Annotated in this window: 61 protein-coding genes; 38 read left to right on the top strand and 23 right to left on the bottom strand. The window is 68.6% G+C overall.

All coding sequences use genetic code 11. The features are described from left to right. Positions 1–25 precede the first annotated feature (25 nt). The 4 genes from KQ303_RS10355 to KQ303_RS10370 all read right to left on the bottom strand — a co-directional run bounded on the left by KQ303_RS10355 (position 26) and on the right by KQ303_RS10370 (position 3,090). Positions 26–187, bottom strand: coding sequence for a hypothetical protein (locus KQ303_RS10355; protein WP_198948281.1), 162 nt, complete (start codon positions 185–187; stop codon positions 26–28). 71 nt (positions 188–258) lie between these two features. Beyond that, on the bottom strand, positions 259–1,371 hold the full coding sequence (locus KQ303_RS10360) for a DUF4912 domain-containing protein (protein ID WP_259730303.1): 1,113 nt from the start codon (positions 1,369–1,371) through the stop codon (positions 259–261). Positions 1,372–1,593: 222 nt separating this feature from the next. Beyond that, complete coding sequence (locus KQ303_RS10365; RefSeq protein ID WP_094512535.1) at positions 1,594–2,355, bottom strand: phycobilisome rod-core linker polypeptide; 762 nt, start codon at positions 2,353–2,355, stop codon at positions 1,594–1,596. 105 nt (positions 2,356–2,460) lie between these two features. Beyond that, positions 2,461–3,090 (bottom strand): phycobiliprotein lyase, encoded by a 630-nt coding sequence (locus tag KQ303_RS10370; RefSeq protein WP_094512540.1) that lies wholly within the window; start codon positions 3,088–3,090, stop codon positions 2,461–2,463. A gap of 21 nt (positions 3,091–3,111) precedes the next feature. On the opposite strand from KQ303_RS10370, the gene KQ303_RS10375 reads away from it, so the two are divergent. Further along, the gene (locus tag KQ303_RS10375; RefSeq protein ID WP_399233468.1) at positions 3,112–4,044 is read left to right on the top strand and encodes a DMT family transporter; all 933 of its coding nucleotides are present in this window, start codon (positions 3,112–3,114) and stop codon (positions 4,042–4,044) included. On the opposite strand, the gene KQ303_RS10380 is transcribed toward KQ303_RS10375, so the two are convergent. Further along, positions 3,992–4,393, bottom strand: a complete 402-nt coding sequence (locus tag KQ303_RS10380) for a hypothetical protein (RefSeq protein ID WP_259730210.1) — start codon at positions 4,391–4,393, stop codon at positions 3,992–3,994. The two genes, KQ303_RS10375 and KQ303_RS10380, sit on opposite strands and share 53 nt — an antisense overlap. After that, the gene (gene sufR, locus KQ303_RS10385; protein WP_259730211.1) at positions 4,386–5,066 is read right to left on the bottom strand and encodes an iron-sulfur cluster biosynthesis transcriptional regulator SufR; all 681 of its coding nucleotides are present in this window, start codon (positions 5,064–5,066) and stop codon (positions 4,386–4,388) included. The genes KQ303_RS10380 and sufR overlap by 8 nt, the downstream gene beginning before the upstream one ends. A gap of 316 nt (positions 5,067–5,382) precedes the next feature. On the opposite strand from sufR, the gene KQ303_RS10390 reads away from it, so the two are divergent. The 5 genes from KQ303_RS10390 (at position 5,383) to KQ303_RS10410 (ending at position 10,805) form a co-directional block, all read left to right on the top strand. Next, entirely contained in the window at positions 5,383–5,745 is a 363-nt protein-coding gene (locus KQ303_RS10390; protein ID WP_094512789.1) for a ferredoxin-thioredoxin reductase catalytic domain-containing protein, read from the top strand. Positions 5,746–5,758: 13 nt separating this feature from the next. Beyond that, on the top strand, positions 5,759–7,201 hold the full coding sequence (gene sufB, locus KQ303_RS10395) for a Fe-S cluster assembly protein SufB (RefSeq protein WP_259730212.1): 1,443 nt from the start codon (positions 5,759–5,761) through the stop codon (positions 7,199–7,201). Between the two features lie 81 nt (positions 7,202–7,282). After that, positions 7,283–8,089, top strand: coding sequence for a Fe-S cluster assembly ATPase SufC (gene sufC, locus KQ303_RS10400; protein ID WP_259730213.1), 807 nt, complete (start codon positions 7,283–7,285; stop codon positions 8,087–8,089). Then, positions 8,086–9,426, top strand: coding sequence for a SufD family Fe-S cluster assembly protein (locus KQ303_RS10405; protein ID WP_259730214.1), 1,341 nt, complete (start codon positions 8,086–8,088; stop codon positions 9,424–9,426). The genes sufC and KQ303_RS10405 overlap by 4 nt, the downstream gene beginning before the upstream one ends. A 92-nt stretch (positions 9,427–9,518) precedes the next feature. Then, the gene (locus tag KQ303_RS10410; protein WP_259730304.1) at positions 9,519–10,805 is read left to right on the top strand and encodes a SufS family cysteine desulfurase; all 1,287 of its coding nucleotides are present in this window, start codon (positions 9,519–9,521) and stop codon (positions 10,803–10,805) included. A 14-nt stretch (positions 10,806–10,819) separates the two neighbouring features. Here KQ303_RS10410 and KQ303_RS10415 read toward each other — a convergent pair whose 3' ends face one another. Together KQ303_RS10415 and KQ303_RS10420 are read right to left on the bottom strand one after the other, a co-directional pair. Beyond that, positions 10,820–11,548 carry a class I SAM-dependent methyltransferase gene (locus tag KQ303_RS10415; RefSeq protein WP_259730215.1) on the bottom strand — a complete coding sequence of 243 codons (729 nt, stop codon included), beginning with the start codon at positions 11,546–11,548 and terminating at the stop codon, positions 10,820–10,822. A 172-nt stretch (positions 11,549–11,720) separates the two neighbouring features. Further along, entirely contained in the window at positions 11,721–12,119 is a 399-nt protein-coding gene (locus KQ303_RS10420; protein WP_259730216.1) for a helix-turn-helix domain-containing protein, read from the bottom strand. A gap of 85 nt (positions 12,120–12,204) precedes the next feature. On the opposite strand from KQ303_RS10420, the gene KQ303_RS10425 reads away from it, so the two are divergent. The 7 genes from KQ303_RS10425 to KQ303_RS10450 all read left to right on the top strand — a co-directional run bounded on the left by KQ303_RS10425 (position 12,205) and on the right by KQ303_RS10450 (position 17,612). Continuing rightward, positions 12,205–13,059, top strand: a complete 855-nt coding sequence (locus tag KQ303_RS10425) for an SDR family oxidoreductase (RefSeq protein WP_259730217.1) — start codon at positions 12,205–12,207, stop codon at positions 13,057–13,059. 238 nt (positions 13,060–13,297) lie between these two features. Beyond that, positions 13,298–13,798: a hypothetical protein gene (locus KQ303_RS10430; RefSeq protein ID WP_259730218.1), complete on the top strand. Its 501-nt coding sequence runs from the start codon at positions 13,298–13,300 to the stop codon at positions 13,796–13,798. 320 nt (positions 13,799–14,118) lie between these two features. Further along, the gene (locus tag KQ303_RS10435; protein WP_259730219.1) at positions 14,119–14,568 is read left to right on the top strand and encodes a hypothetical protein; all 450 of its coding nucleotides are present in this window, start codon (positions 14,119–14,121) and stop codon (positions 14,566–14,568) included. 172 nt (positions 14,569–14,740) lie between these two features. Next, positions 14,741–14,881: a hypothetical protein gene (locus KQ303_RS14785; RefSeq protein WP_399233475.1), complete on the top strand. Its 141-nt coding sequence runs from the start codon at positions 14,741–14,743 to the stop codon at positions 14,879–14,881. Positions 14,882–15,052: 171 nt separating this feature from the next. After that, positions 15,053–15,682 (top strand): DJ-1/PfpI family protein, encoded by a 630-nt coding sequence (locus KQ303_RS10440; RefSeq protein ID WP_259730220.1) that lies wholly within the window; start codon positions 15,053–15,055, stop codon positions 15,680–15,682. A gap of 501 nt (positions 15,683–16,183) precedes the next feature. Next, complete coding sequence (locus KQ303_RS10445; RefSeq protein ID WP_259730221.1) at positions 16,184–17,059, top strand: bile acid:sodium symporter family protein; 876 nt, start codon at positions 16,184–16,186, stop codon at positions 17,057–17,059. Between the two features lie 295 nt (positions 17,060–17,354). Beyond that, positions 17,355–17,612, top strand: a complete 258-nt coding sequence (locus KQ303_RS10450) for an HD-GYP domain-containing protein (protein ID WP_259730222.1) — start codon at positions 17,355–17,357, stop codon at positions 17,610–17,612. Positions 17,613–17,688: 76 nt separating this feature from the next. Here KQ303_RS10450 and KQ303_RS10455 read toward each other — a convergent pair whose 3' ends face one another. After that, positions 17,689–18,060: a VOC family protein gene (locus tag KQ303_RS10455; RefSeq protein ID WP_259730223.1), complete on the bottom strand. Its 372-nt coding sequence runs from the start codon at positions 18,058–18,060 to the stop codon at positions 17,689–17,691. A gap of 139 nt (positions 18,061–18,199) precedes the next feature. Between KQ303_RS10455 and mtnA the strand changes: the two genes are divergently transcribed. Further along, a complete protein-coding gene (gene mtnA, locus KQ303_RS10460; RefSeq protein ID WP_259730224.1) occupies positions 18,200–19,318 on the top strand; it encodes an S-methyl-5-thioribose-1-phosphate isomerase in 1,119 nt (372 codons plus the stop codon). A 20-nt stretch (positions 19,319–19,338) separates the two neighbouring features. Here mtnA and KQ303_RS10465 read toward each other — a convergent pair whose 3' ends face one another. Together KQ303_RS10465 and KQ303_RS10470 are read right to left on the bottom strand one after the other, a co-directional pair. After that, positions 19,339–19,758, bottom strand: coding sequence for a cytochrome c oxidase assembly factor 1 family protein (locus KQ303_RS10465; protein ID WP_259730225.1), 420 nt, complete (start codon positions 19,756–19,758; stop codon positions 19,339–19,341). Positions 19,759–19,782: 24 nt separating this feature from the next. Further along, complete coding sequence (locus KQ303_RS10470) at positions 19,783–20,211, bottom strand: hypothetical protein (RefSeq protein ID WP_094512601.1); 429 nt, start codon at positions 20,209–20,211, stop codon at positions 19,783–19,785. A 126-nt stretch (positions 20,212–20,337) separates the two neighbouring features. Between KQ303_RS10470 and KQ303_RS10475 the strand changes: the two genes are divergently transcribed. The 4 genes from KQ303_RS10475 to KQ303_RS10490 are packed head-to-tail and all read left to right on the top strand — an operon-like array spanning position 20,338 to position 23,693. Beyond that, positions 20,338–21,393 carry a sulfurtransferase gene (locus KQ303_RS10475; protein ID WP_259730226.1) on the top strand — a complete coding sequence of 352 codons (1,056 nt, stop codon included), beginning with the start codon at positions 20,338–20,340 and terminating at the stop codon, positions 21,391–21,393. A 30-nt stretch (positions 21,394–21,423) separates the two neighbouring features. Next, positions 21,424–21,561: a hypothetical protein gene (locus KQ303_RS10480; protein WP_259730227.1), complete on the top strand. Its 138-nt coding sequence runs from the start codon at positions 21,424–21,426 to the stop codon at positions 21,559–21,561. Positions 21,562–21,587: 26 nt separating this feature from the next. Beyond that, positions 21,588–22,691: a YeeE/YedE family protein gene (locus KQ303_RS10485; RefSeq protein ID WP_259730228.1), complete on the top strand. Its 1,104-nt coding sequence runs from the start codon at positions 21,588–21,590 to the stop codon at positions 22,689–22,691. A gap of 21 nt (positions 22,692–22,712) precedes the next feature. Continuing rightward, complete coding sequence (locus KQ303_RS10490) at positions 22,713–23,693, top strand: class I SAM-dependent methyltransferase (protein ID WP_259730229.1); 981 nt, start codon at positions 22,713–22,715, stop codon at positions 23,691–23,693. On the opposite strand, the gene KQ303_RS10495 is transcribed toward KQ303_RS10490, so the two are convergent. Beyond that, entirely contained in the window at positions 23,690–24,694 is a 1,005-nt protein-coding gene (locus tag KQ303_RS10495) for a zinc-binding alcohol dehydrogenase family protein (protein ID WP_259730230.1), read from the bottom strand. The genes KQ303_RS10490 and KQ303_RS10495 overlap by 4 nt on opposite strands. 10 nt (positions 24,695–24,704) lie before the next feature. After that, positions 24,705–25,169 (bottom strand): hypothetical protein, encoded by a 465-nt coding sequence (locus KQ303_RS10500; RefSeq protein WP_259730231.1) that lies wholly within the window; start codon positions 25,167–25,169, stop codon positions 24,705–24,707. Between the two features lie 55 nt (positions 25,170–25,224). On the opposite strand from KQ303_RS10500, the gene KQ303_RS10505 reads away from it, so the two are divergent. Beyond that, a complete protein-coding gene (locus KQ303_RS10505; RefSeq protein WP_259730232.1) occupies positions 25,225–27,369 on the top strand; it encodes a bifunctional aldolase/short-chain dehydrogenase in 2,145 nt (714 codons plus the stop codon). A 57-nt stretch (positions 27,370–27,426) separates the two neighbouring features. Here the strand turns inward: KQ303_RS10505 and KQ303_RS10510 are convergent, their stop codons facing one another. Continuing rightward, a complete protein-coding gene (locus KQ303_RS10510; RefSeq protein WP_259730233.1) occupies positions 27,427–27,990 on the bottom strand; it encodes a hypothetical protein in 564 nt (187 codons plus the stop codon). Positions 27,991–28,021: 31 nt separating this feature from the next. Here KQ303_RS10510 and era point away from each other — a divergent pair, with 31 nt between their 5' ends. The 6 genes from era to larB all read left to right on the top strand — a co-directional run bounded on the left by era (position 28,022) and on the right by larB (position 32,081). Continuing rightward, positions 28,022–29,035 (top strand): GTPase Era, encoded by a 1,014-nt coding sequence (era, locus tag KQ303_RS10515; protein ID WP_259730234.1) that lies wholly within the window; start codon positions 28,022–28,024, stop codon positions 29,033–29,035. 93 nt (positions 29,036–29,128) lie between these two features. Continuing rightward, positions 29,129–29,602: a phycobiliprotein lyase gene (locus KQ303_RS10520; RefSeq protein ID WP_259730235.1), complete on the top strand. Its 474-nt coding sequence runs from the start codon at positions 29,129–29,131 to the stop codon at positions 29,600–29,602. A gap of 5 nt (positions 29,603–29,607) precedes the next feature. Next, the gene (trmD, locus tag KQ303_RS10525; RefSeq protein ID WP_259730236.1) at positions 29,608–30,345 is read left to right on the top strand and encodes a tRNA (guanosine(37)-N1)-methyltransferase TrmD; all 738 of its coding nucleotides are present in this window, start codon (positions 29,608–29,610) and stop codon (positions 30,343–30,345) included. A gap of 28 nt (positions 30,346–30,373) precedes the next feature. Continuing rightward, positions 30,374–30,853 (top strand): 2-C-methyl-D-erythritol 2,4-cyclodiphosphate synthase, encoded by a 480-nt coding sequence (ispF, locus tag KQ303_RS10530; protein WP_259730237.1) that lies wholly within the window; start codon positions 30,374–30,376, stop codon positions 30,851–30,853. After that, the gene (locus KQ303_RS10535; RefSeq protein WP_259730238.1) at positions 30,850–31,293 is read left to right on the top strand and encodes a TIGR03792 family protein; all 444 of its coding nucleotides are present in this window, start codon (positions 30,850–30,852) and stop codon (positions 31,291–31,293) included. Before ispF ends, KQ303_RS10535 begins: the two co-directional genes overlap by 4 nt. Further along, positions 31,290–32,081, top strand: a complete 792-nt coding sequence (larB, locus tag KQ303_RS10540; RefSeq protein WP_259730239.1) for a nickel pincer cofactor biosynthesis protein LarB — start codon at positions 31,290–31,292, stop codon at positions 32,079–32,081. The genes KQ303_RS10535 and larB overlap by 4 nt, the downstream gene beginning before the upstream one ends. A gap of 142 nt (positions 32,082–32,223) precedes the next feature. Here larB and KQ303_RS10545 read toward each other — a convergent pair whose 3' ends face one another. The 4 genes from KQ303_RS10545 to ribF all read right to left on the bottom strand — a co-directional run bounded on the left by KQ303_RS10545 (position 32,224) and on the right by ribF (position 35,856). Next, positions 32,224–33,207, bottom strand: a complete 984-nt coding sequence (locus KQ303_RS10545) for a DUF1517 domain-containing protein (RefSeq protein ID WP_369803013.1) — start codon at positions 33,205–33,207, stop codon at positions 32,224–32,226. Between the two features lie 28 nt (positions 33,208–33,235). Continuing rightward, positions 33,236–33,445: a sulfur carrier protein ThiS gene (gene thiS, locus KQ303_RS10550; protein ID WP_259730240.1), complete on the bottom strand. Its 210-nt coding sequence runs from the start codon at positions 33,443–33,445 to the stop codon at positions 33,236–33,238. A gap of 39 nt (positions 33,446–33,484) precedes the next feature. Next, positions 33,485–34,591 (bottom strand): thiamine phosphate synthase, encoded by a 1,107-nt coding sequence (locus KQ303_RS10555; RefSeq protein WP_259730241.1) that lies wholly within the window; start codon positions 34,589–34,591, stop codon positions 33,485–33,487. A 248-nt stretch (positions 34,592–34,839) separates the two neighbouring features. Continuing rightward, positions 34,840–35,856 carry a riboflavin biosynthesis protein RibF gene (gene ribF / locus KQ303_RS10560; protein WP_259730242.1) on the bottom strand — a complete coding sequence of 339 codons (1,017 nt, stop codon included), beginning with the start codon at positions 35,854–35,856 and terminating at the stop codon, positions 34,840–34,842. Between the two features lie 139 nt (positions 35,857–35,995). On the opposite strand from ribF, the gene KQ303_RS10565 reads away from it, so the two are divergent. Further along, positions 35,996–36,595, top strand: coding sequence for a DUF3611 family protein (locus KQ303_RS10565; RefSeq protein ID WP_259730243.1), 600 nt, complete (start codon positions 35,996–35,998; stop codon positions 36,593–36,595). Here the strand turns inward: KQ303_RS10565 and surE are convergent. Then, a complete protein-coding gene (gene surE / locus KQ303_RS10570) occupies positions 36,578–37,405 on the bottom strand; it encodes a 5'/3'-nucleotidase SurE (protein WP_259730244.1) in 828 nt (275 codons plus the stop codon). The genes KQ303_RS10565 and surE overlap by 18 nt on opposite strands. 97 nt (positions 37,406–37,502) lie before the next feature. Between surE and pheS the strand changes: the two genes are divergently transcribed. From pheS to KQ303_RS10590, 4 genes are all read left to right on the top strand, one after another. Then, on the top strand, positions 37,503–38,510 hold the full coding sequence (gene pheS, locus KQ303_RS10575; RefSeq protein ID WP_094512622.1) for a phenylalanine--tRNA ligase subunit alpha: 1,008 nt from the start codon (positions 37,503–37,505) through the stop codon (positions 38,508–38,510). Positions 38,511–38,602: 92 nt separating this feature from the next. Next, positions 38,603–39,559 (top strand): NAD(+) kinase, encoded by a 957-nt coding sequence (locus KQ303_RS10580; RefSeq protein ID WP_259730245.1) that lies wholly within the window; start codon positions 38,603–38,605, stop codon positions 39,557–39,559. Continuing rightward, positions 39,556–40,224, top strand: a complete 669-nt coding sequence (locus KQ303_RS10585) for a response regulator transcription factor (protein WP_259730246.1) — start codon at positions 39,556–39,558, stop codon at positions 40,222–40,224. Before KQ303_RS10580 ends, KQ303_RS10585 begins: the two co-directional genes overlap by 4 nt. Next, entirely contained in the window at positions 40,221–40,829 is a 609-nt protein-coding gene (locus tag KQ303_RS10590; protein ID WP_259730247.1) for a DUF192 domain-containing protein, read from the top strand. Before KQ303_RS10585 ends, KQ303_RS10590 begins: the two co-directional genes overlap by 4 nt. A gap of 267 nt (positions 40,830–41,096) precedes the next feature. Here the strand turns inward: KQ303_RS10590 and cbiE are convergent, their stop codons facing one another. Continuing rightward, entirely contained in the window at positions 41,097–42,506 is a 1,410-nt protein-coding gene (gene cbiE / locus KQ303_RS10595) for a precorrin-6y C5,15-methyltransferase (decarboxylating) subunit CbiE (protein ID WP_259730248.1), read from the bottom strand. Positions 42,507–42,559: 53 nt separating this feature from the next. On the opposite strand from cbiE, the gene KQ303_RS10600 reads away from it, so the two are divergent. The 7 genes from KQ303_RS10600 to KQ303_RS10630 all read left to right on the top strand — a co-directional run bounded on the left by KQ303_RS10600 (position 42,560) and on the right by KQ303_RS10630 (position 49,977). Then, positions 42,560–42,811 (top strand): hypothetical protein, encoded by a 252-nt coding sequence (locus KQ303_RS10600; protein ID WP_094512626.1) that lies wholly within the window; start codon positions 42,560–42,562, stop codon positions 42,809–42,811. 27 nt (positions 42,812–42,838) lie between these two features. Then, positions 42,839–45,346 carry a GH116 family glycosyl hydrolase gene (locus tag KQ303_RS10605; RefSeq protein ID WP_259730249.1) on the top strand — a complete coding sequence of 836 codons (2,508 nt, stop codon included), beginning with the start codon at positions 42,839–42,841 and terminating at the stop codon, positions 45,344–45,346. After that, complete coding sequence (locus KQ303_RS10610; protein WP_259730250.1) at positions 45,343–45,861, top strand: DUF3122 domain-containing protein; 519 nt, start codon at positions 45,343–45,345, stop codon at positions 45,859–45,861. Before KQ303_RS10605 ends, KQ303_RS10610 begins: the two co-directional genes overlap by 4 nt. Positions 45,862–45,905: 44 nt before the next feature. Next, positions 45,906–46,979: a bifunctional diaminohydroxyphosphoribosylaminopyrimidine deaminase/5-amino-6-(5-phosphoribosylamino)uracil reductase RibD gene (ribD, locus tag KQ303_RS10615; RefSeq protein WP_259730305.1), complete on the top strand. Its 1,074-nt coding sequence runs from the start codon at positions 45,906–45,908 to the stop codon at positions 46,977–46,979. Between the two features lie 48 nt (positions 46,980–47,027). Further along, positions 47,028–48,068, top strand: a complete 1,041-nt coding sequence (locus KQ303_RS10620; protein WP_259730251.1) for a mechanosensitive ion channel family protein — start codon at positions 47,028–47,030, stop codon at positions 48,066–48,068. 17 nt (positions 48,069–48,085) lie between these two features. Then, complete coding sequence (locus KQ303_RS10625) at positions 48,086–49,615, top strand: peptide ligase PGM1-related protein (protein WP_259730306.1); 1,530 nt, start codon at positions 48,086–48,088, stop codon at positions 49,613–49,615. 83 nt (positions 49,616–49,698) lie between these two features. Beyond that, positions 49,699–49,977 carry a DUF427 domain-containing protein gene (locus KQ303_RS10630; RefSeq protein ID WP_094512630.1) on the top strand — a complete coding sequence of 93 codons (279 nt, stop codon included), beginning with the start codon at positions 49,699–49,701 and terminating at the stop codon, positions 49,975–49,977. Here KQ303_RS10630 and KQ303_RS10635 read toward each other — a convergent pair. Continuing rightward, a complete protein-coding gene (locus KQ303_RS10635; protein WP_259730252.1) occupies positions 49,964–50,599 on the bottom strand; it encodes a DUF3598 family protein in 636 nt (211 codons plus the stop codon). The genes KQ303_RS10630 and KQ303_RS10635 overlap by 14 nt on opposite strands. A 370-nt stretch (positions 50,600–50,969) precedes the next feature. Between KQ303_RS10635 and KQ303_RS10640 the strand changes: the two genes are divergently transcribed. Further along, the gene (locus KQ303_RS10640; protein ID WP_259730253.1) at positions 50,970–52,097 is read left to right on the top strand and encodes a fatty acid desaturase; all 1,128 of its coding nucleotides are present in this window, start codon (positions 50,970–50,972) and stop codon (positions 52,095–52,097) included. 224 nt (positions 52,098–52,321) lie between these two features. On the opposite strand, the gene KQ303_RS10645 is transcribed toward KQ303_RS10640, so the two are convergent. Then, positions 52,322–52,546, bottom strand: coding sequence for a hypothetical protein (locus KQ303_RS10645; protein ID WP_259730254.1), 225 nt, complete (start codon positions 52,544–52,546; stop codon positions 52,322–52,324). 494 nt (positions 52,547–53,040) lie between these two features. Then, entirely contained in the window at positions 53,041–53,505 is a 465-nt protein-coding gene (locus KQ303_RS10650; RefSeq protein WP_259730255.1) for a DUF427 domain-containing protein, read from the bottom strand. Between the last annotated feature and the right edge of the window lie 12 nt (positions 53,506–53,517).

Raw genomic sequence — 53,517 nt, forward strand, 5'->3', positions numbered from 1 at the left:
TCAACACCGGGCGCAACGGGCAAGCTCAGTGGTGGCCAGGCATCTCGGCAGTGCGCAGCATGGCCACAAACCACACGCAGCTGGCGGCCACTGCTACGCCCACACCGGTGCTCACCCCGAAACGCACCATCAGCACGGGCACCACGAGGGGCAGTACCACCGCTCCCACCAGCGGGGTGAAGGCCACGAAAGCCTTCAGAGCCGCGCGTGAGTCAGAGTGAGCCGCAGTAGCGGCCGACTCGTCGCTGGGCGGTGGGGTCAGAACCATTCGGCCACGGCCTGGCTGGCCGGGTTGCTGTTGTCTTCGGGTGTGAAGCGCTCAAACTGCAGGGTGATGTTGCGCTTTTGCTCGCCATCGGCGGCAACCGCCTGGATGGGATAGAGCTGCTGGCCGTCGCGGAACGGAACCTGCACCCGGAAGGTGCCTTCGGCGGAGAGCGGCACCACCTCAGAGCCGATCGTGAGCTGGGCGGAAGGATCTGTGGCGCCGTAGACAATCAGCTCAGCATCAGCCACGAGCCAGAAGGAGCGCTGGCGGGGAGCCACTCCACCCACGCCAGATTCATTACGGCCACTGGCCCAGGCACCGACGCCGGAGTCGCTGAGAGCGCGCCGCTGATGATCCGCCCCTGAATCCTCCACTTCGTGGAAGGCTTCAGAGCCGCGACCGAAGTGTTTCCAGCGCACGGTGGCCGTTTGATAGAGCCGTTCGTGCAGGCCGTTGTCGGCATAGTCGGCGGGAGCGGGCAGGCTGCCCGGTGCAGGTGCCACATCAAGGGAAAAGGGCACGAACTGATCAAGGATCTGCTCGCTCGGATGAAGGGCGGGAACGCGTGCCACCGAGGAGAAGGCCAGGGAGATCCAGCCGCCGCCGATCTTGCGATAGCCCAGCTCAAGCCGGTAGTCGCGGTCGCTCAGGGGCACCGGCAGGTACCACTCCGAGGCATGGCTGTCGACGGGAACTTCCTGCAGCGTGTGGGGATGGGCGGCGCCCTCGCTCAGGCCGGTGACGTCGGCGACCCGCAGGCAGAGCTGGCTGGCACCCACATTGAGGGCCTGGCGCCGATCAGCTTCGGCGATTTCCCAGAACACGTAGGCCCATTGGGGATCGCGCGGCAGGAACACCACCCGGGTCTGGGCGGTGGGACGGGGGGCCGGCTCGAAGCTGGCTTCCAGATCCGCCAGGGTGGCGGATGATGCGGGTTCACCGCTGGCCCCACCGGAGGCAGCGGCTTCACTGAAGCCAGTGCTCGCGGCCTGGGCCGACGGCTGGCGGGTGGTGATTTCCGTGACCAGCTCGTCTTTGGATTTACGGCTGTACAGGCTCACACCCAGATCACTGGCGATCTGGCGGAGTTGCCTGAGCGTCATACGAGCGAGGGCATTGAGGGCCTGGGTCACCTGATCTCCAGCTTTTGTTTGGGATCAGTCTGGGGGTAGATCCCCGGTTTTTACGTGGTTCCCCGCCGCTGCGTCAGCAAGCTCTGACGGCCCCTGTGTCCTCTCGGCGGCGTTGGACACAAAAAAAGGCGGGGGGACCGCCGTTTGCTGCTCTGGGAGCCAGGAGACGGGGCCCAGGGCCCCGCCGGTTTGTCAGCGTCCGACGCTGCGATAAGGAACCTTGGAGAGGTAATCCATGCCGGCGTTGCCGGAGGACGCAGCCCCCACACGCAGGGCGGGCAGCGTGCGCACCCAGGGGAGGTAATCCTCGGGGTAGCCACCACGGCGCTGACGCGCGCGCTCGGGCAGGGAGCGCTTGGTGCCGGTGTAGATGATCTGGGGGAAGCCCAGGATGCCCCGGTGGTAGGCGTCGTAGCGGGGGGTGGTGATGTTGAAGGGGGTTTCACCCACCTCGCGGGAGCCGACCACCCGGTTGCGATGGTACGGAACGGTGTCGTAGCCGAAGTTCTCGAGGTATTCATCGCTGTCGAGAATCTTGTCGACAGCACCGGCCACGCCCTTGGTCATGATGACGGCGGACCAGGCGATTTCCTCAGCTTTGCCATACACTTGGCGGCCCAGCAGCTTCTCTACAAGGTGGCGAGCCACCCGGTAGTTGTTATTGAGGTTGTAGAAGCTGCGAGTGAAGGTGTCAGACAGGCAGAGTGCGCGGATGAAATCACGCACGGTGATCTGACCATCGCGCAGTTGCGACTCGAGAATCGTGTCGCGGTCAACCTTGAACGCGTGGAAGAAAATCTGGCGGTAAGCCGACTCGATCACGAAGTTCTGGTCTTCACGGTCGATCGCCTTGTCGAGCGCGACAGCCTTCGGGTCCTCGTCGGAACCCACGCGGAAGGCCTTCACCCGGGAGTTCTGGGTGGTGGGCGCGTACTTCAGAAGCGGAATTGCCACACGAGCATCGTCATCCGTCGCTGTGGATCGTAGAAGTGAGGCCCCGCGGACCCCGTCAGCGAAGGGGCAGGGCTCACAGTCCGTAACGTTTGCGACATCGGCGGCTCACCAGCCGAAAGCGGACAGCCTCTCGTTGCCATCGCCGGTTACGGCCCCCACCGACGCTGCTTCCCCCCCGGCGGCCTCGCTGCCTGGGGCGTTGTCGTCGCGGCAGCGGGTTTCCATGCAGAAGGATGCGGTGTTCGAAAGCCCCTCCACCGTGCTGGTGCGCAGGCGCAGATCCGGGTTGGGGAACCAGAAGCGCTCCAGGGAGCTCATCGTTTCGTAGGCGGTGGTGAGCAGCAGGCCGTCGCGCTCATCCATGCAGAACCGCCCGGCCACCGGGGCTGTTTCGGCGTAGCCGCGGTCGCGCAGCAGCAGGCCCTCGCGCCCGTGGGCATCGGTGGGGATCAGGCCGAACACCGACTCCCCCTGGTGCTCCTCTCCGGCCTTATCCCAATCCATCGAACCGCTCCAGCGCACCTGGCAGCCCCCCACCAGGGCGCCGGGATCCTGGCCATGCAGCTCGGCGATGGCCACCAGGCGGGGATCGTCGGCGCTCACGTCCACCACCTGGATCAGCGAGCCGCCCCCCTCGGCGCGTCGATGCAACAGGTGGTGGCTGGTGCGCTGGGAACGCCAGCGGCCGCAACTCAGCCGGAAAAAGCTGATGGCATCGGCGATCGGAACGGTCACGGCGGGTGGACGGCTACAGCGATGATCGCAATCCGTCCACCTCGACTGTTGCCGGTGGCCATCACGGGAGTTCTGGCCGCCCTCGCCGCCGCTTTCTGCTGGACAGCCTCCAGCAGCCTCTGGCGGCAGCTGCCCACCTCGCTGAGCGCTGCCCAGCTCAACCTGGTGAAGAACCTGCTGGCGGTGGCGACGCTGCTGCCGCTCGTGCTGCTGAGTCCCTGGCGCGTCGCGCCCCTGCCGCTGACGTTGCTGGTGCTGAGCGGTGTGATGGGGATTGCCCTGGGCGACAGCCTGTATCTGGCGGCCCTGCGCCGGCTCGGCACCCGCCGTACCCTCACCCTCGATGCCGGCGGCCCGGCTGTGGCAATGCTTGGCGGGGTGGTGTTCCTGGCCGAGGTGCCCACGTTGGTGCAGTGGCTGGGGGTGGGGCTGATCTGTCTGTCGGTCCTGCTGGTGGCGCGACAGGCCCCTGCTACCCCACTGGTGCCGCAGCGGGATCGGCTCGGCCTGGCCCTGGCGCTGGCGGCGCTGCTCTGCGGCAGCACGGGCGCCCTGCTGGCCCGCGCCGCGCTGCGGGCCTCGGCCCTGACTCCCCTGGAATCGGCCACCCTGCGCCTGGCGGCCGCCGCGGTGGTGATGCTGCCGCTGCTGTGGCGGTTGCCGCTCCCCGGCCAGCGGCCCCGGCTGGGCTGGCGGCGCTGGCCGCTGGTGCTGCTGGCCACGCTGCTGGGCACCAGCGCGGGCATCGTGCTGCAGCAGACCGCCCTGCAACACCTGCCGGGCGGTCTGGCCGTGGCGCTGCTGGCAACGGCGCCTGTGATGGCGCTGCCATTGGCGGGGCTGGAAGGCGACACGCCTGGTTGGCGGGGCCTGGCAGCCGCCGTGCTGGCTTTGGCCGGGGTCAGCCTGGTGACGGGGGCGCTGGGGAACCTGGCTGCGGCGATGACGCGGTGACGCGGGCGCGGGCCAGACCATCGACCCAGGTGATCAGGTCGTCGAGCTGCAGCGAAAGCGGCGCGCGGCCCAGGGCCCCGGCGAGGGCGTCGAGCTGGCAGGCGGCGCGATCGAGTTCCGTCAGGAAAGCCTGACGAAAGCCGGGATCACCTGCCACTACTGGATGGTTGTTGACCCAGCGCTCCCGCTCCGGCTGGCTGGGCAGGGCGCCGTCGCGGCGGCCGGCGATCTCCTGAAGGCTGCGCAGGCTGTGGGCCAGCAGCCGCAGGTGGTGGCGTTCGAGCGCGGGGAGCAGGGTGGCTTCGAGTAGGGCCAGGTCGTCGTGGCTGAGTGGGCCTGCCTCAGCCATTACCAGGGGGGTCGCTGGAGCCGGTGGGGGCGGCCGGGGGGCGTGGGGTGAGCCGGAAGCCGCAGGAGTGGCCGCCCTCCAACCGCCAATGGACGCGTTCCACGGTGCAATCGGGGAAGGTGTGGCGCATCTGCTGGAGCTCCTGGTCGCAGATCAGCGGGAACTGGTCGGCGATGCGGGAGACCGAGCAGTGGAATTCGCTCATGCACCAGGACAGCCCGTCGCCGTCGCGGCGGCATTCGGTCATGTAGCCCTCGCGGCGACGCAGCTCCACCAGCCGCTTCACCCGCTCGGTGAGGCTGCCTTCGCCGATCAGGCGTCGATCGACGCTGGCCTTGGCGACCGCCTGCTGCTTCAGCAAAGTCTGGATGGCATCGCGGGGCATGCTCGCCGCCATCGACTGCAGCAGGCCGATGGCGAAATTCTCGCCGCTGTCAGGAAAGCTATCGTGCCCCTGGCGGGTGAGGCGCCAGTGATTGCTGGGACGGCCTGGGCCTTCGGGCGTGGGGCTGGCCTCAAGCACGCCTTCTTCTTCGAGGCTGCGCAGATGGCGTCGCATTGCCTGAACCGACACCGAGAGTGCTTCGGCGAGCTGGGCCGCTGTGGCCTCACCGAGACGCATCAGCAGCGTGAGCACCGCCTCGCGGGTGGGGGCCTGGGTGGTGGAAGGCATGGAAAAGCAGGCCGGTCTGGCGAGACGCAACCTTCCTCACACCTTGCCACGCTCCGCTGGCGACTGGGGGAGAGTGAACGGTGATGTGCGCGGATCACCGGCCGGCGGTCTCGCTGTCCTAGGCTCAGGTGATTAACGAAACTTCCTGGTTTCGTAATTCGCGCAGCTCTTTCCCGCCACCAGATCGACTCTGGTTGATCGCTTCCGGCGAGCGGGTCTCTTCTTCTTCTCGAAGGGGGCCGGCCACGCGAAACCCTTGCCGCGATCCCCGCTTCAGGCCAGCCACCAGCCTTTCGCCCGCTTCCCCGCCGAGCCCATGCCCGAATCCGTTTCCGCCCCCTCCGCCCCCACCAGCGAAAGCCTGGAGGTGATCCGGAAGTTTGCCGAAACCTACGCCCAGCGCACCGGCACCTACTTCTGCAGCGATCCCGGCGTTACCGCCGTGGTCCTGGAAGGCCTCGCCCGTCACAAAGACCAGCTGGGCGGCGCCCTCTGCCCCTGCCGCCACTACGAAGACAAGCAGGCGGAAGTGTCCCAGGCGTTCTGGAACTGCCCTTGCGTGCCGATGCGGGAACGCAAGGAGTGTCACTGCATGCTCTTCCTCACCGAAGACAATCCCTTCCGCGGCGACCAGCAGACGATCAGCACCGAAGAGATTCTTTCCCATACAGCCGGCTGAGGAGGCCTCCGTCATGTCCACAGCGCCCACCGTTGGTGATCTGGTCAGCCAGCCGTACAAGTACGGCTTCGTCACCGACATCGAAACCGAGAAGATCGCCAAGGGCCTCAGTGAGGACGTGGTGCGGCTGATCTCGGCCAAGAAGAACGAGCCCGCCTTCCTGCTGGATTTCCGCCTGCGGGCCTACCGGCAGTGGCTGCGCATGACTGAGCCCGATTGGCCAGCCCTTGGCCATGCCCCGATCGATTATCAGGAGCTGATCTACTACGCGGCGCCCAAGCAGCAGGAAAAGAAGGCCAGCCTCGATGAGGTGGATCCCAAGCTGCTGGAAACCTTCGACAAGCTCGGCATTCCGCTGAGCGAGCAGAAGCGGCTCAGCAATGTGGCTGTGGATGCGGTGTTCGACAGCGTGTCGATCGCCACCACCTACCGGGAGAAGCTGGCCGAGCACGGCGTGATCTTTTGCTCGATCAGTGAGGCGGTGAAAGACCATCCCGAACTGATCGCCCGTTATCTCGGCACGGTGGTGCCCAGTAACGACAACTTCTTCGCTGCTCTCAATTCGGCGGTGTTCAGCGACGGCTCCTTCGTGTTCATCCCGAAGGGGGTGGAATGCCCGATGGAGCTCTCCACCTATTTCCGCATCAACTCCGGTGATACCGGCCAGTTCGAGCGCACCCTGATCGTGGCGGAGGAAGGCGCATCGGTGAGCTATCTGGAGGGCTGCACCGCCCCGATGTTCGACACCAACCAACTGCACGCCGCCGTTGTGGAGCTGGTGGCCCTCGATGATGCCTCGATCAAGTATTCCACCGTTCAGAACTGGTATGCCGGCGATGAGCACGGCAAGGGTGGCATCTACAACTTCGTCACCAAGCGGGGACAGTGCCGCGGCGATCGAAGCCATATCAGCTGGACCCAGGTGGAAACCGGCTCAGCGATCACCTGGAAGTATCCCAGCTGTGTTCTGCAGGGGGCTGATTCGGTGGGCGAGTTCTACTCCGTCGCCCTCACCAACAACCGCCAGCAGGCCGACACCGGCACCAAGATGATCCATCTGGGCCCGCGCAGCCGCTCCACGATCGTGAGCAAGGGCATCAGCGCCGGCCAGTCTTCGAACAGCTACCGGGGGCTGGTGCAGATCGGCCCCAAGGCCGTGGGCGCCAAGAACTACAGCCAGTGCGATTCGATGTTGATCGGCGATCAGGCCGCCGCCAACACCTACCCCTACATCCGTTCCCAGCAGCCGGATGCCGCGATCGAGCATGAGGCGAGCACCTGTCGCATCTCTGCCGATCAGCTGTTCTATCTGCAGAGCCGCGGCATCGGTTTCGAAGCGGCGGTATCGATGATGGTGAGTGGCTTCTGCCGCGATGTGTTCAACCAGCTGCCGATGGAGTTCGCCGCCGAAGCCGACAAACTGCTGGCCCTCAAGCTCGAAGGCTCCGTGGGCTGATCGCCCCACTGCCACCGTGCTGCGCCGCCTCTCTCGCGGTCCCGTCACCTCTCCCGATCCCGTTCTCCCTGCCCCCTGCCCGTGATTCGCCCCGACGCCGAACTTCTGCTTGAAATCGTGGATCTCCACGCGCGTGTGGAGGACCAGCCGATCCTCAAGGGTGTGAACCTCACGGTGCGTGCCGGCGAGATCCATGCGGTGATGGGCCGCAACGGCAGCGGCAAGAGCACCCTGTCCAAGGTGCTGGCCGGCCACCCCGCCTACACCGTCACCGGTGGCAGCGTGCGGTACCGGGGCGCTGATCTGCTCGATCTTGAGCCGGAGCAGCGCTCCCGCATCGGACTGTTCCTCGGTTTTCAATACCCCGTGGAGATCCCCGGGGTCAGCAATCTCGAGTTCCTGCGGGTGTCCACCAACGCCCGTCGCAGTGAGCTGGGCAAGGAAGAACTGGACACCTTCGCCTTTGAAGATGTGGTGCGCGAGCGGCTGGAGGTGGTGAAGATGGACCCCGCCTTCCTGGAGCGCAGTGTGAACGAAGGCTTCTCCGGTGGCGAGAAGAAGCGCAATGAAATCCTGCAGATGGCGCTGCTGGAGCCGTCGGTGGCGATCCTCGATGAAACCGATTCCGGCCTCGACATCGACGCCCTGCGCATCGTTGCCGCCGGCGTCAATCAGCTCTCCACCCCGGAGAACGCCACGTTGCTGATCACCCACTACCAGCGCCTGCTGGATGTGATCATCCCCGACTACGTGCATGTGATGGCGGCCGGGCGGATCCTGCGTACCGGCGGTAAGGAACTGGCGTTCGAACTGGAAGAGCGCGGTTACGACTGGGTCGACGCCGAACTGGCATCCGAGCAGCGCAGCGTTGCCGAGGTGGCCGGATGATGGCGTCCCTTTCCGACACTGACGCCGCCGCCCTCGCCCAGGGCGTGGCCACCGCCCCCTGGACCCAGCGCTTCCTCGACGCGCTCGATGCGCCGGCCGGCGAGCTGGAAGCCGTGCAGTGGCGCGGCCGCGAAGCCCTGGCCCGTCAGCCGCTGCCCTCCCGCCGCGACGAAGACTGGCGCTTCACCGACCTGGCTCCCCTCCTGGCGGTGTTCGACGGCACCGCCCCCACAGCCGGCAGCTCCGGCGGCACTGACAGCCCTGCCGCCGCCAGCGCCCTGCCCCCCCCGGCGCCGGACACGGTGCGGCTGCTGCTGGATGGCCGCAGTGATACCCTTGCCGGCCAGAGCCTGCCTGCCGGCCTGTCGCTGCTGGGCGAAGGCGAATGGCCGCTGGCCCTGGGCCACACCCTGGCGGCTACCGGCTGCCAGGCCCACTGGCCGGTGGAACTGAACCAGGCCACCGCCAGCCGCTGCCTGGCGTTGCGCGTCAGCGGCACGGTGGCTTCCACGCTGGAGCTGGTGAGTGTGGCGGGCGCGAATCGTCCCGATGCAGCTGAACCCGGCACTAACCCCATCGGGCAGCGCCTCACCCCGGTGCGGGTGCTGCTGCTGCTCGAGGAGAAGGCGAGCCTGAATGTGCTCCAGGTGCAGCTGGGCGATGGCCCATGCCTGAGCAGCCTGGTGTGTGAGGCCCGGCTGGGACGTGGCTCCACTTTGCGCCACGGTCTGCTGGCGTTCGGTACGGGCGAGGCCTGTTTCCTGGGCCATCTGGCGGTGGAGCAGGAGATCGAAAGCCGTCTGGAATCGGTGTGGGCCAGCCGCGGCTGGGCGCTGGCGCGCTTCGAGCCGCGGGTGAGCCAGGCCGAGGGCGGTGCCTTCACCAGCCTCAAGGCCCTGCAGCTGGCTGAAGAGCACCAGCGGGTGGACACCCACAGCCGGGTGGTGTTCGAAGGGCCCGACGGGCAGTTGGAGCAACTCCACAAGGCGATCGCCGACGGCCACGGCCGCAGCGTGTTCAACGGCGCCGTGAAGGTGCCGCGGCTGGCCCAGCGCACCAATGCCGCCCAGCTGAGCCGCAACCTGCTGCTCTCCAACCAGGCCCGCATCGACACCAAGCCCGAGCTCGAGATCGTGGCCGACGACGTGCGCTGCGCCCATGGCGCCACGGTGAGCCGCCTGCAGCTGAACGAACTCTTCTATCTGCAGAGCCGGGGCATCAGTGCGGCCGTGGCGGCGGGGCTGCTCAAGCGGGGCTTCTGCCAGGAGGTGCTACGCGATCTGCCGCCGGCGGCGGCAGGGTGGGAGCCCCTCAAGCGTCTGCTCGCGGAGGCCTGACCCCGATGCCCGTCACCGTTCCCTCGCTGACCACAGCCACCACGGAGCCCAACGGTGCTCCGGGCACCGAGCCGAATGGTGCTTCAGGCGCGATGGCCTCTGAGGTTGCCGCTGCGGCGGCTGGGACCGCCGCGGGCGAGAACCTGGCGGCGCTCACCCGGCCCGATTTTCCGCTGCTCGCCCAGCAGGCCTGCCTGGGGCAACCGCTGATTTATCTCGATCACGCCGCCACCAGCCAGAAGCCGCGGCAGGTGCTGGAGGCGCTGCAGGGCTACTACTCCCACGACAATGCCAACGTGCACCGCGGCGCCCACCAGCTGAGCGCCCGGGCCACCGATGCGTTTGAAGGCGCTCGCGACAAGACCGCCCGCTTCATCGCTGCGGCCACCCCCCGGGAGATCGTGTTCACCCGCAATGCCAGCGAGGCGATCAATCTGGTGGCCCGCAGCTGGGGGGATGCATTCCTGCGGCCCGGCGACGAAATCCTGCTCACGGTGATGGAGCACCACAGCAATCTGGTGCCCTGGCAGCTGCTGGCGGCCCGCACCGGCGCCGTGCTGCGCCACGCCGGCCTCACCGACACCGGCGAGCTCGACATGGAGGATTTCAGCCGTCTGCTCAATGAACGCACGCGGCTGGTGAGCGTGGTGCAGATCAGCAACACGCTCGGTTGCCTCAATCCGATTGCGGCGATCGCCCAGCTCACGCACCAGGCCGGTGCTCTGCTGCTGGTGGATGCCTGCCAGAGCCTGCCGCACCTGCCGGTGAACGTGGCCGCGCTGGGCGCCGATTTCCTGGTGGGCTCTTCGCACAAGCTCTGCGGCCCCACCGGCATGGGCTTCCTCTGGGCCCGCGAGGCGCTGCTGGAGGCGATGCCGCCATTTCTGGGCGGCGGCGAGATGATCCAGGATGTGGGCCTCGACGTCAGCACCTGGGCGGAGCTGCCCCATAAGTTTGAAGCCGGCACCCCGGCGATCGGTGAAGCGGTGGGGATGGGCGCCGCGCTCGATTACCTCAATGCCATTGGTCTTGAGCGTATCCACGCCTGGGAGCAGGGGCTCACCCGCCACCTGTTCCAGCGGCTGCAGGCGATCGAAGGGCTCACGGTCCTCGGCCCCACGCCGGAGCAGCAACCCGATCGCGGCGCCCTGGCCGCCTTCACGGTGGAGGGCCTGCATGCCAACGACCTCTCGGCCCTGCTTGATGCCGGTGGCATCTGCATCCGCAGCGGCCACCACTGCACCCAGCCGTTGCACCGCCACTACGGCCTGTCGGCCACGGCGCGCGCCAGCCTGGCCTTCACCACCACCTTCGAAGAAATCGACCGCTTCGCCGACGAACTGCAGAGCAGCGTGGAGTTTCTGAAGGAGCACGGCTGACCACCGGCCGCCGGTCAGCAGGGGGTGAGCAGGGCCAGGGCTTCGGCGCGGTGGCTTCCACGCCACAGCCACTGCCATCGCCAGCCGCACGCTTCTGCCGTGTGCTGGATCGCGGTCGCGTCGGCGGGGTGATCAAAGCGGCTGAGGTGATCCATCACCCGCTGCCGTTCTTCGGCTGCGAGCGCCTGCCAGTCGTCCGAGATGCGCTGCAGGTAACGGGCCACATAGGCCTCGCGGCTTTCGCCCCGTTCACGGAACACATCGGCCCAGAGGAGGAGGCCGGTGGGTGCGAGCCGTGCGCGGCAGGCCGCCAGAAACCGGGCCTTCTCCGGCGTGGTGAGGTGATGCACCGCGAAGGAGGTGTGGATCAGATCCACCGGAGCGGCGGCGCTGGCGCCGGTTTCGCCGCCGGCCGGCTCCAGCGCCCAGGAGAGCAGATCCTGCTCACGCCAGGCGCAGGGATAGGGCACCCCCTGCAGCTGGGCGGCGGCCAGGGGCAGCACGGGAGCGGCAAGATCAATCCCGAGGTATGACCCCAGCGGCAGCCGCCGCAGCAGCGGTGCCAGCAGGGCCAGATCGCCACAGCCCAGATCCACCATCCGGGGCAGCGGCGACCCTGATGGGCGATGGGCCAGCCAGCCTTCGATCGCCGCTGTGGTGGCTGCCGAGAGCGCCTTGTGCTCCATCAGGTCGTGGTCGACCACGCGGCGGTAGGTGCTCCACTGGCGCTCGAAAAGGTCCATGGCTCAGGACTGGGCTGCCGGTGAGGCCTCCCGAAGCTTGTGCAGGGAGCGTAGGTGGCTGGTGTGGAACGTCGTGCGGATGACTCGAAGGATCTGGTGGCTTGAAAGAACTGATGACGTGAACGTTGCTGGTTCGGCGCAGATCATCAGGGCCGCTTTCCATTGAGGCTCATCAGGGCGTGGACACGTGTGTTCTGGCCTCCAACACCCGTGGCAGATTCACTTCAATCCAGTTGGCCAAGGTGGCGACATGCTCGGCCACTTCTTCTCCCAAGGGCGTGAGGCTGTACTCCACGAATGGAGGCACCACCGGATAGGACACGCGCAGGACAAAGCCATCGTCTGCGAGAGCTTGGAGGCTCTGGGCCAGCATTTTCTCGCTGACGCCACCGATTTTGCGTCTGAGCTCACTGAACCGATGCGTGCCCTGGCGCAGGGATAGCAGGCAGAGCACTCCCCAGCGGCTGCATACGTGCTTGAGGATGTCGCGCGAGGGGCAGGGTTGGGCGAAGAGATCGCCCTTGTCGAGGCGCTGGCTCAGCGAGTCGGGCTGGGCAGGGAAGACGCTCATGCACTTACCTTTTGGTTGGTACTTGCGATTCGTTAGTGTCTCACATTACGGTGACCTTGCCGACCAAAAGGAACGAGCTGACTTCATGATTGTTGTGACGGGCGCCTCGGGGCAACTTGGGCAGTTGGTTGTGCGTGAGCTGTTGCAATCGGTTCCGGCCAGTGCGTTGGTGGCCGCGGTTCGTAACCCTCAGAGCGTTGCTGGCTTCGCCAGCCTTGGTGTACAGGTTCGGCAGATGGATTACGCCCAGCCCTCCACGCTGGACGCCGCTTTTGCCGGTGCCGAAAAGGTGCTGTTGATCTCCGGCAGTGAGGTTGGAAGCCGCGTGCCGCAGCATGCCAACGTGATCCATGCCTGCAAAGCTGTGGGTGTCAAGCTGCTGGCGTATACCAGCCTTCTGCACGCTGATGTGAGCCCGCTTCCGCTGGCGGCAGAACATCACCAGACGGAAATCCTCCTGCAAGACTCTGGTATTCCCCACGTTGTCTTGCGGCATGGCTGGTACACCGAGAACTATCTCGCGAGCATTCCGGCCGCCCTTGGCTACGGTGTCGTGATGGGCTGCGCGGGTGAAGGCCGAATTGCTTCGGCAACGCGCGCTGATTACGCAGCTGCCGATGCTGCTGTGTTGCTGGCCGATGATCAGGCTGGCAAGGTGTATGAATTGGCAGGTGATGAGGCCTACACGTTGACGGAGTTTGCGGCCGAGCTCAGCCGGCAGGCTCACAAGCCGGTCTGCTATCAGAACATGTCTCAGGCTGACTACAGCCAGGCGCTGGAAGGTGCCGGCTTCCCGCTGCCCTTTGCCATGATGCTGGCGGAGTCAGACACTGGCGCTGCTCAGGGTGGATTGGATGACGACAGCAAAACGCTGAGCAGGCTGATCGGCCGTCCGACGACTCCACTCAGCACATCGATTCAAGCAGCACTTCTCGCTTGACCAGCGACTCAAGTGTTGACATCAGGCCTCAGCCCCTGGCGGCGAGGCTTCGGTTGTTCAGTGATTAACGAACAGTGCCGTCAGTGGAGGCATGGGCTTTTCGCTGCGCTCTTGATCCGTGCAGCGGTGATCTCTGTGCTCTGCTCCACGCTTGCATGGCATTCACGCACGCGCCGTCGACCCCGACGGGAGTGAATCGCGTAGCTAGCATCCAGAGACTGTGTCAACCCTCTTTCCCGTGCCCGCCCTAGAACCCGTTTCTGAAGACGAGGCCCGTTCAATCATCCTGGAGTGGGGACGTCTGCACGATCTGCAGGTGGGGTTGTCTGCGTTCCTGCCTGTCATTGCCACGGATGGCTTCTACATGCGTTTTGGCGATAAGCAATGGGTTGGCTACGCGGATTTTGAAGCCCATCAGATCGCGAAGAGAAGATTCTTCGATGAGATCCACGATTACACCTCCATCCATGTGGCGGTTCAGGAGCCTTTCACCATGGCCAGGACGGTGATGCTGTGGACCTATCGCCATCGCCCTGAGAACAGTCCAACCAGCCAGCTCCTGAAGGCCCGCATTGAGCACACCTGGGAGTTTCGCCGCTGTCCCACGTCTGGACGTGCCTTCATGCAAGGGCATGTTGTTGATCGTTTCGAATACATCGATGGGTTTAGGCCCGTCTCCGCAGAACAAGCGGCTCACGGCGAAGACCCGCATCTTGATCCCCGTTGGACAACCCGCTGATGGGCTGCCACGCACGAGCTGGCGATGTGAGTGGCGTGGACCTGCAGGCTGATGGCTCTGGCCGGCGGTGTTTCAGGCTTCTTTCGAGCCACTCGTTTCGCCATCACCTTCAGTTCGGTGAACCCTGGGTGCCATCGGAGAGGTCATTTCAGGGGCTTTTCTGACGATGTCAGGCGTAAGGCTTGAGGCCATTGTTTGGATCCCGCTTGGAGGCCTGCGAGGAGCCATGGTTGAGGCCGTTCTAGGGATCAGGCTTGGAGTTTCTGTTGGCGTTGTCCCGGTACGATGCCTGACTGCCGGCTCTAGGTGGTGACCTGCCGATGACCCGCTTCATCCACATCACATCTGCGAAGTTCTCCATTCTTCCTGGTGAAACTGAGCAGATCATCAACGAAGGCACCTATGGGAAGGCTTTGGCGGAGTATCTCACTGCCATACTGCGGGAACTGGGATACCATGCTCCATTCTTCTGTTGTGAAGATTGGGGGTGGTGGGTGGAGTTGGCCGGCCAACCCTTCACCTTTGGCGTGTGCATTTATGGGCGTGCCTGTGCTGACGGCAGCCTGGAGCTCTACCTCAGCGATGGGGCTACTCCTACAAGACGCTGGAGTTGGCGTCGCTTTCGCTTCGTTAACACCGGTGCCGATGAAGCTGCTGGAACATTGCACAACGACCTGGTGGCTATCCTCTGCGCCGATCCCGATGTGCACGTGCATGCCACCGATCTGGATTCACCATTTTCCGATGAGGTTCTGATGCCACCCTGTTGACGGATCCGTGTGGCTTCTCTTTTCTGCCGGTTCTTGCCTTTTCGGCATTCCGCAATGACCCTGAGCCTGGCCATCTCTGTTCCAGGTCCTGAGCCTCAGCGCTGCTGTCGTGATCGCCATGCATCAGCATGGAGACTGCCATGGATGAGGGGTTGCCGAAGGGTTCGCGCAGATGGCGATCGCGTTGATTGGGTACCACTCCCCTGACAGCAGAGAGGAGGATATTGGCTTGCTTGCTGCAGGCTGGTTGCTCGCTGTCTTTCTTGCAAGCATTGGGGCCAGCCTCTATAACAAGACTGTTGATAAGTCCTAGATGGGCATGCAGGGCACACCTCTCGGTCGACGACATTGACGATGATGAAGAGGAGCGTCCTTTGTCGTCCAGGCCGGAGCGCTAGCCGCCGGCTGGCTTCAAGAGGGGCGTCCGTGTGGGTATGCCCTTGCTCCCAGCTTCAGCACCAGACCTTCTCCTGCAGGATTCTCCATGGACATCGGTCTTCTTGTGTTTCCACAGGTTGAAGAGCTCGATGTGATCGGCCCATGGGAGATGTTCTCGCTCTGGAAGCAGCATGACGGTGGCCCCAGCAGCTGCCTCACCGTGGCGGAGCGGCTGGAGCCGGTGGTCTGCGCCAATGGCCTGTCGATCAATCCGCATGTGTCCTTCGAGGCGTGCCCAGCCCTCGATGTCTTGCTGGTACCGGGTGGCCAGGGAACCCGCGTAGAAGTGTTCAACCCTTGCCTGCTGGAGTTCGTGGCGGAGCAGGCCCGCTCTTGCCAGGCGGTGTTGTCCGTATGCACCGGCGCTTTTCTGCTCCAGGCGGCGGGGCTGCTCGCCGGCAAGCGAGCTACCACTCACTGGGCCTCGCTGGATCGTTTGCGTGCCTTTGGCGATGTGGAGGTGGTGGAGGAGCGATTCACCCGGGATGGAATGATCTGGTGTTCTGCGGGTGTTTCTGCTGGTATTGATCTCACGCTGCGCTTCATTGCTGAGGTGGCGGGTGAGGAGGTGGCCGGCAAGGTGCAGTTCGATGCCGAGTATTTCCCATCGGGTGTTGTTTATGGCCATGCCCACAGTGATGATCAAGCTCCGGATTATCTCCGGCAAACTGACTGACTGGCTGCTTCTCTTCAAACCATCTCTGTTTCCTGGAACCATTCCCGTCGTGCGCGGTGCAGGTGGACATGCCATTCCTAATGAGTGTCATCCTTCGCAGATGGGAGGTTCGTAACATCTTGAGTAGACTTCTTGCGGTTGGCCACGTGGTCGCCCCGGTTGGCTGCGGCCCGGTCAAAGGTTGGTCACGTGTTGGTTGGAGGATGGCCACGGGGAGGCCAGGGGGTATCGCCCCTGGGCATACTCAGGACGTGCTGACACAGGATTGGCTCCTGGTTTTGACCTCAGATGAGGTTTCTGGCTTTGGTCTCCTGTTGCTCTTTCATGAGCTCCCTTCAGGTTGATCGCCAGAGCTGGCTCACCGCCTGCGGCCTCTTGTCTGGATCGCTACAGCACCCCACAGGCCCGCGCTTCAGGTCCGGCTTCTACGTGAGCCCGGTGAGGGCTGGGATTAGGGTCTGGGCTGGCTGACTTCTTTCCTCTCTTGACCAGCAGCGGCTGATGCAGAGCACCATCTTCACGGCGGTTCTGCTGCCGCTTGCGTTGGCGATCGTGATGCTGGGCATGGGGCTCAGCCTGGTGGCTGAGGATTTTCAGCGCATCACACGTGATCCCAAGGCTGTTGCCATCGGTACGTTGTGCCAGCTCCTGGTGTTGCCGCTGATCGGCGTTCTTGTGGCCCTGGTGGTGCCCATGCAGCCGACGATTGCGGTGGGTCTGATTGTGTTGACGCTCTGTCCTGGTGGCCCCTCCTCCAACCTGCTCACCTATCTGGCGCGGGGTGATGTGGCGTTGTCGGTCACTCTCACGGCCGTGAGCAGCATCCTCACCGTGTTCACGATTCCGCTGTTCACCAACCTGGCACTGCAGCATTTTCTCAACGCGCAGGCGGCGATTTCCCTGCCAATTGGATCCACCATGCTGCAGATCTTCCTGATCACCCTCTTGCCTACAGCGATCGGAATGATCATTCGCCGGCGCTTCCCCAGAACGGCGCGACGTCTCGAGCCGCACATGAGCCGCCTGGCGGCGGGGCTGCTGGCGCTCATCATTGTGCTGTTGCTCACGCGGGAGGGCACCAGGCTGCCGGGCTTCCTGGCGCAGGTGGGCCTCGCTGTGCTGATGCTCAACCTGCTGGCGATGCTGGCGGGTTTCTTCACTGGCCGTCTGTTTCGTCTGCCCCCAGCTCAGCGGATCTGCCTGGCGATCGAGGTGGGCCTCCAGAACGGCACGCTGGCGATCGCCATCACCGCCGGCCTGCTCAACAGCCCGGAGATGGCGATACCAGCCGCCGTCTACAGCCTGTTGATGTACGTCACCGGTTTCGGCGCCATTGTCTATGGCCGTCGCAGCAGCCCAGCACGCGCTGGCCGCTGAATGAATGGCTTGCTGTAGGAAGGTCAAGTGCACGCATGGCATGCTGAAACAATGGTCCGCTCAGTGACTATCCCGCGAGGGGGATGGACTTGGAAAGGCTCCCAGCTCCTTCCCGCCACCAGATGCTCTTGCCTCTACGCCTTCATCAGTGCTGTATCCGCAACGCATGAGCAGGTCATCCGCTCTGCATCAACTGAATACCTCCCAGCTCACCACGCGATGAACATCGGCGGCACCTGTAGTTTCCCTGGCCGAGCGGATTGACGAGCCTGGCCGCTGAGGTGTGCAGTGCCACTTGGAACAACACGAGCACATCAACGGAAGTGGATGCCCTGACGCCCTGCCCGGCAATCAATTGTTGATGGAAGACAGGATCCTGGCTGTGGCCGACGTGGTTGAGACGATGTGTTTCCACCGGCCCTACCTTGCAGGCTTGAGTCTCACTGCTGCTCTCGAGGAGATCACCCACCAACGCGGTGTTCTCTACGACCCGGAGGTGACGAATGCCTGCCTGGTGTTGTTCAATGACAAGGGATACCGTTGCCCGAGCTGAAGGCTGCGTTCCAACGGCAACAACCGCCAGAACAGGAGGCCTTCATTCCGCCACCTGATCCTCCTGGTGGCTTCGGCTAACGCAGTGAATGCAGCCCGATTGGGTTGCCCTCCGTGTCGATGACCACGGAGATGAAGCCGAAGTTACCGATCGCCATCTTCGGGCGGCACACCGTGCCGCCAGCGGGCACCACGCGGCTTTCCTCCACCGCGCAGTCGTCGCAATTGAAATACACCATCGTGCCGCCTTTCCCCGGTTCGCACCCCGCCATCTGCATCAGTGCCCCACCGGCGCCCACATGGCTGTCATCCATCGGGAAGCACCAGTAGGCCATCTCCGGGTTGGAGAAGTCCTGGAATTCCACCTGGAACACGGCCGTATAGAACGCTTTGGCCCGCTCGATGTCGTGCACGTTCAGCTCAAACCAGGTGACCGGATTCGATGCCATGGCCTGGAGGGAGAGGTTCAGCCGATTTTAGATTGGTTTTCTGATCATTTCCTGCCGTGGTGTTCTGGCTCACGTCAGCGCCCGGCGCCGCTGGGCAGCAGGGCGAAACAATGGGGCCGATGCCCGCACCCGCACCCCCATGAACATCGACGGCAAGCCCTGGCGCACCATCTGGCTGGAGGAGGACGGCCGCTCGGTCGGTGTGATCGACCAGACCCTGCTGCCGCACCGCTTCGTAACCCGCTCGCTCACCAGCGTCGAGGAGGCCGCCGAGGCGATCGTCACCATGGTGGTGCGGGGGGCTCCCCTGATCGGCGTCACCGGGGCCTACGGCCTGATGCTGGCCTTGCAGGCCGATCCCTCCGATGCCTCCCTGGCTGAGGCCTTCGAGCGCCTCGATGCCACCCGCCCCACCGCCATCAACCTGCGCTGGGCCCTGGAGCGGGTGCGGGCCGCCGTGCTGCCTCTGGCGGTGGAGCTGCGCGCCGAGGCGGCCAAGGCCGAGGCGGCCGCCATCGCCGCGGAGGACGTGGCCATGTGCGAGGCGATCGGCGACCACGGCCTGCGCCTCTTCCAGGAGATCGCCGCCCGGCGCCCCGAGGAGCGCCGCGGGCAGCCCCTGAACGTCCTCACCCACTGCAACGCCGGCTGGCTGGCCACGGTCGACTGGGGCACGGCCCTGGCGCCGATCTACAAGGCGCACCGCTCCGGCCTGCCGATCCACGTATGGGTCGATGAGACCCGCCCCCGCAACCAGGGGGCAAGCCTGACCGCCTTCGAGCTGGGACGCGAAGGAGTGCCCCACACCGTGATCGTCGACAACGCCGGCGGCCACCTGATGCAGCACGGCCAGGTGGATGCGGTGATCGTCGGCACCGACCGCACCACCCGCTGCGGCGACGTCTGCAACAAGATCGGCACCTACCTCAAGGCCCTGGCCGCCCACGACAACGGCGTGCCCTTCTACGTGGCCCTGCCTGCCTCCACCATCGACTGGTCGATCGCCGACGGGGTGCAGGAGATCCCGATCGAGGCCCGTTCCCCCCTGGAGGTGACCCGCATCGCCGGCAAGCCCGCCGCAGGGGAGCCCACCAGCGTGCAGCTGGTGCCCGACGGCAGCGACGGCTTCAACCCCGCCTTCGATGTCACCCCCGCCCGCCTGGTGACGGCCCTGATCACCGAGCGGGGCGTGGCGCCGGCCAGCGAAGCGGGCCTCCAGGCCCTCTATGCGGCCCCGGTGGCGGTGGCCGCGGGTTGAGCCGCTGCCCGTCGCTCGATTCAGAGCGAGGGCCGCAGCAGGCTGATGGGTTCACCGGCGCCGTCCGGCCGGACCGTCAGGGTGGAGTAGGTCCAGGTGCCGGCGCTCTGGCGGGCCTCCACGTACAGGGTGCCGTTGCCCCTGGACCCCTGCAGGGGAATGGCCAGGTTGGCCTGGCCCGTGCCACCGGAAAGATTGACGCTGCCGGACACCAGCAAGCCCCCATTGATCGGGGCGCCCAGCCGACTGATCACCACCGGATCCTTCTGGGCCTTGGCCAGGGCCTGCTGGTAGGGCGTGGTCGATTTGATCAGCCCGAACACGAGGCCGACGATCAGAGCGATGAAGCCGGCAAGCCCGGCCACCCCCGTGAGGCAGCCGGCCGGCACCAGCCATTTCCAGTTGTGGGCCCACCAGTTGGGGGCTGGCTTGCTGTCCATGGGGCCACTCTGGTCCTTGACCCCTTAGAGCCCTTCGAAGCGGACGTTGAGGTTCAGCTGGTTGGGGCCGAGGGCGGTGGCCTGAAGCACCAGGGCGGCCGCCTTGCCCTCGGCGGTGCCATCCACCTTGGTGCCAGCCGGCGGATCCAGCACCAGGTTGAAGCCCCACGGGCCCACCACGGTGTTGATCTTGCGCTCGCTGTAGCCCTGCTTGGCCAGGGAGGCCTTCACCTTGGCGAGCAGCTCGTCCGGCTTGCCGGGCAGCTGGGTGTTGAGGCTGGTCTGGCCGATGGCGTTGGCGGCGAACAGGCTGGCGGCCGGCTTGGGCAGCGGCAGTGACAGGCCCTTGAGCAGGGATCCGGCGGGGGTGGCCAGGGCGGCTCCGCCGACCAGGGCGCCGGCTCCCACCAGCAGGGAGGTGGAGAAGGCCAGCAGACGGGGACGCCAGTCCATGGCTTGTTTGCAAGGTCGCAGGGACGTTACCCCGATTCGTCGGGACACACCCAGACGTGGTTGAACACACAGGGCCCCAGCGGGGCCATCCTTTAAACATCGGTAAATCGGTCGCCTTTGCGTTCAATGTTCCCGCAGACCTCCCGCCCAACCCGGCGCCTGCTGCTCTCGGTCGCGGCCGGGACCGCCACCGCTGCCGCACTAGCTGCCACCGGCTTCGCCCTCAGCGACGCGCCGATCACCCGGGCCATCGCCGCCGCTCCGGCCCAGGCCAGCACCGGTGTGACCACCCTGGCGCCGGGGGGCACCAGCTTCCAGGTGTTCTCTCCCGAGGAGGCCGCCGCCGCCGCCCGCTCGGGGCGCTGGAAGGTCCTCGACGTGCGCCCGGTGCCGCCGCTCTCCTACATCGGCGGCCACGTGCCCGGGGCGGTGCATCTCTCGGAGCAGGCCTTCCGCGGACCGAACGGCCGCCTGCCCTTCCAGATCTGGAGCCCCGCCAAGCTGGCCAGCCTGCTGAGCCAGGCCGGCATCTCCGACCGGGATTCGGTGCTCGTCTATTCCGACGGTAACGATGTGCTGGGCACCTCCCTGGTCTCCTACATCCTCGAGAAGAGCGGCGTGCGCCAGGTGGCCATCGTCGATGGCGGCCTGAGCGGCTTCAAGGCAGCTGGGCAGAGCACCACCAAGGCCTTCCCCAGCTTCCAGGCCGGCAGCTTCCGGCCCACCACGGTCAAGGGCCTGGCCATCAGCCTCAGCGAACTGGAGCCCCTGATCGGCCGCAGCGACGTGGTGATCATCGACCCACGCCCCAAGGCCCAGTTCGAAGGCACGGACCAGACCTTCATCCGCAACGGCCACATCCCAGGAGCGAAGAACATCCCCTGGCAGACATTCACCGAAGCCAACAACGCCGACGAGGCGAAGAAAAACGCTCACAAGCTCCGCTCCCTCGACGAGATCCGGGCCCTCCTGGTGAGCCGCGGCATCACCCCGGATAAGGAGATCATCGTGTCCTGCAGCACCGGCCGGGAGGCCAGCCTCCAGTTCCTCACTCTCAGGCACCTGCTCAAGTACCCCCGGGTGCGGATCTACGAGGGCTCCTGGACCGAGTACAGCGCCTCCAAGCTGCCGATTTCCGTGGGGCCTGAGGGCAGCCCACCCCAGCAGGTGAGCCTCCGCTGAGCCCCTCCCCCGTTCCCTCTCCCCCCCGCCATGGCCATGACCACCTTCCGTGTCCGCTTCTGGGCGCTGGCCAGCCTTCTGCTGCTGCTGTTCGCTCCGGCCGCCGCCCTGGCCTGCGACACCGGCGGTGACAGCTCGGCCCCCGCCGCCAAGACGAAGAAGCGTTGAAACGGCCGCTTCCCCCAGCGCTGGCCGTGGCCCCGGCCATCGCCATCGGGGTGGCCCTGGCGTTACGGCAACCGACCTCCGCCCTCGTCTGGGGGCTGGGGTGTGGCCTCGGCCATGCCCTGGTCCGCTCCGGGTTCGGTTTCGCCTCCGGCTATCGCCGGCTGATCGAGCGGCGGGATCCCCACCCGGTCTTCGCCCAGCTGCTGCTGGCGGCGCTGCTGGTGATCGCCATGGCCCTGGTGCTCACCGCCGAGCCCCTCACCGGCCTGCAGCCGAAGCTGCTGGCCACCCCCCTCACCCTGCCCTTCCTGGCCGGAGCCTTCCTGTTCGGCATCGGCATGGAGCGGGCCCGGGCCTGCGGCTGCGGCACCCTGGCGGCCACCTCCCGCGGCGGCGGCGGCGTGCTGGCCGCCCTGATCGGCCTGATCGTCGGCGCCTTCCTCGGCACCCTGCACGCCCCGCAGCTGGCGGCCCTGCCCCTGCCGCGCCTCCCGTCCCCGGTCGGCCTGGAGCTCTTCGGCCTGCTGGGCGCCCTGACCCTGCAGCTCGCCTTCATGGCCCTGATCGCCGTGCTGCTGACGCGCTGGAGCGGCCAGGTCCCCTGGCGCTCACCCAGCCGCCGGCTCTACGGCGGCGCCATCGCCGTCGCCCTGCTGGCCACGGGCCTGCTGCTGGTGACGGCCGAGCCCTGGAAGGTGCTTTGGGGCCTGGCCCTCAGTGGCGCCCACGCCGCCCAGGCCCTGGGCTGGGATCCAGGCAGCAGCCTGTTCTGGTCAAGTCCCCGGGGCCAGGCCCTGCTGGCGGGGCCGGAGGCCTGGCTGTTCAACGAGGCCGTGCTCGTGGATCTGGGCCTGCTCTACGGCGCCGTCGCCACCGCCCTGGCCGAGGGCCGTTTCCGCTGGCGCGGTGAGCGGTCCGAGCCCCTGCCGGACCTGGCCCGGCGTGGCTTCGGCGGCCTGCTGATGGGCTACGGCGGGGTGCTCGCCTCGGGGTGCAACGTCAATGCCTTCTTGGGCGGGGTGATGAGCTTCAGCCTGCACGGCTGGATCTGGCTGGCGGTGGCCCTGGCGGGCTTCGCGGCCTCGCTGCGGTTGCGCCCGGCGCCGGGGGCCGCAACGCCGTCAGACTGAGTCGCCGCCCCTTCGCCGTCCATGGCCCAGGCCCAGCCTGCCGCTCCGGCCCTGACCGCCGCCGCCCCGCCCCCCAACTGGGTGGCCTCGCGCCATCCTCTCGGCTGGCTGATCGACCGGCTGCTGGCCGTCGAGCCCCTGCGGCGGCTGCTGTTCCTGCAGGCCCGCCAGCTGATCATCCGCACCGCCGAGCGCCGCGGCATCGCCTGGCGGGCCCGGCGCGAGGAGCTGGTGCGCCAGGCCGAGCCGCTGCTGGCCAGCAGCACCGAGGCGGCCACCCAGACGCCGGCCTACTACCGGGCCCGGTTCCACGCTTACCAGGAGGGCAATCTCTGCTGGGCGGCGGCCGGAGAGGCGGAGCAGGCCACCGATGCCATGGCCCTGCGGGTGTGGCCGGGGGAAACCCTCGAGCCCCAGGACGCCCAGCGGCGGCTGAGGGACGCGATCTTCGCGGCGATCGAGCCCAGCCTTTCGGGGCCCGTGCGCAGCGCCCTCGACATCGGCTGCTCGGTGGGCGTCGGCACCCTGGCCCTCAAGGACTGGCTGGACCGGCGCGAGGGCCCAGACGTGGACGTCGAGGGGCTCGATCTCTCCCCCCAGATGCTCGCGGTGGCCAGGGTCCGGGATCCCGGCGGGCGGATCCGCCGCTGGCACCACGCCGCCGCCGAGGCCACCGGCCTGCCGGCGGCGAGCGTCGATCTGATCACGCTGCAGTTCGTCTGCCACGAGCTGCCCGCCGGCGCCACCCGGGCGGTGCTGCAGGAGGCGGCCCGGCTGCTGCGGCCCGGCGGGGTGGTGGCCCTGGTGGATCAGGATCCCGATTCGGCCGTGATCCGCCGCCTGCCGGCGCCGATCGCCACCCTGCTCAAGAGCACCGAGCCCTACCTGGCCGACTACTTCAGCCTCGATCTGCCCAGGACCCTGGAGCAGGCCGGCTTCCGCGACGTGCGCCGGGAGGCCTGCGACCCCCGCCACCGGGTGCTGGTGGCGCGTCTGGCCTAGGCCCAGCCGACCAGGGCGATCTTGCCGATCGTGCTGCCGCTGGCCAGCTGGGTGTGGGCAAGCTCCAGGTTGGTGGCGTTGATGGGGCTGAGGGTGCGGCCCAGGGTGGGGTGCAGCTCGCCGGCCTCGAACAGCTCGGCGAGCCGGTCGAGGATCTCCCCCTGCCGCCCCATGTCGGCGGTCTGGAACTGGGAGCGGCTGAACATGAACTCCCAGGCGAACGTCACGCTCTTGGCCTTGAGCAGGTTGAGGTCGAGGGGGCGGCGGTTGCCCACGATCGCCACGATCGACCCCAGCGGGGCGATGAGTTCGGCCATCACCTCCCAGTAGGCGTCGGTGTCGCTGAAGTTGGCGATGTGATCCACCGACCCGAAGCCCAGGGCGGCCAGCTGGGGAGCCAGGGGCCGGTGGTGGTCGACGACGTGGTGGGCCCCCAGCTCCCGCACCCAGGCGGCGCTCTCGGGACGCGAGGCACTGGCGATCACCACCGCCCCGGCCCGGCGGGCCAGCTGGATGGCGATCGAGCCCACCCCGCCGGCGCCGCCGAGGATCAGCAGGCTGGCGCCACCCCCGCACCCGGCCGCACCAGCGTCGAGCGGATCGAGCCCGAGCCGCTCGAACAGTGATTCCCAGGCCGTCAGCCCCGTCAGCGGCACGCTGGCTGCCTCGGCCCAGGAGAGCCGGGCCGGTTTGCGCCCCACCAGCCGCTCGTCCACCAGCACGGCTTCGGCGCTGCAGCCGGCCCTGCCCGCATCGCCGGCGAACATCACCGGATCCCCCACCCGGAAGCGGCGCACCCGCTCCCCCACCGCGCTCACCACCCCGGCACCGTCCCAGCCCAGCTGCTTCGGAGCCGCGCCGGGGCCCACGGCGGCCCGCAACTTGGTGTCGATCGGGTTCACCGCCATCGCCTCGATCCGCACCAGCAGGTCGTGGGGGCCGGGCACGGGCTCCGGCAGCTCCGTGTCCACCAGGGCAGGGGTGGCGAGAATCGCTCTCATGGCGGCGGGGTCAGTAGCGGCAGTAGCCCACCTCCCCCTTCAGGGGCGGTTTGCAGGGGAAGCGCAGCGGCACGAAGATCCGGTTGCCGTTGGCGTCGTTGGTGAGCGAGATGTTGCCCTGCACGTAGAGCTCCCGGCGCCAGAGGCCCCCCAGCCGGTCGCGCAGCCGGTCGCTGCCGCTGGGGTCCTTGCCCTTGCCGGACACCTCCCGGTAGGTCATCGACAGGCCGTCCTTCCAGCGGATCTTCAGGCCGCCGGGCATCTGCTCATCGACGCAGGCCAGGCGCTTGTCGTTGTACTCGCAGTCCTTCCAGCCGTCGCGGGGAATCTGGGGCGGGTTCGGCTGCTGGGCCGGGCCGGGCGCCGCCAGGGCCAGCAGCACCAGTGGCACCACCGGCAGCAACGCCGCAGCCGCCCACCCCCTGCCCTTCTGCTGCGGGCTGAGCGGGGGCCTGCGGCGGCAGTGGGACGACACGGGCAGGCCCTGCAGGGTGGCTCCCCGTAGTCTCCCCCAAGCTCCTTCCCGTCCCATGGCCGTGCTCAACCGCTGGTCCGACGCCGATGCGCAGGCGGCTGTGGCTCACTACGGCGCCCGGGGCGTGAGCGAGGCGCTGGCCCTGCGCACCTACTCCGCCCGCTTGCTGGGCGCCGACCCGGAACTGGTGTTGCACGGCGGCGGCAACACCTCGCTGAAAACGAGCGTCACCGACCTCCTAGGTGACCCCATCTCCGTGCTGTGCGTCAAGGGCAGCGGCTGGGATCTGGCCACGATCGAGCCGCCGGGTCACCCGGCCGTGCAGCTGGAGCCGCTGCTGCGGCTGCGCGCGCTGCCGTCCCTCAGCGACGAGGACATGGTGGCGGCCCAGCGGCGCCACCTGATCGATCCGGCGGCGCCCAATCCCTCGGTGGAGGCCCTGCTGCATGCCTTCCTGCCCCACGCCTTCATCGATCACACCCATGCGGTGGCGCTGCTGGCGCTGGCCGACCAGCCCGACGCCGAGGCGGTGTGCCGCCGGATCTATGGCGAGCGGGTGGCGATCGTTCCCTACGTGATGCCCGGCTTCGCGCTGGCCAAGGCCGCCGCGGTGGCCTATGAGGCGGCTGCGGCGTCCGCCGCCGCCCGCGGCCAGGAGCTGGAGGGGATGGTGCTGCTCCAGCACGGGCTGTTCTCCTTCGGGGCCACGGCCAAGCAGAGCTACGAGCGGATGATTGCGCTGGTGGAGGAGGCCGAGCGCGCCCTCAGCCACAGCGAGCGCCTGTTTCAGCCATGCGCCCTGCCGAGCCGCCCGGCACCTGCGGCGGCGTTACTGCCGCTGGTGCGCGGGGCCCTGAGCCGGGCCGCCGAGCGTGAGGGCTGTGCGCGCCGCTGGCTGCTGGATCTGCGGCAGACCGCCACCGCCCTGGCCGTGGCCAACGACCAGCGCCTTGGCGCCTGGGCCGGGCGGGGGGTCGCCACCCCCGACCATGTGATCCGCACCAAGGCCCAACCGTTGGTGCTGCCGCCGGCGCCGCCGGCAGAGGGTCCCGGGGCCGGGCCGGCCCTGCAGGCCTGGGCGGCGCAACTGGAGGCGGCGATGCAGGGCTATGTGGACGACTATCAGGCCTATGTGCAGCGCCAGAACAGCCGCGTGGGCGGCCACAAGACGCCGCTGGATCCCCTGCCGCGCGTGATCGCCATCCCCGGCCTGGGCCTGGTGGGGGTGGGCGCCAGCGGGTCAGCGGCCGCAGTCACCGCCGACATCGCTGAGGCCTGGGCCCAGACGCTGCTGGCCGCCGAGGCGCTGGGCCGCTTCCAGCCCGTCGGTGAGGACGACACCTTCGACATGGAGTACTGGAGCCTGGAGCAGGCCAAGCTCGGCAAGGGTAAGGAGCTGCCCCTGGCCCGGCACGTGGTGCTGGTCACCGGTGGAGCGGGTGGCATCGGCGCGGCGATCGCCCGGGCGTTCGCCGCCGCCGGCGCTGAGGTGGCCGTGCTCGATCGTGACGCCGAGGGGGCCGCCGCCGTGGCCGCCAGCTGCGGCAAGCGGGCGCTGGCGCTCACTGCCGATGTCACCGCACCGGCGCAGGTGCGCGCGGCCATCGATCAGCTGGTGACCCGCTTCGGTGGCCTCGACCTGGTGGTGTCCAATGCCGGCGCCGCCTGGACCGGTCCGATCGCCACCCTTGAAGACGCCGATCTGCGTGCCAGCTTCGAGCTCAACCTTTTCGCCCACCAGCACGTGGCCCAGGCCGCTGTCGCCGTGTTCCGGGCCCAGGACGGCGCAGGCCACACCACGGCTGCTCACGAGGCCTCCCCGCTGGGCGGCCAGCTGCTGTTCAACGTCTCCAAACAGGCCCTCAATCCCGGCCCGAACTTCGGTGCCTACGGCATCGCCAAGGCGGCCCTGCTGGCGCTGATGCGCCAATACGCGCTCGAGGGGGGGACGGAGCGCATCCGTGCCAATGCCATCAATGCTGATCGCATCCGCTCCGGCCTGCTCGACGACGCCATGATCCGCGCGCGCTCCGTCGCCCGCGGCGTCAGCGAGGCCGCCTACATGGGCGGCAACCTGCTGGGCCAGGAAGTGACCGCCGCCGATGTGGCCGAGGCCTTCGTGGCACTGGCCCGCCTGGATCGCACCACCGGCGCCGTGCTCACCGTCGATGGCGGCAACGTGGCGGCGATGGTGCGGTAAGGGATCAAGCCCACCAACCAAGTGCCGGCCCATGCGCTTGCAAGCAGCCATTCCCTCTCAAGCGGGCTCTGCCACTTCCTTGATCGCCGCCGCGATCGCGGCACGCTGCTCGGCGTCGTAGCCCCAGCGCTCCAGGAAGGCCACGTCGTTACCACGGCCTGCCGTGGCCTCCAGCAGCGTTTCCAGCCGCTCCTTCACAGCCCTGGGCTCGAGCAGGCGCAGCAACTCCACACACCGCTGGTGCACCCGCTCGGAACTGGCCTGCATGGCTCCATCGTCCTGGCGCTGATGGTGCAAGGCCATCGCCTTGCTCATCGCCAGGTTGCGGGCGGTGAGATCCACCACACCGGCGCCTGCCTGGCGTAACTGCCACACCAGGCCATCGGGCAGGCGGTCCATCAGGGGGGAATCGCCGGCCAGCGCCACCACGAAGAACCCCCTCGCGCCATCGCGGCTCTGCACCAGCTCCCCCACCCGATCAGCCAGCACTTCGTCGCTCAGCTCACCGTTCTCCCACAAGCCCAGCCATTGGGCCGTGATCTCCATGGCCTGCGGAAAACTGGGAACAGCGGCAGGGCTTCCGGCCCCTGCACCGAGTGAAGCCGGGGTGGAGGCAGACATCGACGGCCCGTGGGGTGACACTGTTGAAGGTATGCATTCTCCGCTCCTGCCGGCGAGCCATCCGCCCGACTTCCGCTCCGGGTTCGTGGCCCTGGTGGGCCGGCCCAACGTCGGCAAATCGACGCTGCTCAACCAGCTGGTGGGGGAGAAGGTGGCGATCACCTCCCCCGTGGCCCAGACCACCCGCAACCGTCTGCGGGCCATCCTCACCACTCCCGCCGCCCAGCTGGTGCTGCTGGACACTCCCGGCATCCACAAGCCCCATCACCTGCTGGGGGAACGGCTGGTGCGCAGCGCCCGCTCCGCCATCGGTGACGTGGACGTGGTGCTGTTGCTGGTGGACGGCAGCCAGCCGGCCGGCCGCGGCGACGGCTTCATCGTGGAGCTGCTGCGCCAGAGCCGCAGGCCGGTGCTGGTGGCCCTGAACAAATGGGACCTGGTGGATCCGGCAGAAGCCACCGCACTGCAACGCAGCTATGACGCCCTGCTGAACGACCGAGGAACCACCGGCTTCCGCGGCGACGAGCCCGGCGGTGCCCCTGCTGACGCCACCAGCGGCGCAGGCGCCCGTGAAGCCCTCGCCCCCTTCGCCGAGCTCTTCCCGTGCAGCGCCACCAGCGGCGAGGGCTGCGAGGCGCTGGTGGCGGCCCTCACGGCACGGCTGCCGCTGGGCCCGGCGCTCTACCCGGCCGACACCATCAGCGACCAGCCGGAGCAGTTGCTGCTCGCCGAACTGATCCGCGAGCAGGTGCTGACCCTTACCCGCGAGGAGGTGCCCCACTCGGTGGCGGTCCAGGTGGAGCGGATCGTGGAAGACGGCAAGCGAACGGCCGTGCTCGCCACGGTGGTGGTGGAGCGCTCCAGCCAGAAAGGCATCCTGATCGGCAAGGGCGGCACCATGCTGCGGGACATCGGCAGCGGCGCCCGCGTCCAGATGCAGAAGGTGTTCGACGGGCCCGTGTACCTCGAGCTGTTCGTGAAGGTGGTGCCGAACTGGCGCCGCAACCCGGCGCGGCTGGTGGAGCTGGGCTACCGGGAGGAGTGAAGGCTGGCTGCGCGGCGGCGCGCTGGGCCCTGCCGTTGCCGCTGGGCCCTGAGCCGTGCTTCAGGATGGGCGCACCGCCCACCCACCGCCGCCATGACCGGCCCCAGCCCAGCGTTTCCTCCGGCGGATCTGCCCGCCTTCCTGCAGCTCTGCGCCGGCCGCTGGATGGGTCTGCGCAGCACGCTGGCCGGCAGCGCCAGCAGCAACCCTGACGACGGCGCCGCTCCCTTGAGCGAGCGGGGGGAGGTGGAGGTGACCCTGCTGGAGTCAGGTGCCGCAGGCGATCTGGGCGGCCTGCAGGTGAATGCCCCGGAGGGCATCCGCAGCACGCTCGGCTTTGACGGTGACGGCGGCCTGCGGGGCGTCGACGGAACGATCGGTCGCTGGCAACTCTGGCCTGACGGCAGCCTGGAACTGGAACTTCAGCGCCGTGAGGGCCTGGTGCGGGAACGGATCTGGTTCACCAAGCCCAACCTGCGCCTGCGCAGCAGCGTGGAGCACCGCGCCGATGGCAGTGCCGCGGTGGCCAGCTTTTGCAGCGAGATTCGCCGCGTGAGCGCCTCCTGAGCACCATGAGCGGCCTACGGATCGATGTCGTGACGCTGGTGCCGGAGGCCTTCGAGCCCCTGCGCGGGCTCGGGGTGATCGGCCGCTCGTTCGCCGCCGGTCGGGCCAGCCTGCACACCCACAACCCCCGCGATTTCGCCACCGACCGCTACTGCAAGGTGGACGATGTGCCCTACGGCGGTGGTGCGGGCATGGTGCTCAAACCTGAGCCCGTGTTCGCCGCCTTCGAGGCGATCCCGCAACTGGAACGCCGCACGGTGTTGCTGATGAGCCCGCAGGGCCAACCCCTGCAGCAGGCCCACCTGCGCCACTGGGCCACCAGCTGCGATCAGCTGGTGCTGCTCTGCGGCCACTACGAGGGCTTCGACGAACGCATCCGCAGCCTGGCCGATGCCGAGGTGTCGATCGGCGACTTCGTGCTCACCGGCGGGGAGCTGCCGGCGATGACCGTGATCAACGGGGTGGTGCGGCTGCTGCCCGGCACGGTGGGCACCGCCGCCTCGCTCGACGACGAAAGCCACAGCGCCCTGCTCCTGGAGCATCCCCAGTACACCCGCCCCGCCAGCTTTCGCGGCATGGAGGTGCCCGAAGTGCTGCGCAACGGCCACCACGCGGTGATCGCCAACTGGCGACACGAGCAGCAACTGCAGCGCACCCGCGAGCGCCGCCCCGATCTCTACCAGCGCTGGCTGGAGCAGGGTGGCTGCGCGGACGACGCGTCCGCGCAGGGAGAATGCCCATGATGGCTCCGCTTCGCCTCACGGCTTCGGCATGCAGCTGCGCATCGGCAACGGCTACGACATCCACCGGCTGGTGAGCGGACGTCCCCTGATCCTCGGGGGCATCCGGCTCGACCATCCGCTCGGCCTCGATGGTCACAGCGACGCTGACGTACTGGTGCACGCGCTGATGGATGCCCTGCTGGGCGCCCTCAGCCTCGGCGACATCGGCCGCCATTTCCCGCCGGAGGACGCGCGCTGGAAAGGCGCCGACAGCCTGCTGCTGCTGGAGCGGGTGATGGAGCTGGTGCGCGAGCGGGGCTGGCAGGTGGTGAACGTGGATGCGGTGGTGGTGGCGGAGCAGCCCAAGCTCAAGCCCCACATCGAGGCCATGCGCGCCGCCATCGCCGCACGGCTGGCGGTGGAGCCGGAACAGGTGGGGGTGAAAGCCACCACCAACGAAGGTCTGGGCCCCACCGGCCGGCAGGAGGGCATCGCCTGCCACGCCGTCGCCCTGCTGCAGAAACCATGAAGGGCTGGTGGCTGGCGCTCAGCCTGGGGTTGGCCCTGCTGGTGGCCCCTGGGCTGCACCCGGCCATGGCTCATGCCACGACGGGCGTTGCCGGCGCAGGCGCAAGAGCTGAAGCTGGAGCCTTCGAGTTCTTGCGGTTGCGGGTGCCGGCAGAGCAGCGCAACTGCTGGTTGCAGGCTGAAGCGGTGGGGTGGGGGCCCTGGTTGGAGCGGCAGCAGGGTTTCGCGGGCCGAGAGCTGTTCTGGAACGCCCGCGACACGGAAGGCGTGCTGCTGATCCGCTGGCGGCGGGCGTCCGACTGGCATGGCCTTGCAGAAACCAGCCTGGCGGAGCCCCAGCAACGCTTCGAGGCGGAGGCACGCCGCTGTCTGGCTCTGCCCGCCACCGCAGACAACCCCTTTGCGCTGCTGGGCAGCGCCGAACTGCTGCCGCAACCATGAACACCTTCGACACCGGGCCGATCCCTCCCCACAACGACCCCGAGATCGCGTCTCAGCACAACCCGGGGCCCGGCCTGATTGCTGGGGTGGCCGAGCTCGATCTGGAGCGTCCGCTGCGGCTGGGGATGACAGAAGCGATCTGGGGCCAGGACAAGAGCGCCGCACAGATGGCCGCCATCCTGCTGCGGCTGGCCCAGACCGCCCAGACCGTTCTGGTGACGCGCGTGAGCGACGAGAAGGCTGCCGCTGTGGCCGTTCTCTGCCGAGAGGCGCTGCCGCCGCTACCGGCAGAGCGGGCTCTGGCCTATCACCCGATCGCCCGCTGCCTGACGCTCGGCCTGCAGGAGGGCAGCAGCGAGCCGCCCGTGGCTGCCACGCCGTCGGTGGCGGTGGTGTGCGCCGGCAGCAGCGATCTGGCTGTGGCCCAGGAGGCGGGCCTGGCCCTGCGCTGCCACGGCATTGCCCACGACCTGGTGGTTGACGTGGGCGTGGCGGGACTGCAGCGCCTGCTCGGCAAGCTGGAGCGGCTGCGGCGTGCCCGCGTGTTGATCGTGTGCGCCGGCATGGAAGGGGCCCTGCCCACCGTGGTGGCCGGGCTGTTGCCCCAGCCGGTGATCGCCGTGCCGGTGTCGGTGGGCTACGGCGTGAGTGCAGGCGGCATGGCGGCGCTGCACGGCATGCTCGCCAGCTGCGCGCCAGGGCTTGCCGTGGTGAACATCGACAACGGCTACGGCGCCGCCATGGCCGCTCTGCGCATCCTCAACACAAGGGAACAGGGCGATAACTGAGCGGGTTGCCAGCTCAAGCGGTTGAACCGGCTGTGGCCGACAGCCGGTTCAACTGATGGGATCGAGCGGGTGCAGCCGTTGCTTGGCCTTTGCAGGGGTTGAACGGCTATGGCTGTGTGGCGCGTGCAGCCGTGGCTGAGGCTCAGAGGTGCTGCAGCTGTGGGTAGGCGGTAAGCAGTTCCTCGGTGCTGAGCACTTCGCCCTCGCCTTCGGGCTGCCAGATCACTTCGAGGGCCAGCAGATCAGTGGAGCTCACAGCTCCCAGCACGCCAAGCGCGTTGCGGAGGTCGTCGGCAGTGCTGGCGGATTTGATCGGGATGCGGCCGCGGCTGGCCACCAGCAGGGTGATGGCGATGAAATCGCTGGTGGCATCGGCGTTGCCCACCGGCGCGGCGGCATCCTGGAAGCGCTTGCCGCCCACATTGGAGGTGACCTCGCGGCGCAGCTTGCTGCGCTCTGTCATCGAGAGGCGGTTGAAGGTGGTTTCGGCGCTGGGAAAGGGCACCTGACCCACTTCCACGTTGGCGTACACCCAGAGATCGGGGTTGCGCAGCAACGACAGGGTGGTTTCCTGCAGCACCCGCTGCAGGCCGGCGCTGCTGCCGGTGTCCGCCTGTGCCGCCAGGCGGCGCAGGTCGCTCTGCAGATCGCGGGCTGTGGCGAGCAGTCCCATCTGCAGCTGCGCCACTGCCACGGGGCCGTCCGCGCGGGGAGCGACCATCGCCCCGCCGCCATTGCCGCCGGTCAGCGCGCCGCCACCCCCACCGCGCAGGGTGTTGGCGATCACGCCCACGATCGCCATCAGGACCAGGAAGCCGAACAGGCCGCCGCCGCCGAAGCCGAAGATCGGGATCAGGAAGGGGAAGCCGATGCCGCCGCCGAAGCCGCCACCGCCGCCCCGGTAGCCGCCACCCCCGAAGCTCCCGCCACCACCGCCGCTGAAGTTACGCGGCATGGAGGGGGCGGAACGGAAACTGCCGCCGCCGATGCGGCCACCGCTGGCGGCCTGGCTCGGCTGCGGCGCAGCGAACATCACCAGGGTGCTGAGCAGGAACGGCAGCACCAGCCAGGCCGACAGGCGCAGGCGCCCCGCGCTGGCACGGCCGGTGGCTTGGGGAGAGGACACGTCAGTTGCCGCTGCGAATGGCTCGAATCTAGGAACCACCCCCCACGATGGTGACGACTTCCAGAACGTCTCCATCGTTGAGGGTCTGCTCCGGCCAATGCCGCCGGGCCAGCACCGTGCCGTTGAACTCGACCACCACCAGGCGGGGCTCGTAGCCGAAGTTCTTCAGCGCCTCCTGCAGGCTGAGACCTGCCTGGCACTGGCGGGCCTCACCGTTGAGTTTCAGAGAGAGGGTCACGGCAGCGGAAGGGCGAAGAGGTGGTGGAGGCGACGGAGTTCAGGGCAGGGGTGGTGAGGGAAATGGTGCTGAGTGAAGTGGTGGCAGGGCAGCCAGAAGCTCGCGGCTGGCCGCCGCCGGATCGGGGGCCTCCATGATCGCGCGCACCACCGCCACGCCCCTGGCGCCGGCCGCCAATACCGGCGCGAGCGTGGCGGCCTCGATGCCGCCGATGGCGAAGAAAGGCAGCGGGCTCTCCGCCGCGGCCTCACTGAGATAGGCGAACCCCACCGGCGCGCGGCCGGGCTTGGTGGGTGTGGCATGCACGGGCCCCACCCCCACGTAGTCACAGCCATCGGTCACGGCCTGGCGCAGCTGCTCGATGCAGTGGGTGCTGCGGCCGATCAGGCGCTCCGGCCCGAGCAGGCGACGGGCGATCGCCGGTGGCAGATCCCCCTGGCCCAGGTGCACGCCATCGGCGTCCACCGCCAGGGCCAGATCCACCCGGTCGTTCACCAGGAACAGGGCGCCATGGCGAGCGCAGAGCCGGCGCAGGGCGGTGGCTTCGGCGAAGCGCTGGCTGTCGTCGGCCTGCTTGGCCCGGTACTGCACCAGGCGGACCCCCGCCTCCAGGGCAGCCGCCACCGTGGTTTCGAGAGCTTCAAGGGTCTGGCAGGGGCTGGTGATCAGATACAGCCGGCAGGAGGCCAGCTGCTGACGGCGGTGGCCCAGGCCCGCCGTGGCCTGCAGCACGGCCACTTCCAGGTCGTAGGCGAGGTAGCGGAGCGCTGAGGCCTCAGCCGCCAGCTCCGGATCACTGCTGCGGCCGAATTCCTCAAGCACCCGCAGGGCTTCCTGCACCCGGGCGGCATTGGCCCCCAGCACTGCCGCCGAGCCAAGCCGCTGCTGCTGGGCCGGATGGGCCAGGCCCGCCGCCGGATCGGTGGCGCTGTGGCGCGCCTGCTTATAGATGTCCTGATGGCGCCGGCCGAGCCGCTGGCGCATGTCCTTGCTGCGGGTCACCAGGTCGTCGCGGCCGAGGCCGAAGCGGCACCAGTCTTCGATCACCCGCAGCCCCTCCCGGGCCCGGTCGAGGTTGGCGTCCAGCAGGCGCAGCACGGCCGGCTCCGCCAGCTGTGGAGCGGAGGCAGAGGAAGGGAAGTCCATCGGTACAGAGGCAGGGATAGGGCGGGCAACGGTGAGGCCGCGAGGCGGCGGGCCCGTGAGGCAATGAGACGGCGTGGAGGTGAGCCAGTGAGGCGTCGAGCCAGCCAGGTGGTGGCAAGTGGGCGGACAGCGCCGTGATGGCGCGGCGGGAATGGGGGGACGGGACGGAATGGGCTCGTTAGGGTGGGGGACCATTCCCAGAGCCCATGAATTCCGGCGGCGGCGACAGCCCGATGTGGGTGCTGGTTTCAGGGATTCTGCTGCTGGGCGGCATCGCGGCCTTCATCAGCTGGGGCCTCACGAACGCCTATCCCGCCGGCTGATCTGGCCACCGCCGCCTCAAGCACGCGCTCGGGCATCAGCGCCCAGGCCTGCTCGGCATCCCGGCCGATCTGGGCCTTGAGGGCCTCCAGGCTCTCGAACCGCTGCTGGGAACGCAGCAGCTCCAGCGGCTGCACCTCCAGCACGTGCCCCTCCAGCTCGATCTGGCGATCCAGCAGGTGCACCTCCACCGCCGAGGGCGCCAGGGGGTCCACCGTGGGCTGCGGCCCCAGATTCATCACCGCCGCCATAGGGCCGCCACCCTGGGTCCAGGCCAGGGCGGCATACACCCCCTCCAGCGGCAGGAACTTGCGCCCGTCCACCGCCAGGTTGGCCGTGGGCCAGCCGAGCGTGCGGCCCAGCCGGCGCCCGCGCCCCACAGTGCCGCTGAACCGGTAGGGACGCTCCAGCAGCCGCCCGGCCTCATCGATCCGGCCAGCGGCCAGGGCCCTGCGGATGCGGCTGCTGCTCACCCGCTCGCTGCCATCCCACAGCATCGGCAGCACCGACACCTTCAGGCCGTGCTGGGCGCCGATCGCGACGAGGGCAGCCGCATCACCGCAGCGGTTCACGCCGAAGCGGAAGTTCTCTCCCACTGCCACCTCGCGGCACTGCAGCGCCGCCACCAGAATCCGTTCGACGAACTCCTGCGGTGTGAAGCAGGCGAGCTCGCGGGTGAAGGACACCATCACCAGCTGGCGGATGCCGAAGGGTTGAAGCAGCGAGAGCTGCTCGCTGGGCAGATCGAGGCGCAGGCGGGGCTCGCCATGCAGCAGCTCGCGGGGATGGGGCCAGAAGCTCACCACCGTGGGCACCAGGCCAGCGGTGGGGGCGGCAGCGATCGAGGCGATGACCCGTTGGTGACCCTGGTGCAGGCCGTCGAAGCTCCCAAGGGCGACGGCGGTGGGGGTCAGGGCATCCTGGGGAGATCGCAGCGGTATCAACTGTCCAGACGGTTCCCGCGGGGGTCCATCCTTCCACGCGGCGCCGGGCGCTGTGGCCCGGCGGTCAGGGCCTCGCAGCACGGGTGGCCGGCCATGCCAAGTTTGTTGCCATTCGCCTTTCCCCGCGCAAGCGCCGCCGATGGCCGATCGCCTCGATCTCCAGCTGGTATCCGCGGCGGTGCGTCGCATGGCCTGGATCCGTTTCTGGACCCAGGTGGTGCTGTCCGTGGTGGTGGTGGGGGTGCTGATCTTCAACAACATCGGCACCCGGCTGATGGCCAACACCCAGCGGGCCCTGGGACTGGGCCCCGGGCTGTCGCTCACGACGCTGTCGTTTTTCGTGCTGCTCTGGAGCCTCTGGCAGGGCTGGCTGATGGTGCGCTGCGGCCGCGCCCTGGCCAGCCCGGTGCGGCCCAGCCGCGGTGAAACCGGCCGGCTGATCAAGCGCAGCGTGCTGGGCGATCTGCTGGGCCTCACCCTGGCAGCAGTGGGCTACCAGGCCCTGGCCGGCAGCCTGTTCGTGCAGGCCTCCATGCAGGTGCCCGGCTTCTTCGGCGCCCAGATCACGACGCCTGGCGGCACCGGCAGCAGGGTGATGGGCCTGCCGATCACCTCGATCGAGATGCTCTCAGTGCTGAGCAACACCCAGGTGCTGTTCGCCCATCTGGTGGGCCTGCTGCTCAGCCTGTGGCTGCTGCAGCGGGTCTACAGGCCGCTGCCGTCAGAGCGGCCCGGCTGAAAGGGACCCCTGCACCAGCAGGGGATCGAGTGCCGCAAGCTGCGACAGCGCCCCACGCCAGAACAGTTCCGGCTGCAGCGGCGTGAGCGCCGCACCACCGCTGTGCACCTGCTCCACATCCGTGGGCCAGTCGCGCGGGCCGGCGGTGGCCGCCTCCAGATCGTTGACCACCTCACCAGCGAGCCAGTAATAGGTGCGGCCGCGCGGATCGGTGCGGCAATCGAACTGATCCACGTAGCGGCGCACCGCCGGACGGCACCAGCGCACCGGGCCGATCGCAGCGGCGGGCTGGGCCGGCACGTTCAGGTTCAGCAGCAGGCCTTCGGGCCAGCCACCGGCGAGCATCTGCTCGGCCACCTCCAGCGCCAGCCCCGCCGCCGGGCCGAACTCGCGCCAGTCGAAGCAGGCGCTGCTCACCGCCAGCGCCTTAAGGCCCTCCAGGGTGCCCTCCATCGCCGCCGACACCGTGCCGGAATAGAAGACATCGCTGCCCAGGTTGGGGCCGTGGTTGATGCCGGAGAGCACCAGATCGGGCGGTTCCGCCAACAGGCGGCCCAGGGCCAGCTTCACGCAATCGGAAGGGGTGCCGCTGCAGGCCCAGGCCACCACCCCTTCAGCGAACAGGGCATCGGCCCGTTCCGCCCGCAGCGGGGTCTGCAGCGTGAGGCCGTGGCCGGTGGCGGAGCGTTCCTGGTCGGGGCAGACCACCGTGACCCGATGCCCCCGGGCGGCGGCGGCATTCGCCAGGGTGCGGATGCCCTCGGCGAACACCCCGTCGTCGTTGCTGATCAGGATGCGGAGGGGATGCATCGGCGCGAGCACAGCGGCGGCAGAGGTGGAGGGATCCAGCCTGGCGGCAACCTAGGCGGCCCGGATCCGTACAGTCGAGCCGCTACGCCACCCCTCCGTGAGCGCCACGATCACCCTCCAGCAGCTCACCGATCAACTCGATGCCCTTGAGGCAGAAGCGGCTGCCGAGGTGCGGGCAGCTCCCGCCGCCGCCGACCTGGAGCAGTTGCGGGTGGCGCTGCTGGGCAAGAAGGGGCGGCTTTCGGCGGTGCTCGGCGCCATGGGCAAGCTCTCGGCCGAGGAGCGGCCGCTGGTGGGACAACGGGCCAACCGGCTCAAGGAGCAACTGCAGGCCCTGCTGGGCGAGCGGCTGGAGGCGCTGCGCGAGGCCGCCATGGCCGAGAAGTTGCGCGGCGAAAGCCTCGATGTGACCGCACCGAGCCGCTACGTGCCCGCCGGCCACCGCCATCCACTGATCACCACCACCGAGGAGATCGTCGACATCTTTGCGGGCCTCGGTTATCGGGTGGAGGAAGGCCCGGAGGTGGAGACCGACCACTACAACTTCACCGCGCTCAACATCCCGCCCCACCACCCGGCGCGGGACATGCAGGACACCTTCTATCTGACGGCCAGCACCCTGCTGCGCACCCACACCTCACCGGTGCAGATCCGCCATCTGGAGCAGAACCCACCGCCGGTGCGGATCGTCGCGCCGGGGCGCGTGTACCGACGGGATGCGGTGGATGCCACCCATTCGCCGGTGTTTCACCAGGTGGAGGTGCTGGCGATCGACGAAGGGCTGGATTTCAGCCACCTGCGCGGCACGGTCACCACCTTTCTGCAGGCCTTCTTCGGCGACCTGCCGGTGCGGTTCCGCGCCAGCTACTTCCCCTTCACCGAACCCTCCGCCGAGGTGGACGTGCAGTGGCGCGGCCGCTGGCTGGAGGTGATGGGCTGCGGGATGGTTGATCCGGCGGTGCTGGAGGGGCTGGGACTGGACCCCGAGCGCTGGAGTGGCTTCGCCGCCGGACTGGGGGTGGAGCGCTTCTGCATGGTGCGCCACGGCATTGATGACATCCGCCGCCTCTACACCAGCGATCTGCGCTTCCTCGAACAGTTCTGACCCTGCGGAGTGCCCGCCAGGATCCCCACACCAGCACCACCACTGAGAGCCGGACCCCCCTCATAAACTCTCAAAACCCCTGCGCGCGATCGGTGCCCTGCGTCGGACTGATCGTCAACGACGGCAAGGCTGTGGCCGTCCGCACCGCCGATGCGATCGAGGCGCGCTTCATCGCCGCCGGCAGCACGGTGGTGCGTGTGAGCAGTTCCGGCGGCATGGTGGGCTTCGCCAACCCCGACACGCACCTGCGCAGCCTCGGCTACGCCGCCTGCGTGCCGTCCAGTTTTCATGGGGCAATGCAACTGGCGGTGGTGCTCGGCGGGGATGGCACCGTGCTCTCCGCCGCCCGCCAGACGGCCCCGATCGGGGTGCCGATCCTGACGATCAACACCGGCCACATGGGCTTCCTGGCCGAGGCCTACCTCAACGAGCTCGATGCGGCCCTCGACCAGCTGCTGCAGGGCAACTGGACGGTGGAGGAGCGCACCATGCTGGTGGTGAGCGTGATGCGGGGGGAGCATCGCCGCTGGGAGGTGCTCTGCCTCAACGAAATGGCCCTGCACCGGGAGCCGCTCACCAGCATGTGCCACTTCGAGATCGCCATCGGCCGCCACGTGCCGGTGGACATCTCGGCCGACGGGGTGATTCTCTCGACCCCCACAGGCTCCACCGCCTATGCCCTCTCCGCCGGCGGTCCGGTGATCACCCCCGACTGCCCGGTGCTGCAGCTCACCCCGATCGCGCCCCATTCATTGGCGTCCCGCGCCCTGGTCTTCAGCGACCGGGAGCCGGTGACCGTGTTCCCCGCCACGCCCGAGCGGCTGATGATGGTGGTGGACGGCAGTGCCGGCTGCTACGTGTGGCCGGAAGACCGGGTGCTGATCCGCCGCAGTGAACATACGGCCCGCTTCGTGCGACTGCAGGACCACGAGTTCTTCCAGGTGCTGCGCAACAAGCTGGGCTGGGGCCTGCCCCATGTGGCCAAACCCGACAGCCATGAGCACGGCGGCGGCGGCCCGCGCCCGGAGATCGGGGATGAGCGGGCGTGAGCCAGCCGTTGATCCTGCTGATCGGCCCGGAGGCCGAAGCGATGGCGCCGCGGCTCGAAGCCTCCGGTTACAGCACCGCCCTGGCGGGCTCCCTGCCCGAGCCCGCCGCCGCGGTGCTGCTGTCTGGGGAGATCGGCGCTCTCAGCATTCCTGCCCTGCGGCTCACGATGGAGCAGGTGCCCCTGCTGCTCGACATCGTCGAGGACAGCGTGGAGGGCCGCTCCGAGTGCCTCAGCGCCGGTGCCAATGATTTCTGGCTGTCGTCGGCCGGTGCCAGCGATCTGCTGACGCGGCTGCGGCTGATCCTGCAGCGGCGCGTGCAACCCCTGCCGATCAAGGCCGTCCTGGAGGTGGCCGATCTGCGGCTCGACCCCACCCTCAAACGCGTCCAGCGCGGCAACCGCGTGCTCACCCTCACGGGCCGTGAATACCGGCTGCTGGTGCTGCTGGTGCGCCAGGCGGGCGAGGTGCTGAGCCGCGAGCAGATCCTGCGGGAAGCCTGGGACGACCAGACCGAAGCTGCCAGCAACGTGGTGGAGGTGTATGTGCGCTACCTGCGCCAGAAGCTCGAGGAAGGGGGTGAGCGCCGCTTGATCCATACGGTGCGGGGGCGGGGCTACTGCCTCTGCGATCGTCAGCTTCCCAGCGGCAAGCCGGCGCCATGACACCCACCCCCCTGCGCTCCAGCGGTCAGAGGCCCGCAGCCTTGACGGCCCTCAGTGGTCCCTTACGAGTGATCGGGCGGGGGGCCTTGCTCCGGGTGATGGGGCTGGGCGTGCTGGCGGTGGTGGTCGGGCCGGTTGGGGTCATAGGGGCCGCTGCGGCCGGCGCGGCATCCACTGCGCAGGGGCCCCCGCAGTTTCTGCCGCTGGAAGCGGAATGGTGTCTGGAGCATCCCGCCAGGCCTGGTGGCTGCATTCAGCTGGAGGTGCCGCGCAGCGTGCGCCAGATGGCCCTGGGGTTGATGGAGCGGCCCCCGCTCGGCCCGTTGCGGGGCATGTGGTTTCGCTTTGATCCGCCCACACCGGTGAGCTTCTGGATGCACCGTGTTCCCCAGCCACTCGACCTGATCTACCTGCGCCAGGGGCGGGTGATCGCCATCGATCCAGCCGTGCCGCCCTGTCCACGCCTGCCATGCCCCAGCTACGGGCCGGCGGAACCCGCCGATGGGGTGGTGGAGCTCCAGGCTCACGAAGCCCAGCGGCTCGGGATCGTGGTGGGCAGCCCGGCACCCCTGCGCTGGCTCCCCGGCCGGGGTGCTGGCCGCTGATCGGTGCGTGGCGAACCACAGACCGAAAAGAGTAAGCACTGATCTCTGAGCACTGATTCTCTGAGCACGGAGCGCTTCGTCGCTGAACGGTGAGCGCTGAACAGTGCGGACCGAGCGTCAAGCACAGAGCGGCTGCATCAGGGAAAGCTGGGGCAAGCAGCTCAGCGGATGCGCAGGATTGGATTGGCGGAAGTGGGCCCGTTGCCGTTGGCCGCCCTGCCGACCGCCTTTGCCTGGAGCCGCCGCCTGCAGGCCGTACCGCCGCGCTCAGGCCCCGGCCACTGAGCGGCGCCCTTTCAGCACCAGCACCGGGTTGAGCGGCGCCAGGCGGGTGCCGTCGGCCAGGGGCGCACCGCGCCAGGCCTGGTGCTGGCTCACACCCACCTCCAGCTGGCCCCGTTCCAGGACCGGCCGCAGCTCCGCCAGCGCCTCCACGGTGGCCAGCGGGATCACCACCACACCGCCGGGCCGCAGGCGCTGCAGCACGGCCGCCAGCAGTGCGGCGCGGCCGCGGCCGCCACCCCCGATCAACACGCGGTCGGGGTCGGGCAGGGGGGAGGGGTGCTCGCCAGGAGCGCAGGCCGCCAGCGCCTCCAGCTCCAGCACGCCGGCGGGCCGCACCCCCAGCCGCTCGGCATTGGCCTGGATCAGCGCCGCCGAGCCGCCGCGCCGCTCCACCGCCCACAGCTGCAACTGGGGCCGCAGGCGCAGGGCCTCCAGGCCGATCGAGCCCACCCCGGCCCCCAGATCCCAGAGCACGCCCTCGGCCGGCAGCTCCAGGTCAGCCAGCAGCTGGATCCGCACCTCCCGCTTGGTCATCAGGCCGGGCCGATCGGGATGCTGCAGCCAGAGGCCGTCATCGAGGCCGAACAGGGGCAGGCCGGCCGGATCGGGAGCGGCCGGGGGCTCGGCGATCAGCAGCACCAGGTGCAGCGGATCGAGATCACTGGGCAGGGGTGCGGTGGGGGCCAGCCGCATCAGCCGCTCCTGCGGATGTCCCAGCCGCTCGGCCAGCCACAGGCTGTAGGCGGCCTCCAGGCCGCTGGCCCGCAGGAGGTGGCGCACCTCTTCGGCACCGCCACGGGAGGGGTCGGTGAGCACCGCCAGCGCCGCCGGTCGCTGCTGAAGCCGCTGGGCCAGGGGTTCCGTCTCGCGGCCATGCAGGCTCACCCAGCCGGCGTCCTGCCAGGGGCGGCCCAGGCGCGCGAAGGCCAGCTGCAGGCTGGTGGGCGCCGGATGGAAGTGCAGGCGCTCCGGCGGAATGTGCTGCAGCAGCAACCGGCCGATGCCGAACCAGAGCGGATCGCCGCTGGCCAGCAGCACCACCGACTCGCCAGCGGCAAGGGCCTGCTGCAGGGCCGCGAGCAGCGGCTCGGGCTGGTCGCTGGCCAGCAGACGCGGGGGCTTCCAGGCGAGGGTGGGGCGGGTGGTGGCCTCGATGGCCTCACCGGGCTCGACGGCCTCGGCAGTTTCAGTGGCCGCAGCTGCCTGCGCTGCCCAGGCGGCCAGCCGGGCCTCAAGGCCGGGATGCAGCCGGGACGGTGCCGCCAGCAGGGACGCCCCCCGCACCAGCTCCAGCGCCGCCGCGGACAGGGAGGCGAGGCCGCCCGCGTCAGTGCCGATCACCTGCAACGGCGGGCCTTGCTGCCGCCGGCCGGCCTGCGGGTCGCTGCTCATGCCGGCAGGGCGGCGAGGGAATCCGGCCATGATGGCCGCCCCCCCGTTCCGCCATGGCCGAGCCGCCCGATGCCGCGATCCGCAGCCGTCGCCAGCGGATCCACGAACTGGTGCTGGCCCTGCTGGCGCAGCAGGGGGATCTGGAGCTGCTCGACGGCGATGGGGCCGCCCTCAGCGGCAACCCGGGCGAAGCCGGCCAGTGGCTGGAGCGCAACCGGCGGGTGGTGGCCCGCTACCAGGCCCTGGTGCGCTCGGCCGTCACCCTCGACGCCCTGATCGACCAGGACAGCAACGGCCAGCTCTGACAAGCTGGCCCCACCTTGTGCAGCACCATGGCGCGCTTCGGCTTCTCCGCTCTCCAGACGCTGCTGGGACGCGGGGGCGGCAAGGAGGGGTGGCAGGCGCCGCCGGCCAGCTGGCAGCGGCCCTTCGGCCTGGGCTGGGACTCGCCCTATACGGTGCGCTACGCCAGCAACCTGGACGATGGCCCCTGGCACGGCATGCCGCTGGGCGGCTTCGGCGCCGGCTGCATCGGCCGCAGCTCCGCCGGCCATGTGAATCTCTGGCACCTCGATGGCGGTGAGCATTGGTTCGGCACCCTGCCCGACTGCCAGTTCGCCCTGTTCGAAAGCGACGGCACCACACCGCTGGCCATGGCGCTGGCCACGGCGCCGGAGCAGGACGACTCCCGGCCGGGCTCCGGCGAGAACCCCCTGCCTGCCTGGCAGTGGTACCCGGCCAGCAGCGCCGAGCAGCAGACCGGCACCTACGCCGCCCGCTACCCGCTCAGCTGGTTCCAGCACAGCGGCGTGTTCCGCGCCGGTGTCTGCTGCGAAGCCTTCAGCCCGATCCTGCCGGGCGACTACGCGCGCAGCAGCTACCCGGTGGCCGTGTTCCGCTGGCTGCTCAGCAATCCCACCGAAGCGCCGCTGGACCTCTCGCTGCTGGTGAGCTGGCGCAACACCACCGGCTGGTTCACCAACACTGATCCCAGCGCCGCCGTCACCTTCCGTGATGACGGCAGCCCCGAGCACAGCTACGTGCCGGCGATCGGCCATGGCGCCGGCCAGCGCAACCGGCAGGTCAACCAGCCCGGCCTGAAGGGGGTGCTGCTGGAGGGGCCGATCAGCACGCCGATCGCCGAAGGGGAAGGCCAGTGGTGCGTGGCGGTGCCCGACGACCTGCCCGGCGTGGAGGTGCTGCGCTGCAGCCGCTGGGATCCCACCGGCAGCGGCGCCGAGATCTGGGCCCCGTTCGCCCGCAACGGCTCCATTCCCGCCAGTGACAACGACCGCCGCAGCAGCGCCGGCGAACAGGCCAGTGCGGCCATCGCCCTGCGGCTGCGGCTGGAGCCCGGGGCCACGATCGAGCTGCCGGTGGTGATCAGCTGGGACCTGCCGGTGACCGCCTTCGCCAGCGGCCAGCAGGCGCTGCGCCGCTACACCGATGTGTTCGGTGGGAGTGGCACCAATGCCACGGCGATCGCCGCCGAGGCCCTGCGCGACTGGCCCCAGTGGCGCGAGGCGATCGAGGCCTGGCAGCAGCCGGTGCTGGAGCGCAGCGACCTGCCCGAGCCGATCCGCATGGCGCTGTTCAACGAGCTCTACGACCTCGCCAGCGGCGGCAGCCTCTGGACCGCCGCCACCCCCGCCGACCCGGTGGGCCGCTTCGGGGTGCTCGAGTGCCTGGATTACGCCTGGTATGAAAGCCTCGACGTGCGCCTCTACGGCTCCCTCGCCCTGCTGCAGCTCTGGCCCGAGCTCGACAAGGCGGTGCTGCGCAGCTTCGCGAGGGCCATCCCCGCCGCCGACGCCACGCCACGACCGATCGGCTGGTACTTCACCCAGGGCAAGGGGCGGGTGGAGGCGGCCCGCAAGCTGGCGGGGGCCACGCCCCACGATCTGGGCGCTCCGAACGAGCGGCCCTTTGATGCCACCAACTACACCGCCTACCAGGACTGCAACCTCTGGAAGGACCTGGCCAGTGATTTCGTGCTGCAGGTGTGGCGCACCTTCCAGCTGGCGCCCACCGGCAGCGACCTGCGCTTCCTGGCCGACTGCTGGCCCGCCGCGGTGCAGGCCCTGCAGTACCTCAAGACCTTCGACATCAACGACGACGGCCTGCCCGATAACGGCGGCGCGCCGGACCAGACCTTCGACGACTGGGCGCTGCAGGGGGTGAGCACCTATTGCGGCGCCCTCTGGATCGCGGCACTGGAGGCGGCCCTGGCGATGGGGCAGCGGCTGCAGCTGGATCTGGGGCTCGACACCAGCGCGGAGCAGCGGCAGTTCAGCGACTGGCTGGAGCAGTCGCGGGCGAACTTCGACCGCCTGCTCTGGAACGGCGAGTACTACCGCATCGATGCCGGCAGCGGCACGCCGGTGGTGATGGCCGATCAGCTCTGCGGCGACTTCTACGCCCGCCTGCTGAACCTGCCGCCGGTGGTGAGCGACTCCAATGCGCTGTCCTCGCTCACGGCGATCCGCGAGGCCTGCTTCGAGCGCTTCGAGGGCGGCAGTCTCGGGGTGGCCAATGGCCTGCGCCGCGACGGCACGCCGCTCGACCCCAACGGCACCCACCCATTGGAAGTGTGGACCGGCATCAACTTCGGCCTGGCCGCCTACTACCGGCTGATGGGCCAGACCGGCACCGCCTTGGCGATCACCGGCGCCGTGGTGCAGCAGGTGTACGACGGGGGGCTGCAGTTCCGCACCCCCGAAGCCCTCACCGCCGCAGGCACCTTCCGCGCCTGCCACTATCTACGGGCGATGGCGATCTGGGCTCTGTGGGCTACACACACCCAGTGGCAACCGATTCCGGGCAGTGCCCGTCAGTCATGAGCAGCCCCCTGCACTTCCGGGCGCTCACCCTCGCGCTTTCCTTGCTGCTGGCCCTGGGCGCACTGGCTGGCCTGATCGGCCTGGCCCCAGCGGCCTTCGCCCAGATTCACAGCCATCCCGACGAAAACGGCGCGCCGGTGGTGCGCAGCCTCGAGAGCCTGCGGGATCTCGACGACCAGAGCTGGCAGCTGGTGGGCTACCGGCAGGGGCCACCCGGCGGCCCGCTGCGCCTGCGCATCGTGGGCTACCCGGGCAAGTTGCGCCTCGATCACCCCACCCCGCTGGCGGTGCGCTCCGGGGTGTTCCAGTGGGAGCTCGCCGATCTCACCCTCGCCAATCCCCAGCTCACAGCCGATGCCCGGGCGGCAGCGGCCGAATTCGATCTGGCGCCGCTGCTGGCCGACCTCGACCGCGACCGGCCGCTGCGGCTGCGGCTGCGCGGCGGGTTCACCGATCTGCTGGTTCCTCCCTACGTGGTGGCTGAATGGCGGCAGCTGCCGGACGCGCCCCTTTGAGCGCGGCGCCGGCTGACTCCGGCCACCGCCCCTGGCTGGCCTGGATGGACCGGGCGCTGCAACTGGCTGCCCTCGGCCGGGGCCGCACCAGCCCGAACCCGATGGTGGGCGCCGTGGTGCTCAGCGCCGACGGCACCCTGGTGGGGGAGGGCTTCCATGCCGCCGCCGGGCAGCCGCATGCGGAGGTGGGGGCGCTGGCCCAGGCCGGTGCGCGGGCCCGCGGAGGCACCCTGCTGGTGACCCTGGAGCCGTGCTGCCACCACGGCCGCACGCCGCCGTGCAGCGAGGCCGTGATCGCCGCCGGCATCCGCCGGGTGGTGGTGGCGATGGAGGATCCCGATCCGCGCGTGGCGGGCGGTGGCCTCGCCCGGCTGCGGCAGGCGGGGGTGGAGGTGATCGGCGGGGTGCGTCAGGCGCAGGCCCTGGAACTCAATCGCGCCTTCGTGCACAGGGTGCTCAACGGCAGGCCGCTGGGCCTGCTCAAGTGGGGCATGAGCCTCGACGGGCGCACCGCCCTGCCCAGCGGGCAGAGCCAGTGGATCACCGGCCCCGCCGCCCGCGACTGGGTGCACCGTCTGCGGGCCCGCTGCGATGCCGTGATCGTGGGCGGCGGCACCGTGCGGGCCGACAACCCGTTGCTCACCAGCCGCGGCCGGCGCCAGCCCGAACCGCTGCGGGTGGTGCTCAGCCGCCAGCTGGAGCTGCCCGGCCTGCCAATGCAGCTCTGGAACCAGGCGCAGGCCCGCACCCTGGTGGCCCATGGCCCGGAGGCACCGCACCAGCGCCGTGAGGCCCTGGCGGCCCTCGGTGTGGAAACGCTGGAGCTGAGCGCCTGCGAACCCCGGCCGCTGCTGGAGGCCCTGGCTGGACGCGGCTGCAACCAGGTGCTGTGGGAATGCGGGCCCAGCCTGGCGGCGGCCGCCCTGCGGCAGGCTTGCGTGCAGCGGCTGGCGGTCGTGATCGCGCCGCGGTTGCTTGGTGGGGCGGCCGCCCGCACGCCGCTGGGTGATCTGGAGCTGGCGGACCTGGCGGAAGCCCGGCTGTGGACGGGCCAACAGCTGAGCCGCTGCGGGCCTGATCTGCTCTGGGAGCTGGTGGCGCCGGAGCCTGATCCATAAATCGCCGGAGCCTGATCCGTAGGGTGTCGGGCAGCCACCACGGCCGCCATGCCGGTGCCTGCCCTGCTGCCCCCCCGCTTCCCGATACCGATCGCCGGCCTGCTGCTGGCGGTGGCGGTGTGGGTGGCCTTGCAGCTGATCGGCACACGCCTGCGGCGGGATTCCCTGGCCCGGGCCCTGCTGATGCGCAGCCGGCTCAGCCTCTGCCTGACGATCCTGCTGGCCAGCGTGGGCTGGTGGGTGGCCACGCTGATCGGCACCGAGCTGCTGCCGCTGCCGCGCGGCGGGCTGGAGGTGCGCGACGGGCTGATCGTGATCGGCCTGGTCTGGACGGTGCTGCGCTGCAAGGGGGAGCTGCTGCGCCGGGTGGACACCTACTCCAAGCAGGTGTTCCCGAACCTGCCCGAGCGCGACCGCCTGTTCCTGTTCGACCTGGCCGACAAGCTGATCGCGATTCTGGTGGCGGTGATCATCACCCTGGAGCTGCTGCGGCTGCTCGGCACCCCCACGGCGTTGCTCGCCACCGCCGGCGGCTTCGGGGCGGCGGCCCTCGGCTTCGGCGCCAAGACGATCGTGGAGAACGCCCTCAGCGGCATCAGCCTCTACATCAACCGCCCCTTCGTGGTGGGGGATTTCATCCGCATCCCCTCCGAAGAGCTGACCGGCACCGTGGTTCAGATCGGCTGGTTCTACACCCAGCTGCGCGATCCCGAGCGGCAACCGGTGTTCATTCCCAATGGCCTGTTCACCACCCAGCCGGTGATCAACATCGCCCGCATCGATAACCGCAGGATCTGGATCGATTTCGGCGTGCGCTACGAAGATCGCCCTGTGCTGGAGGCGATCATCAACGCCCTGCAGCACCAGCTGGCCGCCGATCCCGCCATCGATCACGACAAGACCCTGGCGGTGCACTTCGTGGGCTACGGCGAGTCCAGCCTGCAGTTGCGGCTGCTCTGCCACGCCAGCGATGGCGACATGGCCACTGCCTGGGACCTGCAGCAACGGCTGCTGCTGCAGATCGGCCGGGTGGTGGAGGAGCACGGTGCCCAGATGCCAGCTCCGCTCCACTCCCTGCTCAAGACTTGAGCCGCTGCCCTCCCACCATGCCGCTCACCTTCGAGGAACTCCAACAGCAGCTGCGGCCCGCCTGGGGGGCGCTGGATGTGGGCGCCAGCGATGGCCTCGATCCCCAGGGCTGCGATCTGCTGGTGGTGCCGTCGTTGAGCCTGGACCAGAACCAGATCGATCTGGTGGCCGGCGCTCACCACTACGAGGAGCGGCAGCTGTTCTCGCTGATCAGCCTGCGGCATCCCGGCGTCCAGGCCGTGTACCTCACCAGCAAGCTGCTGCCCGATCTGGTGGTGGATGCGGTGCTGGAGCTGCTGCCGGGGGTGCCCGCCTCCCACGCCCGGCGCCGGTTGCAGCTGTTCGACACCGACGACGCCTCGCCGCGGCCCCTCACCCAGAAACTGCTGGAGCGGCCCGCCCTGCTGCAGCGCATCCGCGAGCGGCTGCGGCCAGGCCGCAGTTTCATGACCTGCTTCAACGTGACGCCACTGGAGAAGGAACTCTCGGTGCGGTTGCAGGTACCGCTGCTGGGCACCGATCCCGGCCTGGGGCGCTGGGGCAGCAAGGCGGGCAGCCGCGAGCTGTTCCGCCGCTGCGGGGTGCCCCATCCGGCCGGCAGCGCGCTGGTGCACGATCTCGACGCCCTCAGCGAGGCCACCGCTGCCCTGTGGGAGGCCCATCCGGATCTGGAGCGGGTGGTGGTGAAGCTGAACGAAGGCTTCAGTGGCGAAGGCAACGCCCCGCTGGAGCTGGGGCCGCTGCAGCTGGCGGAACGCAGTGGCGGCGAACGGCGCCGGCTGCTGCGTCAGGTGCTGGAGGTGCTGCCGATGCCGCCGCCCCAGTGGCAGCAGTTGCTGGTGGAGCAGGGGGCCCTGGTGGAGGCCTGGCTGCAGGGGGGAGAGGCGCTCAGCTCACCCAGCGTGCAGGGCACGATCCACCCGGGCGGGCAGGTGGAGATGCTCTCCACCCACGAGCAGATCCTCGGCGGTCTGAACGGGCAGACCTATCAGGGCTGCCGCTTCCCCGCCGACACCGCCTACCGGGAGGCGCTGCTGCGCCATGGGCGGGCGGTGGGGGAAGCGCTTGCGCAGGAGGGCGCGCTGGAGCGCTTCGCGGTGGATTTCATCGCCCGCCGCTTCGCTGAGCAGTGGGATGTGCAGGCGATCGAGGTGAACCTGCGCAAAGGGGGCACCACCCATCCGTTCATGGCCCTGCGCTACGCCACCAACGGCAGGATCGATCCGGTCAGTGGCGTGTTCCATTCGCCCACGGGCCAGGAGCTCTGCTATGTGGCCACCGACAACCTTTGCGATGCCCGCCTGCGCGGTCTGTTGCCGATCGACCTGATCGACATCGTGGCCGTGGCGGGGCTGCACTTCGATCCCGCGGAGCTGCGCGGCAGCCTGTTCCACCTGCTGGGTTGCCTGTCCCAGTACGGCAAGCTCGGCATGACTTGCATCGGCCATGACGCCGCCGAAGCCAGTCGCCTCTACCAGGCCACAGCCGAGCGGTTGATGCAGGGCGCGCAGGCGCTGCGGCGGGAGCCACACCCCGGCACACGCTGAGGTGGCCACATCAGCGGCAGCGCGGCCCGGCGCGACAACCCTCTGCGAAAGGCCCGAAAATGGAGCATCCCTGTGCCTTTTCCATGGAAGCCCGCTGGAACGACTGCGTGATCGCCTCCAGTGACGACATCGTCAAGCTCGAAGGCAATGCCTACTTCCCGCCGCAGGCCCTGCGGCCGGAATGCTTCCGCCCCTCCACGCACCGCAGCGTTTGTGGCTGGAAGGGGGAAGCCCACTACTACGACGTGGTGGTGGGAGACCAGGTGAACGTCAATGCCGCCTGGTTCTACCCGTCGCCCAAGCCAGCCGCGGAGGAGATCGCCGGACGGGTGGCCTTCTGGAAGGGCGTCAGCGTGGCCTGAACGCTGAAGCCAACGCGGGCAGCTGGGGCAGCGGCAGCCCGTGGGGGCCGTAGGCCCGCTGCAGGTGGTGGACCAGCCCTGGCTCCGGCGTCCAGCGCAGTTCCGTGATCAGCGGTTCACCCGGCAGGCGCGGGTTGGTGGTTTCCAGCTGCAGGTTCGCCTCCAGCTGCCAGAGCTCCCGGCTGCCGCCGGCGGGCTGGCGACGCACCCGATGGGGCGCTGCCGGCGCCTCCTCCTGGATGCCGGGGCGGGCTTCCACCACCAGCACCACGGCTTCGAGGCGCTCGGCGCCGTGCCGCACCACCACCCGCCGGCGCCGCTCGCCGTGCACGAGGCAGAGCTCGGTGAGACAGCTCCAGGGGCCGACCTTGTCGGGGCCGAGGCTCCAGTGCCCCTGTGGGGAGATCTCCATCTCGGCGGGAGGCTCCTCAAACCGCATCGTGGCCACCCGGCCGGTGTGGCGGTAGGTGAGGGCGGCCTCCACGTTGCCGTCCACCTCCCGCACCTCCAGTCCGGTGGGAAAGCGCTCAGCTTCGATCCCTGCACCATCCAGCCGGATGAAGGTGCCCTCCCACAGCCCGGCGCTGGCATCGAGAAGGATCTGGCGCTGCGATCGGAGCATGGGGCGCTGATGAGGCCACCCATGCTGGCAAGCGCGGCGCTGGCCGCGTGAGTGGCGGCACTGAATGGCCTGCGCCGTGGTGCGGCCATGGCTGGTGGCTTCGTTACGCAGCAGGCCTGCCTACCATCGGGGAATCATCGTGATTCCGAGGCCCGCGCCTGAGCCTTCAACTGCTGCTGACCTGCAGCCCCCTTCTCCGTCCCCCCACGGCTTCGGCGGCAGCCGCCCCCCAACGATGACCCCGTTCGTCACCGCTTCCACCCAACCTGGCGCCAATGCGCCGGGCCCGAGGTCACGTGCTGCGGCTGCGCAGAGCAGGCCTTCTGTTGCCGCCCAGCCACAAGCAGGCCAGGCCCTGCCATCCCGCCGCGTGCGCCGCTCCGATTTCATCCTCACCCCCTATTGCCGCAGCGACGACCGCATCGCTGCCTGGCAGCTGGTCAACACCGTGGTGCCCTACCTGTTGCTGTGGGCGCTGGTGATGAGGCTGCTGGCAGCAGGTCAGCCTTGGCTGTGCGCCCCGTTGCTGGTGGTGATGGTGCTGTTCTCCGGGCGGTGCTTTTCGCTGATGCACGATTGCGGCCACCGCTCGCTTTTCCGCACCGCCTGGATGAACCGGGGCGCGGGCTTCCTGCTGGGTGTGATCAATGCCATTCCGCAGCATCCCTGGTCGGAAGGGCACGCCTATCACCACCGCCACAACGGCAACTGGGAGCTCTACCGCGGCCCATCGGCGCTGATTTCGGTAGACGAATTCCTCAACCTCTCAGCCGGCCAGCAGCGTTTTTACCAGTTTCTGCGTCACCCGCTGATGCTCTTTCCCGGTGGCTTCTTCTATCTGGTGATCAAGCCCCGCGTGGCCCTGTTGCTTGGCAGTGTGGATGCGCTGCGCCATGCGGCGCGCACCTGGCGCCAGAACCCGCGCACGCCCCTGAACAAACTGCTCAGCACCCACACCTCAAAGCACTGGTATTCCTCTTCCCAGTTTGTTGATCTCCTGCTCAACAACATCTGCGTGATCAGCGGCTGGGTGCTGCTCTCCCGTTGGCTGGGGGCCGGACGTTTCTGGAGTGTGTATTCGATTGTGATGGCCTGCTCGGCGGCGCTGTTCATCTGCATCTTCTTCGTGCAGCACAACTTCGAAACCTCCTATGCCCATCGCACCGAGGGCTGGAGTGGCTTAACCGGCGCTCTCGATGGCACGAGCCTTTTGTTATTGCCGCCGATCCTGAACTGGTTCACCGCCGACATCGGCTTCCACAACATCCATCACCTCTGCGAAACGATCCCGAACTACCGCCTGCGGGCCTGCCACGAACGCAACGCAGAGCACCTGAAACACGCCCAGGTTCTGCACATCCGCGACATACCGGATTGCTTCAAGTTCGTCCTGTGGGATCGCAACCGTGATCGCCTGCAGTCGGTGGCGGCCGCCCTCGCGGAAGCGTTGGCCGGCGCCGCCGGGCCACAGGCTCCAGTGATTGAGGCAAGGGCCTGAGGGGGGGCACCTCCCTCAGGGTCAGGGCGTCAGCCCGAACGACGGCGTCGGCCTCAACCCCCGGGCCGGGCTTCAGAAAATGATTGGTTCAGCAACCCGACGCTGTCAGGCTGACGGCATTGCTTGGGCGCCAATCGCGTTGATTGATCCCGGCACCAGGGCGTGGCTCCTTGATTCCTCTGGACGCCGATAACGGCGCCCGTTTCGGAGGATGTGCTCGGTGCTCAGCGCTCGCCGAGCAGCTCAGCCCAGCTGAGTGGCTGGTGGGCGCGCTCCTTGCTGCGACGCGCTTTCGAGGCCATGGAGGCCAGGCCGGCGAAGTGGCTGGCGCGATCAATGCAGCAGAACAGGGCGCTGGTGGCGGCCGGGGCCGGCACTACCTGGCGGCGGGCCGATCGGGTGGTACGTGTCGCCGGGCTGGTGGTGGTGGGCAAGGTGGTGATGGTCATGGAAACAGTGGGCACGAAAAAACGAGTCAAGGAAAACGGGTCAAGAACGTTGGATGAAGTGACAAAGCGGGGCGTGGAAACGCCCAGGAGCAAGGAGCAAGCACGGCACGGACCCAGAAAGCCCGGGCTTGACGCAGAAACACCGGATCCGGCCACGAGGCGCCGTTGGATCCAGTCACCGAACAAGCCGCCTCACGCGCTGGGTGAGAAAGGGCCATCAAGGGAGGAAGGCCGGAGCCGGATTGACCATGAGCAGAGGAAGACCGGAATCCCGGAAAGCCATGCAGCTCTTGCCTGGCGCTGAAGCCAGGCGATGAAACAGGTGGGTTGAGCCAGCTTGGAGGAAGCCGCTGAAACAAACCGTTGAATGAATCGGCCCCTCGCGGAGCTTCGGCCGACACCTCACCGTACACCTTCAAGGGAATTCCACAATGCTCCGGATCGGATCGGCTGCTGGTGGGGGGCCCGGGCAGATCAGATCCAATCAGATCCAATCAGATCAGCTCTGGGTGCCGTGGATCTCCCTTGAACGGGCCGCACACCTGCGAGGTGATCCAGCCACCGTAGAAGCCTCCGGGTTGCGGCGTCACCTGCTCACCATCGAGGAAACAGGCGTCCATCAGGGCCGGATAGAAGCTGAACCAGCCGGCCAGTTCACGGAACGCCGGCGTGGGATCTGTGTAGGTCCAGCCGGCACGGCGCAGGCGCCGCTCGTCCAGCACCACATCCACGTAGGTGGCCAGCCCCTTCCACTCGCAGAAGCTGCGGCCCGGCACCGCCTCCAGCAGCTCCAGCTCCACGGCCTCCGGTGGTAGGTAGACCGTGGGGGGATGGAAGGTTTCCTTCACCAGCAGGGAGCGGTGGCTGTCGGCGAGCCGCCTGCCCAGGGCCTGCACTTCCACATGGGCTGTGCTCGCCACGAGGGCGGGGGGACGGGGATAGTCAGCGACGCGCTCCATGGTCCTGGCTGT

This window comes from Synechococcus sp. CS-1333, assembly GCF_025128015.1.
Lineage (GTDB): Bacteria > Cyanobacteriota > Cyanobacteriia > PCC-6307 > Cyanobiaceae > MW101C3.

Coding starts and splice junctions, on each gene's coding strand:
- KQ303_RS10360 (WP_259730303.1), bottom strand. CDS start 1,371: ATGACGCTCAGGCAACTCCGCCAGATCGCCAGTGATCTGGGTGTGAGC.
- KQ303_RS10375 (WP_399233468.1), top strand. CDS start 3,112: ATGATCGCAATCCGTCCACCTCGACTGTTGCCGGTGGCCATCACGGGA.
- KQ303_RS10380 (WP_259730210.1), bottom strand. CDS start 4,393: ATGGCTGAGGCAGGCCCACTCAGCCACGACGACCTGGCCCTACTCGAA.
- sufR (WP_259730211.1), bottom strand. CDS start 5,066: ATGCCTTCCACCACCCAGGCCCCCACCCGCGAGGCGGTGCTCACGCTG.
- KQ303_RS10390 (WP_094512789.1), top strand. CDS start 5,383: ATGCCCGAATCCGTTTCCGCCCCCTCCGCCCCCACCAGCGAAAGCCTG.
- sufB (WP_259730212.1), top strand. CDS start 5,759: ATGTCCACAGCGCCCACCGTTGGTGATCTGGTCAGCCAGCCGTACAAG.
- KQ303_RS10405 (WP_259730214.1), top strand. CDS start 8,086: ATGATGGCGTCCCTTTCCGACACTGACGCCGCCGCCCTCGCCCAGGGC.
- KQ303_RS10410 (WP_259730304.1), top strand. CDS start 9,519: ATGGCCTCTGAGGTTGCCGCTGCGGCGGCTGGGACCGCCGCGGGCGAG.
- KQ303_RS10415 (WP_259730215.1), bottom strand. CDS start 11,548: ATGGACCTTTTCGAGCGCCAGTGGAGCACCTACCGCCGCGTGGTCGAC.
- KQ303_RS10420 (WP_259730216.1), bottom strand. CDS start 12,119: ATGAGCGTCTTCCCTGCCCAGCCCGACTCGCTGAGCCAGCGCCTCGAC.
- KQ303_RS10425 (WP_259730217.1), top strand. CDS start 12,205: ATGATTGTTGTGACGGGCGCCTCGGGGCAACTTGGGCAGTTGGTTGTG.
- KQ303_RS10435 (WP_259730219.1), top strand. CDS start 14,119: ATGACCCGCTTCATCCACATCACATCTGCGAAGTTCTCCATTCTTCCT.
- KQ303_RS14785 (WP_399233475.1), top strand. CDS start 14,741: ATGGCGATCGCGTTGATTGGGTACCACTCCCCTGACAGCAGAGAGGAG.
- KQ303_RS10440 (WP_259730220.1), top strand. CDS start 15,053: ATGGACATCGGTCTTCTTGTGTTTCCACAGGTTGAAGAGCTCGATGTG.
- KQ303_RS10445 (WP_259730221.1), top strand. CDS start 16,184: ATGCAGAGCACCATCTTCACGGCGGTTCTGCTGCCGCTTGCGTTGGCG.
- KQ303_RS10455 (WP_259730223.1), bottom strand. CDS start 18,060: ATGGCATCGAATCCGGTCACCTGGTTTGAGCTGAACGTGCACGACATC.
- mtnA (WP_259730224.1), top strand. CDS start 18,200: ATGAACATCGACGGCAAGCCCTGGCGCACCATCTGGCTGGAGGAGGAC.
- KQ303_RS10465 (WP_259730225.1), bottom strand. CDS start 19,758: ATGGACAGCAAGCCAGCCCCCAACTGGTGGGCCCACAACTGGAAATGG.
- KQ303_RS10470 (WP_094512601.1), bottom strand. CDS start 20,211: ATGGACTGGCGTCCCCGTCTGCTGGCCTTCTCCACCTCCCTGCTGGTG.
- KQ303_RS10475 (WP_259730226.1), top strand. CDS start 20,338: ATGTTCCCGCAGACCTCCCGCCCAACCCGGCGCCTGCTGCTCTCGGTC.
- KQ303_RS10480 (WP_259730227.1), top strand. CDS start 21,424: ATGGCCATGACCACCTTCCGTGTCCGCTTCTGGGCGCTGGCCAGCCTT.
- KQ303_RS10490 (WP_259730229.1), top strand. CDS start 22,713: ATGGCCCAGGCCCAGCCTGCCGCTCCGGCCCTGACCGCCGCCGCCCCG.
- KQ303_RS10495 (WP_259730230.1), bottom strand. CDS start 24,694: ATGAGAGCGATTCTCGCCACCCCTGCCCTGGTGGACACGGAGCTGCCG.
- KQ303_RS10505 (WP_259730232.1), top strand. CDS start 25,225: ATGGCCGTGCTCAACCGCTGGTCCGACGCCGATGCGCAGGCGGCTGTG.
- KQ303_RS10510 (WP_259730233.1), bottom strand. CDS start 27,990: ATGTCTGCCTCCACCCCGGCTTCACTCGGTGCAGGGGCCGGAAGCCCT.
- era (WP_259730234.1), top strand. CDS start 28,022: ATGCATTCTCCGCTCCTGCCGGCGAGCCATCCGCCCGACTTCCGCTCC.
- KQ303_RS10520 (WP_259730235.1), top strand. CDS start 29,129: ATGACCGGCCCCAGCCCAGCGTTTCCTCCGGCGGATCTGCCCGCCTTC.
- trmD (WP_259730236.1), top strand. CDS start 29,608: ATGAGCGGCCTACGGATCGATGTCGTGACGCTGGTGCCGGAGGCCTTC.
- ispF (WP_259730237.1), top strand. CDS start 30,374: ATGCAGCTGCGCATCGGCAACGGCTACGACATCCACCGGCTGGTGAGC.
- KQ303_RS10535 (WP_259730238.1), top strand. CDS start 30,850: ATGAAGGGCTGGTGGCTGGCGCTCAGCCTGGGGTTGGCCCTGCTGGTG.
- larB (WP_259730239.1), top strand. CDS start 31,290: ATGAACACCTTCGACACCGGGCCGATCCCTCCCCACAACGACCCCGAG.
- KQ303_RS10555 (WP_259730241.1), bottom strand. CDS start 34,591: ATGGACTTCCCTTCCTCTGCCTCCGCTCCACAGCTGGCGGAGCCGGCC.
- KQ303_RS10565 (WP_259730243.1), top strand. CDS start 35,996: ATGGCCGATCGCCTCGATCTCCAGCTGGTATCCGCGGCGGTGCGTCGC.
- surE (WP_259730244.1), bottom strand. CDS start 37,405: ATGCATCCCCTCCGCATCCTGATCAGCAACGACGACGGGGTGTTCGCC.
- KQ303_RS10590 (WP_259730247.1), top strand. CDS start 40,221: ATGACACCCACCCCCCTGCGCTCCAGCGGTCAGAGGCCCGCAGCCTTG.
- cbiE (WP_259730248.1), bottom strand. CDS start 42,506: ATGAGCAGCGACCCGCAGGCCGGCCGGCGGCAGCAAGGCCCGCCGTTG.
- KQ303_RS10600 (WP_094512626.1), top strand. CDS start 42,560: ATGGCCGAGCCGCCCGATGCCGCGATCCGCAGCCGTCGCCAGCGGATC.
- KQ303_RS10605 (WP_259730249.1), top strand. CDS start 42,839: ATGGCGCGCTTCGGCTTCTCCGCTCTCCAGACGCTGCTGGGACGCGGG.
- KQ303_RS10610 (WP_259730250.1), top strand. CDS start 45,343: ATGAGCAGCCCCCTGCACTTCCGGGCGCTCACCCTCGCGCTTTCCTTG.
- ribD (WP_259730305.1), top strand. CDS start 45,906: ATGGACCGGGCGCTGCAACTGGCTGCCCTCGGCCGGGGCCGCACCAGC.
- KQ303_RS10620 (WP_259730251.1), top strand. CDS start 47,028: ATGCCGGTGCCTGCCCTGCTGCCCCCCCGCTTCCCGATACCGATCGCC.
- KQ303_RS10625 (WP_259730306.1), top strand. CDS start 48,086: ATGCCGCTCACCTTCGAGGAACTCCAACAGCAGCTGCGGCCCGCCTGG.
- KQ303_RS10630 (WP_094512630.1), top strand. CDS start 49,699: ATGGAAGCCCGCTGGAACGACTGCGTGATCGCCTCCAGTGACGACATC.
- KQ303_RS10635 (WP_259730252.1), bottom strand. CDS start 50,599: ATGCTCCGATCGCAGCGCCAGATCCTTCTCGATGCCAGCGCCGGGCTG.
- KQ303_RS10645 (WP_259730254.1), bottom strand. CDS start 52,546: ATGACCATCACCACCTTGCCCACCACCACCAGCCCGGCGACACGTACC.
- KQ303_RS10650 (WP_259730255.1), bottom strand. CDS start 53,505: ATGGAGCGCGTCGCTGACTATCCCCGTCCCCCCGCCCTCGTGGCGAGC.